Below are 56,775 nucleotides of genomic sequence, written 5' to 3'. Positions count from 1 at the left end.
CTGACGCGCGCCAGGTCCTCGGCGGTATCCACGCCGGTCGGGTTGGGCACGCGGGCCAGCGCCACCTGAATGATATGACCGTAGTGAAGCGCACGCAGTTGCTCCAGCTGCTCCAGTCGCTCGATCGGCGAGGGTTGCCAGTCCCGGTACTCGGCGAGAAAGCTCGCCCGGTAGGCGTAGATACCGATATGCCGCAGCCAGGCATCGGTCTCGAGCAGCGTCGGCCGCTCCATGAAGGCATTGCGGTCCCAGGCCTCTCTATTCCAGGGAATAGGTGCGCGCGAAAAGTACAGCGCCCGACCGGAGAGCGCCCGCACCACCTTGACCACGTTGGGATTGAACACGGCCTCGACATCGACAATCGGCTCCGCCAGCGTGGCGATCGAGGCCTGGGGATCGTCGAAGAGCCTGTCGGCCACCTGATCGATCAGCACCGGCGGAATCAGCGGCTCATCACCCTGCACGTTGACCAATACGCTCTCGTCGGCAAGCCCCAGCCGCTCGGCCACTTCGGCCAGCCGATCGGTGCCCGAGGGGTGCACGTCAGCGGTCATCACCACTTCGGCGCCGTAGGGGGCCATGGCGTCGGTGATACGCGCATCGTCGGTCGCCACTACGACCCGTGCGGCGCCGCTCTGACAGGCCTGTCGCCACACGTGAGCCACCATTGGCTCGCCGGCAATCTCGGCCAGCGGCTTGCCGGGCAGTCGCGAGGAGGCGTAACGAGCCGGGATCACGACGATATACTCCCGCTGCGGCATCAGGCTTCCCCCGAGCGTCCCGGAGACGTATGCAACTTCTCATCGACATCGAGGGCACGCGCCTCCTCGGCGAGCATCACCGGGATGCCGTCGCGTATCGGGTAGGCCAGTCCGTCGAACAGGCAGTGCAATTCTTCGGCGTCCCGAAGGTACTTGAGCTTGCCCTTGCAAAGCGGGCAGACCAGCATGGCCAGCAATTCCTTGTCCATCTGTGTGTCTCCTGTTGTCGCGCGAGTCGCACGACCTGAGTGCGTTCGTTTGTTCAGTCAACCGTGGCCCTGGCGCCATCGCTGCGCGGGCGGCGCATGGCCGGATGCTCTTCAAGCCAGGCCACGAAAGACGGCTCGGGCTCGGCCTCGACGTCCAACACCCAGCTATTGCTAGGCGCCAGCCCCCGACACTTCACCGCATCCTTGGCCGTCATCACCAGCGGCTTGTCTCTTGCCATGGCAAGATCCGCCTCTCGGTAGACATGATGGTCAGCGAAGGCGTGCAGTGTCGAGGTCACGCCGAGCCGCTCGAGGGTAAGCTGAAAGCGCCAAGGGTTGCCGATACCGGCGATGGCGTTCACCGGGCCGGAGAACGGCAACGGAGTCAGCGGCAAACGCCGGCCGTCATCCAGCGACCGCCATGCCACCGGGGCCAGCGCCATCCCATAGGCCCCGTCGGGCGTGTCGACCATTGGCCCGCCATTGACCACCACGGCGCTCACCGAGTCGAGTCGCGAGAGCGGCTCGCGTAGCGGCCCCGCCGGCAGGCAGCGTGCGTTGCCGAACCCCCGCTGACCGTCCACCACGACGATTTCCATATCCCGCCCCAGCGCCAGATGCTGCAGACCGTCATCACTCAAAAGAATATCGCAGCCAGCCTCGATGAGCCCGCGCGCCCCGCGCGGACGATCCGGGTCCACGACCACCGGCACCCCGGTCTGCTCGGCGAGCATCCGCGGCTCGTCGCCACATTCGTTGACCGGTGTCTCGCTCGTGACGCGTAGCGGATAGACCCCGGAGCGACCGCCATAGCCTCGCGCCACGATCCCCGGCCGCCAGCCACGTTCGGTCAACCATCTCGCCAGCCAGGCCACCAAAGGCGACTTGCCGGTGCCCCCCAGGGTGATATTGCCAACGACGACGACCGGCACTGGCGCGTGCCAGACGGGCGTTGCGCCTGATGTATAACGCCGGGCTCGCTGCGCCACCAACCATCGATAGAGCCACTCGAGGGGACGCAGGAGCATCAGCCAGGCGTCTCCCCGATAGGCGGCCTCGAGCCAACGTGCGGCGAGCCTCGCCTTTACCGTCAAGGCGCCTCCTGGAACTGCAGACGATGCAGGGCCGCGTAAGCCCCTTCGCGCGCCAGCAGTTCGGCGTGGCTGCCCTGCTCGAGGATCCTACCCTGTTCCATCACCAGGATGCGATCGGCCCGCTCGATGGTCGAGAGGCGATGGGCGATGACCAGCGTGGTACGCCCACGGCAGACCTCCTCCAGCGCCGACTGGATGTAGCGCTCGGACTCGGTATCCAACGCCGAAGTCGCCTCGTCGAGGATCAGCAGCGGCGCATCCTTGAAGATAGCTCGTGCAATCGCCAGGCGTTGACGCTGGCCACCCGAGAGCATCACGCCATTCTCGCCGACGATGCTGCGATAGCCTTGGGGCATCTTCTCGATGAATTCGTGGGCATGGGCGGCCCTGGCCGCCGCCTCGATGGCCGCCGGGTCGGCATCCGACACGCCATAAGCGATATTGTCGGCGATACTGGTATTGAACAGGGTGACCTGCTGCGATACCAAGGCGATCTGCCGACGCAAAGGCGCCAGTTGGTAGTCCTCTATCGGCACATCATCCACCAGCAGGCGGCCGGATGTCGGGCGATAGAAACGCGGCAGCAGACCTACCAGGGTCGACTTGCCGCTGCCCGAACGCCCCACGATGGCGATCATTTCGCCCGCCGCCACCTCGAGGTCGATCCCACCCAGCACCTCGGGCTGATCCTCGCCATAGGAAAACCGCACCCCCTCGAAGGTAATCCGACCCTCGAGACGCCCCGGGTCACGACTGCCTTCGTCACGCTCCTGCTCTACCTGCAGAAGCCCGAACAGCTCCGCCGCGGCGGCGATACCCTTCTGGATCTCGCTGTTGATCTCGGTGAGCTGACGGATCGGCTTGGCCATCAGCGCAGCCGCGGTGACGAACGCCACGAACTCGCCCGGCGTCATGTCGTCCATCAGCGCCGGCGACATCGCCAACCACACCAGCAGTGCCAGCGACAGGGCCACCAGTAGTTGGATCACCGGGGTGCTGATCGCCTTGGTCAGTGCCTCTTTCATGCTCTGCTGGCGATTGTACTCGCTGGCACGCGCGAAGCGAGCCTTCTCGAATGGCTCGGCGCCATGGGTACGCACCACCCGGTAGCCGGATAGCGCCTCGGAGGCCACATGGGTGACCTCGCCCATCGATGCCTGGATGCGGCTCGATATACGACGAAAGCGCTTGCTGGCGTAGCTGACCACCGCCGCGATCAAGGGCGTGACCGCGAGGAACAGCAAGGTCAGCATCCAGTTGGTCCACAGCAGATAGCCAATCAAGCCGATCACGAACAATCCTTCACGCAACAGGATAGTCAGGGCCTTGGTGGCAGCCCCCGTGACCTGCTCGACATGGTAGGTGACCCGGGAAATCAGATGGCCACTTGAGTGGGCGTCGAAGAAGCGCCCCGGCAGGTGCAGCATGTGGTCGAAGACATTGCAACGCAGCGTATGAACCACATTGCGCGCCACGTCACTCATGAAATAGGTGCCGAGGAAGGTACCCAGGCCGCGAGCCGCGAACATGCCTACCACGAACATCGGCAGAAAGAGACGAAAGCTGGCATCGGGATTCTGGATACCATCGATCAGCCGCTTCATCATTTCCGCCAGGGCCGTGCTCGATGCGGCATAAATCACGTAGCCGAAAACCGCCAGGGCAAAGGAGCGCCAATGCGGGCGCACATAGGTCAGCAGTCGCTTGTAGAGTTGCCAGCCGGAGTCTTGAGTCACGGTATCTCCGCTCGAGTGGTTGTCGCTTCGGTGGTGGCGATGCGAACCTGACGGATGCCGAGCGTGCCAGCAAGGTCGAGGGCTCGCACCACTGCCGCATGCCGGGCCTGGCCATCCGCCTCCAGTACCAAGCCATATTCTCGAGCCTGTTCGGCCTGGTCGGCCAGCACCTCGCTCAACTCATCCTCTGTGAGCGCACGCTCGCCCACTCGATACATCCCGGTGGCGGTGATCACCAGCGTGACCGGCGAGACTTCGGCCGCCAGGCCACTGACGCTTTCCGGCAGCTCCAGCTCCAGGGCCTGGCGGGTCTCGAAGGTCGTCGAGACCATGAAGAATATCAGCAGCAGGAAGACCACATCGATCAGCGGCGTGAGATTCACCTCGACCGGATCGCGGTGCGTGCGCGGAAACCTCACGAGGGTTTCACCTTGGGGGCAATACGGCCATCGGCCTCGAGGCGCTCGCCCTCCCGGCCGGTATCGCTGGATTCGGCCAGCGCCAGACCGCCGGGGTGATGGGCGAGAAATTCCACTACCTGGCTGGCCTGCTCTTCCATGCGCACGGTAATGTCTTCTACCCGACGCTGGAAATAGCGGTGAAACATCAGCGCCGGAATTGCCACAGTCAGCCCCGCTGCCGTCGTCACGAGCGCCTGCGAGATACCAACGGCCAGATCGGCCGTGCGGCTGGCACCCTCTCCCGAGACGATCACCGAGAACACGTCGATCATACCGACGACCGTTCCCAGCAGGCCGATCAACGGCGTGATGGCAGCGATGGTTCCCAAGGGACTGAGAAAACGTTCCATATCGTGAATCACCGCCGTCGCCGCCTCCTGAAGGCGTGCCCTGACCTGCTCATGCCCCAGGCGCGCATTGCGCAAGCCGGCGGCCAGGACGCCGCCCAGCGGTGAGTGGGCCTCCAACCAGAAGAGGTTAACCTGCCCCCGAGCGACCAGTGAGCAGACCTCCTGAGCCAGCCCCAACGGGGCGATACGCCCGGCCCGCAGGGTCCAGAGACGCTCGATGATAATAATCATCGCCAGCAAGGAGCAGCCGAGCAACGGTAACATCAACCAGCCCCCGGCGATCAGGGCTTCCATCGTGTCCATAGCATCTCCCGCAGATCACCGACACCCGGTGCCTTTATCCAGACGAGTCTAACGCAAGGCAGTCCCCTCCGACACCGGCGTGCCGCCACCCGGCAGGACGCTCGACGACTATCTCGCCTGGCGCGTCTTTGCCTAGCCACAGTGTCAGCGCGCCGTCCTGGGCCGTGTTCCACAGGCAACTCTCGGCCCGCCGGAAGCGTCGCACCACCTCGCCCGCGGGATGTCCGAAAGGGTTGTCGCGCCCGGCACTGAAAACGGTATGACGGGGCGCCAGCGTCTGGACAAGCTGGGGGCCGGAGCTTGAACGGCTGCCATGGTGACCGGCGACCAGTACCGTGACCGGTGTGCGGGTCTCCAGCAATAGGGAGCGTTCCACCTCGCGGCTGACGTCACCGGTGATCAACAGGCGATTCTTACCGGCACTGACTTCCAGCACGCAGGAACGGTCGTTGCTGGTGAGCTCACGGTGATTCGCAGGCGGCCAGAGCACACGGAACGCCACACCGTCTCGCTGCCATGCATCACCGGCTCGACAGGGCAAAGAGGGCGTCCCGAACGTGTCGGCGACGGGCGACCGAAAGCGCGCCACATGGTGGCTCTCGACCAGACTCGCGACCCCACCAGCATGATCGAGATCATCATGGCTGACGATTACCTCATCGAAGCGCTGCCCGGGTGCCCACAAGGTGTCCAGAGGAGCAAAACCCGAGGAGAACCGCGGCCCGGTATCGAACAGAGCGCGGTAGCCGGCCGTGCGCAGCTCGATGAGTTGGCCCTGACCCACGTCGTGAATCCTGACCCGCACCTGCCCCGATTCGATGGGCTCCGGCACCGTGGTGAGTGGCAGCAGGGGCAACAACACGCTCCCGGCCAGGCGTAATCGCTGGCCCACGCCCGGCAAGGCCCAGAGCAGCGATATGCCACCCAACGCCAGGGCCAGCGGTACCACCTGCGACGGTTCGGGCAGCCAGAGAGGCAGCCAGGCCACCGCCTGCGTCAGCCCCCAGGCCAGCACCTCGGTCAGCCAGGCGAACAGCCACCAGCTAAGATCAGCTAACGGCGGCACCCAGGCAAAGAGCCAGCCCAGCAGTCCAAGCGGAACCATCAGGCTGCTCACCAGCGGCACAGCAATCAGGTTGACCAGGGGAGCGGCCGGCGCCAGACGCTCAAACGACAGCAATACGGCCGCCGCCATCAAGGGCGCCAGCATCAGCTGGGTTCGCAGCAGCGCCCATAGCCAATCCGATACCCCTTGAGGCTTGGCCCGTCCCTGCCAGATCAGGATCAGCAGCGACACGGCACCGAACGACAGCCATAGTCCCGGTCGCCAGACGGCCAGCGAGTCGATCAGCAACACCAGCGCCAAGGCCAGCCACCAGGCCTGCCACGGGCCCGGGGAATGGCGTCCACTCGCCACCCACAACCCCACCAGCGTCATTACCAAGGCGCGCAGGGCCGGCGGTTCGAGGCCTGCCAGCCAGGCATAGCCCAGCGCCGAGGCCCCGGCGAACCACCAGGGCCAGACGGCCAGGCGCCAACGGCCGGGAGTGATCAACCGCGCGGCACCGCGGGCAATCAACAGCGCAAAGGTCGCCATCAATCCCACATGCAGGCCGGAAATTACCATCAGGTGCGTGGTGCCGCTGGCATTCAGAAGGTCCCAGTCCTCCTGAACCAGCCTCTCGCTGGCACCCAGCGTCAGCGCCGCCAGCCAGCGGGCGCTACGCGGGCTCAGTTCCTGGGCGTCGAGATGATCAAGCGCCGCCTGGCGTAGCGAGACATCCACCGGCGCGAGTCGCTGGGGAGCCGGCTCACCGCGTACATAGCCGGTCGCCTGGATGCCCTCCCGCCATAACCAGGCCCGGTAATCGAAGGCATGGGGGTTTGCGAAGCCCGAGGGAGGCCGCAGGCTTACGGTGAAGGCCCAGCGCTCGCCGCGCTCGATTGGCGGTGCGTCATAGGCGGAGAGCCGCACCCGGCGCAGCCTCTCGCAGGAGGTCCGGGGATCGGCCAGGGGTTCACAGGCCTCGACCGCCAGCGTCAGGCGCGTCAACGGTGCCTGCTCCGGAGAAACCGACAGCACCAGCCCCTGGACGGCCAGGTCCTCGCGGGTCAGCCCGTCCGCAAGTTCCGCGCCCTTGGCGAGCAGCAGGGTAATGGCCACGCCACCCACCACCACAACGGCGACCGCAAGCACCAGCCGCCTGGCGGCTATGGCCATCAGCAGGACGACGGCCAGGCCCTCCAGCAGCCCCTGTGGGGCGAGATGGCCGAGCCATGTTCCCATTAGGGCGGCAATGGCCAGCGGAATGGCCAGTCCAAGTCGCATCCGCCTGCTCCTGAGCGCTTGTTATTCCCCGGACTTCGCGATGGCGCCATGGCGAGTCAATGGGCTTGTATGGATAATGGCTCGGGTCCGCAGCTGCGAGACCATCGACATGCCGCGCCGCTTCCTGAAACGCTATATTCCCCACCCCGAGACGCTAAGGCGCCAACGTTCCTTGCGCCTGGTCAGTGGGTTGATGACCGACCCGTCGCTCTGGTTACTCTCACGGCGCAGCGTGGCCAATGCCTTCTCGGTGGGACTGTTCAGTGCGATGCTGCCGATGCCCTTCCAGATGGCCGTCGCCGCCTTCGGTGCCTGGCTGATACGCTGCAACCTACCCTTGTCGGTGGGCCTGGTGTGGATCACCAACCCACTGACCATGCCGCTGATCTTTTACGGCAATTATCGTCTAGGCGCCTGGTTGATGAACGCCAACGTGCGAGAGGCACCTACCCAGCTCTCCACCCGCTGGATTGCCGACAGGATGGTCGATATCCTGCCTGCGCTAATGGTGGGTTCCGTGGTATCGGCCGTCGGGGCCGCGCTACTCGGCAACGTGGTGATTCGCCTGATCTGGCGCTGGCAGGTATCGCGCAGCTGGAAACGACGGGCGCGGCGGCGGCGACGCCAGCAGCACGACGAGAGCTGAGTCGTGCTTCGCTGGCCGAAGCATCCTGCCGCGCGACGAAGTCTGGTCAAAACGATCATTGAGAGTTCAATGGGCTGCCGGCTGCTGCGTCAAGCGACCATCTTCGAGCCTGAGCATGCGATCCTGATGTGCCGCGACCGTGGGGTCATGAGTCACGACGACAAAGGCACAGGCACTGGTGCGCGCCAATTCATCCATCAGGCGCATCATGTTGGAGGCGGTGGTCTGGTCGAGATTGCCCGTGGGTTCGTCCATCAGCACTAGGCTGGGGTCCGTGACCAATGCCCGGGCAATGGCCACGCGCTGGCGCTCACCACCGGAGAGCTCACCAGGCTTGTGGTCGGCACGGGGTTCCATGCCCACCCTTGCCAGCAGCTTCAGCGCGACGGCTTCGGCCCGCTTCTTGCGAAGCCCCCTCACGATCAGCGGTAACGCCGCGTTCTCCAGCGCCGTGAACTCGGCCAGCAGATGGTGAAACTGATACACGAAGCCGATGCGTCGATTGCGAAAGCGTCCCAGCGCGGTGTCGCCCAGCTCCAACAGCGACTCACCGGCGATCTTAACCTCGCCCCGGCTGGGCCGGTCGAGTCCACCCAGCAGATTCAGCAGCGTGGTCTTGCCGGAACCGGAGCTTCCCACGATGGCGACCCGCTCACCGGCGTGTACGCGCAGTTCAAGGCCGTCGAGCACGGTGACGTCCTGCGGCCCTTCCCGGTAGATGCGGGTCAGATCGACACATTCCAGCATCGGCGGGGCATCGGCAGGCATCGGCGTCTCCTGATTCGGGCTCGGCTTACTCATAGCGCAGCACCTCGGCGGGTTGGACCTTGGCAGCGCGCCATGCAGGATAGAGGGTCGACAGGAACGTCAGGCCCAGGGCGGCGGCGACGATGTCGCGCACGTCGGTCCAGTTCAGCCGCGACGGCAGGTCGCTGATGAAGTACACCCCGGCATCGAGGAACTGGATACCGAAGGCGGTTTCCACCCACCCGATCAGGTCGGAGATGGTCAGCGCCAGCAGCACGCCCAGCCCCACGCCCACCAGGATACCGATCACCCCGATGGCCAGGCCCTGGACAATAAAGATGCCCATGATCGACCCTGGCGTGGCGCCGATGGTGCGCAAGATGGCGATATCGGCATGCTTGTCGGTGACCACCATCACCAGGGTCGAGACGATGTTGAAGGCCGCCACGGCGATGATTACCGTCAACAGCAGCGCGATCATGCGCTTCTCCATCTGGATCGCCTGGAAGAGATTGCCGTGCGAGTAGGTCCAGTCGAGCCCACGATAGCCCGAACCGAGCTCGTTGATAATCGCCTGGGTTTCGCTGCCGGCCGCGAACAGGTCGTCGAGTTCCAAGCGCAGGCCGCCGACCTCATCACCCATCCGCGCCAGCGTCTGCATGTCTTCGATATTGGCGTAGGCGAGCCCGGCATCCAGGTCGGCGCCAACACTGAACACCCCGCTCACCGTGAAACGCTTGAGCCGCGGAAATACCCCTGCCGGTGTAATTGAGGCTTCGGGTACCAGCAGGGTAACGCGATCGCCCATGCCTACGCCCAGCCGGCTGGCCAGGATCGAGCCCAGCACGATGTTCCACTCACCGGGCTCGAGATCGTCGAGCCGGCCGTCCTGCATATGCTCATCGATGATCGACACGCGATCTTCCCAGTCGGGTTGGATGCCATTCACCATGGCCCCTTCGTTGCGCCCCCCTACCGAGAACATCCCTTGCTGCTCAACGTAAGGCGCCGCCCCGATCACCCGCTCGCGCTCCATGAGGCGGTCGGCGAGCGATTTCCAATCCGACATCCCCCCGGGGGACTCGATCTTGCTATGCGGCACCATACCGAGAATTCGGGTGCGCAGTTCATGGTCGAATCCATTCATCACCGACAGCACCAGGATCAACACCGCCACGCCCAGCATCAGGCCCAGCATAGAGGTCAGAGAAATGAAAGAGATGAAGTGGTTGCGGCGCTTGGCGCGCACATAACGCAATCCGATTAGGAAAGGCAAACGGTCGAGCATGGTGTCGTTCCTTGTCAGGGGGGATCATGGTACGGTTTTTTCCAACGGCCTGCATCGGGATGCCGCGAGAACCCTTGGTCCTTGCATAGTTTTCGTCACGGCCCTACATTTCGATGGCCCGGCGCCATGGGTGCCGGGCCTGCGTTCTACTCGACGAGGGCCCCCTCTTGGCCAACCGCCTGCTCCCCGAATGGCATCCCCAGGATGCCGTGCAACTGACCTGGCCCGCTGCCAACAGTGACTGGGCGCCAATGCTCGAGCGCATCGAGGCCACGCTGGAAGCCATGGTGGTAGCCATCACGCGCTACCAGCCCGTTTTAATCAGTGTCCCGCTTCCCGCCATCCGTACGCACCTGAAATGGCGCTTTCGCTGTCTGGGCGTGCCCAATGAGCGACTGCAGCTTGTCGTGGCGGAAAGCGATGACACCTGGACCCGCGATCATGGTCCGATTGGCGTGGAACACGATGGACAGCCGCGACTGCTGGACTATGTGTTCACCGGCTGGGGCGGTAAGTTTGCGGCTGCTCGTGACAACACCCTTACCCGGCGCCTGGCGGATACCGGCCTCTATGGCTGTCCGGTCGAGTCTAAGCAGTGGGTACTGGAAGGGGGTGCCATCGAGACCGATGGCGCTGGCACGCTGCTGACCACCGAGGCTTGCCTGCTCAACCCAAATCGCAACCCCTCGCTCGAGCGTCTCGACATCGAGGCATGGCTCAGCGAGGATCTCGGTATCGAGCGCGTGCTGTGGCTCAAGCACGGTCATCTTGTAGGCGACGACACCGACAGCCACGTGGATACCCTGGCGCGATTCTGCGACCCCCAGACCATCGCTTATGTACAGTGCACGGACGTGGACGATCCTCACTATCCGTCGTTGGCCGCCATGGAGGCCGAACTGAAAGCGTTTCGACGCGCCGACGGCACGTCCTATCGCCTCGCTCCCTTGCCGTTGCCGCGTCCCTGCTACGACCCGATCGACGGTCATCGCCTGCCGGCAACCTATGCCAACTTCCTGATCCTCAATGGCGCCGTGCTGGTGCCGGCCTATGGCGAAGCAGCCGATCGCCGGGCGCTTGGGACACTGGGCGAGGTTTTCCCCGAGCGCGATATCATCCCCATCGACTGCTTGAGCGTCATCCGCCAGCATGGCAGCCTTCACTGCCTGACCATGCAGCTTCCCGCGGGCACGCTGGCGAGTGGGCACCCGATCGAACGCCAAGGAGACACGACATGACCCGAACCCTCAAGGTCGGCCTGGTCCAGCAGCCGGCCTGGCCTGACAAGGAGCGCAGCCTGGCGGAGAGCGAAGCCGGCGTGCGTGAACTGGCGGCGGCCGGTGCCGAACTGGTCATGCTCCAGGAGCTTCACGCAACGCACTACTTCTGCCAGACCGAGGACGCCGCGCTTTTCGACCTGGCCGAACCCCTGGACGGCCCCACCGGCAGCCGCCTCGCTGCGCTGGCCGCCGAGCTCGATATCGTGCTGGTAGGGTCATTGTTCGAGCGCCGCGCGCCGGGAATCTACCACAACACGGCCGTGGTCTTCGACGGTCATCGGGGCCGGGTGGGTCAGTATCGCAAGATGCATATCCCCGACGACCCGGGGTTCTACGAGAAGTTCTACTTCACGCCTGGGGATCTGGACGAGTCGCGCCAGCAGGGCTTTCAGCCCATCAACACCTCGGTGGGTCGGCTAGGGGTACTGGTCTGCTGGGACCAGTGGTATCCGGAAGCGGCGCGGTTGATGGCGCTGGCCGGCGCCGAGCTGCTGCTCTATCCCACCGCCATCGGCTGGCATCCGCCCGACGACGAGCCCGAGAAGGCGCGCCAGAAAGATGCCTGGACGCTGATCCAGCGCAGCCATGGGGTGGCCAATGGGCTGCCGGTGGTGGTCGCCAACCGGGTCGGCCACGAGCCCGACGCCTCCGGCGTGAGCCCCGGCATCGACTTCTGGGGTGGAAGCTTCATCTGTGGGCCTCAGGGCGAGTTGCTGGCCCATGCCGGCCAGCACGCCGAACGGCTACTCGAGACCCTGGACATGACGCGTAGCGAGGAAGTCAGGCGCATCTGGCCCTACCTGCGTGACCGTCGCATCGATGCCTACGGCGACCTGACCCGACGCTACCGAGACTGAACAGGCAGAGCGGTAAGCCCTATTTCCAGAAATCTCGGATCGAGGCGATGCCCTGGGCCCCCACGCCGCGGGCATGATCCGCGTCATGACGCGTCATACCGCCCAGCGCGAACACCGGCATGGCCGCATGCTCCACCAGTTGCTGAAATTCGTGCCAGCCTATCGGGGCTACCTGGGGGTGGGAAGGCGTCGTGCGCAGCGGCGAGAGCGTCACGAAGTCGCAGCCGATCCGACCGGCCTGACGCAGCTGCCCGAAATCGTGCGTCGAGGCCGACACCCATTTGCCATCGTTGAGTGGCCGGCGCTCCAACGACATCAACCGCTCGCTGGTCAGATGAATGCCATCGGCATCGACACGTTCGAGCAACCCAGGGTTGCCATTGAGCAGTAGCCGTGCCCCGTGCCGATGGCACAACGCCAACGCCTTTTCAGCGCGGGCCAGATAAGCCGCTTCGTCCAGCGACTTGTCGCGAAACTGCACCAGCTTGACCCGATCCTCGGTCAGGGCACGCTCGAGTCGCTCGAGAAAGCGGTTCTCGTCGTCCTCATCGCCCGTGATGAGGTATTCGGTGGGCAACATCACGGCACGCAGTATCGGCAAATTGGCCGCCGGAAAAGGATACTTGACCAGCTCCTCCATCGGCACCCAGCGAACCGCTTGGCCCTCACGCCCAAAGGGTTCGCCGGAAAATGCATGAACCTGCCAGACATCCAGCAGGATATGCTTTTCGGCGTACTCGTGGTGGATGCGAATCAATGGCTGAGCAGACTGAATCTCCACACCCAGTTCCTCGTGCAACTCACGCTTGAGCCCGCCCAGGCCGGTTTCGTAGGGCGCCAGCTTGCCACCGGGAAATTCCCACAGCCCGCCATGATCGACGCTGGAGGGCCGACGAGCGATCAGTACTTCCCGACCATCAGCGCTGATGATAGCCGCCGCCGCCACATGCACCCTTCTTTTCACCATTGCGCTCATTGATTCCTACCGCTTTTTCGCACGGCCATGTCGCCGCGCGGGTTGTCTATTGCTCGACCTCTGCTCGATATTGCCACCGGGTAATGGTGCCGGTTCAACTTCGATAATCGGCGTTGATGGAGATATAGTCATGGGACAGATCCGAGGTCCAGACGGTCGCTTTGTCCTTGCCACGCCCCAGGTCGATATGGATGGTAATCTCGTCACGCGCCATCACCTCACTGCCGGCGTCCTCCGCGTAGCTCGCGGCACGGCCACCCTGCTCGACCAGGCGCACGTCATCCAAATCGATGACCACGCGTGACACATCGAAATTCTCGACCGGCGCGCGCCCCACCGCCGCAAGAATCCGACCCCAGTTGGCATCGCTGGCATAGAGCGCAGTTTTCACCAGGGGCGAATGGGCCACTGTGAAAGCCACATCGAGCGCCTCCTGGCGATCACCAGCACCGCTGACCTGCAAGGTGACGAACTTGGTCGCGCCTTCGCCATCCCGAACGATCGCTTGGGCGAGTTCGGTCATCACCCGCTGCAGACCATTGCGGAAGATCTCCAGCGCATCGGGATCATTGTCAGCCACGACAGCACCTCGCCCCGTCGCCATCAACATACAGGCGTCATTGGTCGAGGTATCGCCGTCCACGGTGATGCAGTTGAAGGACCGGTCCAGCGTCTCGTGCAGCAGCGCGTCCAGCAACGACATCTCGATGCTGGCATCCGTCGCGACAAATGCCAGCATGGTCGCCATGTCGGGGCGAATCATGCCCGAGCCCTTGCTGATCCCGTTGATGGTTACGGAGCCATCGCCGATCTGCAGTGTCACGCTGGCGCCCTTGGCACGCGTATCGGTGGTGAGGATTCCTTGTGCCGCCTGATGCCAGGCCTGGGCTGTTCCATCGAGCGCCGCAAAGGCCGCGGGCAGGCCTCCGATCACGCGCTCCATGGGGAGTGGCTCGCCGATCACACCGGTGGAAAACGGCAGAACGCTATCTTCGTCGACGCCAGCCAACTGCGCCAACGCGGCGCAAGTGGCGCGGGCATCGCGCAATCCCGTCTCGCCGGTACCGGCATTGGCATTGCCCGTGTTGATCACCAGGTAACGCGCTGCCGCGCCGCGCGACGCGCAGCGAGCCAGGTGATCGCGAGCAACGATCACCGGCGCGGCGCAAAAGGCGTTGCGAGTGAAGGCCCCCACTACCTGGGCGCCATCGGGGATCTCGATCACCACCAGGTCTCGCCGTTCCGGCGACTTGATACCGGCCCGGGACGTGCCCAGGCGCAGACCGTCAATCACCGGCATGTTGGGAAAATACGCCTCACCCACCGCCATCGTCTCGTCTCCTCGTAGGGCTTAACGCTCAGTTCAACGTGCCGCAACACTGCTTGTACTTCTTGCCCGAGCCGCAGGGGCAAGGGTCGTTACGTCCCACCTTGGGTCCCTCGCGACGCAGCGGTCGACCGTCGGCACCCGGCGGCAACGGAGCACTCTCGGCCCTTGCCTCATCTGCGGGTGACTCGTCGGATGTCTCGGGAGCATCGTGTCGACTCGATGCACCGGCTTTCTCACGCGCCAGGGCATCGCGACGCTGCTGTTCGAGTTCCTCGACTTCCTCGGGACGGCGCACCTTCACATGGCTGAGAATGCGGATCACGTCCGACTTGATGTTGGTCAGCAGCGTCTGGAACAGTTCGAAGGACTCGCGCTTATATTCCTGTTTGGGGTTTTTCTGCGCATAGCCACGCAAATGAATTCCCCGGCGCAGATGGTCCATCGACTGTAAGTGTTCCTTCCAGCGCGTATCGAGGACCTGAAGCATTACCTGCTTTTCGAAGCGACGCATTAACTCGTGACCGGCCTCCGCGACTTTATCCTCGTAGGCTTCGCGATGCATCGCCTGCAGGCGTTCACGCAGCTGTTCTTCATGGAAGCGCTCGTCCTTCTCGGACCACTCCACGACCGGCGCATCAAGGTTGAATTCGGTTCTGAGGTGATCCTCGAGGCCGGCCAGGTCCCACTGTTCGGCGAGGCTCTGGGGAGGTACGAACTCGCTGATGGCCTGATCGAGCACCTCTTCCCGAATGCCCGCGATAGGGGCCGAGACGTCATCGGAACTCAGGATATCGTTACGCTGCTCGTAGATGACGCGACGCTGGTCGTTGGCCACATCGTCATACTCGAGTAGCTGCTTGCGAATATCGAAATTGCGGCTTTCGACCTTCTTTTGCGCACGTTCGACGGCGTTGGAGACCATCTTGTGTTCGATTGCCTCCCCGTGCTCAAGGCCCAGCGCCTTCATCATGCGCTGCACCCGGTCGGAGCCGAACAGCCGCATCAGATTGTCTTCCAGCGAGAGGAAGAAGCGTGTCGACCCCGGGTCACCCTGACGGCCTGCACGGCCGCGTAGCTGATTGTCGATGCGACGCGATTCATGGCGTTCGGAGCCGATCACATGCAGACCGCCGGCCGCCAGCACCCCATCGTGGCGAGCCTGCCAGTCGGCCTTGATCTTCGCCATCTGCGCCTCGCTGGCCTCGCCCTGCTTGGCGGCCTCGGCTTCCCAGTTTCCGCCAAGGACGATATCGGTGCCGCGACCCGCCATGTTGGTGGCGATGGTGATCGCACCCGGCTGGCCCGCCTGGGCGATGATCTCGGCCTCGCTCTGGTGCTGCTTGGCGTTGAGCACGTTGAACGTGAGCTCGGCCTTGCGCATCAGGGCCGCCAGGTATTCGCTGGTCTCGATGGAGGCGGTACCCACCAGCACGGGGCGGCCTGCCTCGGTCTGTGTCCTGACGTCCTCGATGATCGCCTCGTACTTTTCCTCGGCGGTGAGGTAGACCAGATCGTTCTGATCCTCGCGAATCAATGGCTGATTGGTGGGAATCACCACCACGTCCAGGCCATAGATCTGCCGGAACTCGAAAGCCTCGGTGTCGGCAGTGCCGGTCATTCCGGCCAACTTGTCGTAGAGGCGGAAGTAGTTCTGGAAGGTAGTCGATGCCAACGTCTGGCTCTCGCGCTGGACGGTGACACTCTCTTTGGCCTCCACCGCCTGGTGCAGGCCTTCCGACCAACGCCGACCCGGCATGCTGCGGCCGGTGTGCTCATCGACGATCACCACCTGCCCATCCTTGACGATGTAATCCACGTCGCGATGGTAGAGATGTCTCGCCCGCAGCGCCGAATGCATATGCTGAAGCAAGTTTAGGTTCTGGACCGCATAGAGCGACTCCTCCTCGCCCAACAGACCTTCTGCCCGCATCAGCTCTTCGACCTTGTGATGTCCCTGCTCGGTAACTTCCACCTGTTTCTGTTTCTCGTCGAGGATGAAATCCCCGCTTACGGTTTCCTCGTCCTCGCTACCCTGCTCCAGGTGAACGGACAGGCGATCGACAACCTTGTAAAGCTCGGTGTTTTCATCCACGGCACCCGAGATAATCAGTGGCGTACGCGCCTCATCAATCAGAATTGAATCGACTTCATCGACGATAGCGAAGTGCAGCCCACGCTGCACCTTATCCTCCAATGAGAACGCCATGTTATCGCGCAGGTAATCGAAGCCGAATTCGTTGTTAGTGCCGTAGGTGATATCGCAGGCATAGGCTGCACGCTTCTCCTCGGCGTTTTGCCCTGAGTAGATGATGCCAACGCTCAACCCCAGGAATTCGTAGAGCGGGCGCATCCACTCCGCGTCGCGACTCGCCAGGTAATCATTGACAGTGACAACGTGGACGCCTTCCCCGGACAGGGCATTGAGGTAAACGGCCAAGGTGGCCACCAACGTCTTGCCCTCGCCGGTCTTCATTTCAGCGATGCGGCCACGATGCAGCGTCATGCCACCCACCAACTGCACATCGAAGTGGCGCAGTCCCATCACGCGTTTGCTGGCCTCACGCACCGTCGCGAAGGCATCCGGCAGCAGCGACTCCAGCGTCTCGCCGGCCTCGATCCGTTCACGAAGCGTTTGGGTGCGCGCCTTGAGCGTATTGTCATCAAGGCTCTCGAGCTGGGTCTCAATCGCGGTGATCTGCGCGGCCTGACGCGACATGCTTTTGACTTCTCGGTCGTTCTTGGAACCGACGACTTTACGTAACAGGGAATTGATCATGAAATGTCCAATAGCTGCGTGTGGCATCGCGCCGGTGTCAATGGACGTCGGCGGTTTGGTTGGTTAGCGACATGCCCACACAGAGGGCGGCCCTCGTCGTGTCAGCACGTCGTGACCGGCGATAGCCCGCGGTTGCGGTGAAGCCATACGTTCCGGCGAGCGGAGGGTATCGATGGGTTGCCACGCAAGGCGACATAGCCATCGCACCATGGCTCGGCGGCGTGCCCGAAGCCTAGAACTGGCACGAATCGACGCCGGGGCCAGCACACAGATTTGGGCGATTCGCTCGGAATATCGCCATCCCTCGGCCTGCGCCAGGCTGGCCGGCAACAGACACCCCACCAGCAGGCCTGCCAACCACCATCGGGCCGAACGTCGTCCGATTGCACGGCGCCCCGTCGGACGACGCGCGTTTGAGCGAGAGTCCGGAACAGGGGGGTGGTGGCTGGGGATGGTCGGCATGCTGTCGATGGACTCCAGAGCGTGGTAGGCTCCCGCTGATTACCCTCTATCGACCACGGCACGGCGTGATCGAATACCATGTCCAGCGGGAAGGCCTCGAGAAAGCCAATGAGTATAAAGGTTAAGCGCGCACGCGCCCAGCCCATGTCCCGCCTGCTGGATAGCGGCGGTGAGCTGGGTTCGCTGATGCGCACCGCCAGGCTTATCGAACGGGCCCAGCAGCACCTGCGAGAGCATCTTGCCGGGGAGGTCCGCGAGCATCTTTATGTCGGCGGGTTCCAAGACGGTCGTTTGACATTGATTACCGACCGCGCCGTCTGGCTGACCTGGCTACGTTACGAACAACGACGCCTTCTACAGCTGCTTCACGAGCTTCCGGGCTTCGATGCAGTGACCAGCTTTCATTTCAAGGTGCGGCCGGTGCATACAGTGAAGGCACCACGGCGTTACGTTCGCGAACTTCCCGCCCGGGCTGCCAATGAGCTTTCCAGCTGTGCAGCCGACATCGAGGATACCCGTCTCAGGGGCGCTCTCGAACGCCTAGCCTCCCACGCCGAGAAAAAGCCATAAGTTCGTCTCAGTCAACAGCAAACACCCCCAAAGCAATGCTGTGGGGGTGTTGTCTTCTTCAGGCTTCAGGTTTATCGCTTCAGGCTCCCGACGACGCCGGGATCAGGCCATGGCCGGCGCGGCGTAGGAAATCGGGGCAATATCGGCCTCGGCCTCGAAGGTCACCACTTCATAAGCATCAGGCTGCGCCATCAAGGCACGACAAAGCTGATTATTGAGCGCGTGACCCGATTTGACGCCACGGAATTCACCAATCAGGCTGAAACCGAGTTGATAGAGGTCGCCGATGGCGTCAAGCACCTTGTGTTTGACGAACTCATCGTCATAACGGAGGCCACCCTCATTCACGATACGATAATCGTCAACCACGATGGCATTATCCAAGCTCCCGCCAAGCGCTAGATTATTGGAGCGCAAATACTCCAGATCGCGCATAAACCCGAAGGTCCGCGCCCGCGAGACTTCCTTGACGAAAGACGTCGTGGAAAAGTCGACCATGGCTGTTTGCTTCTGGCCGTGAAATACGGGGTGATCGAAGTCGATGGAAAACGACACCTTGAAGCCTCGATGGGGCAGGAATATCGCTTGTTTGTCGCCGTCATGAACGGCAACTTCGCGCTTGATGCGTATGAACTTCTTGGGGGCGTTCTGTTCGCTGATCCCTGCCGACTGAATCAGGAACACGAAAGGACCCGCGCTTCCGTCCATGATCGGTACTTCGGGAGCGCTGACGTCAACATAGGCATTGTCGATTCCGAGTCCGGCCAATGCAGACATCAGATGTTCGACGGTGGCCACCTTCGCTCCGCCCGCCGTCAACGCGGTACACAGGGTGGTGTCGGTGACGTTCTCTGCCCGCGCCGGTACCTGCACTTCTGGATCGAGATCGGTACGCACGAAGACGATACCAGTATCCACAGGCGCAGGGCGCAAGGAAAGATACACCTTCTTGCCAGAATGCAGGCCGACGCCTGTGGCGCGAATGACGTTCTTCAGGGTACGTTGTCTGATCATGGGCATTAACCGGGCTATGGTTGATTATCAAACACTGTTCACTGTATCACCGAACGGCTGTTCCAACAAAAAACTTTGCCCGGAATCATCGTTGGCTCCGATAGTCAACCTCAGTCCGCCTGGCGACGCAGGAAAGCCGGAATATCCAGATAATCATCGAGCTCTTGCGACTTACGCTTCTCTGGCTGAGGACGTTTAGCTTCCTGGGGGTCGGCGCGAGGCGCGGTTGCCTGTGCACGACCGACCGCGGGTTGTTGCCGTTGACGATATTCCGCCGCTTCGCGGCGCACCGTCTCCCGCGGTGTCGCTTTCTGGCGCGGTTGCTGGCCATCAAGACCGGCAGCGACCACGGTGACCCGCAACTCGTCGGTCATTTCCATGTCGATAGAGGTACCGACCACGATGGTGGCATCCTGTGAGGCGAACTCCTGCACCGTCGCGCCGACGTCATTAAACTCGCCGATGGAAAGATCGGGGCCAGCGGTGATGTTGACCAGGATGCCTCGAGCGCCATGCAAATCGATATCTTCGAGCAACGGGCTCCTGATGGCTTTCTCGGCAGCCTCTCGCGCCCTGTTCTCACCCGTAGCACCGCCGGTTCCCATCATCGCCATGCCCATTTCGGACATCACCGTGCGCACGTCGGCAAAGTCGACGTTGATGATACCCGGGCTGGTGATCAGCTCGGCAATGCCTTGAACGGCACCGAGCAACACATCGTTGGCGGCGCTAAACGCATTCAACAGGCTGGCATTCTTGCCAAGCACCGACAGCAGCTTCTCGTTGGGAATGGTGATCAGCGAGTCGACGTATTCGGATAACTCCTTCATACCCTCCTCGGCAGCCCGCATACGCTTGGGGCCTTCGAAGGGGAAGGGGCGCGTCACTACGGCGACGGTGAGAATACCCAGCTCCTTGGCCACCTGAGCGACCACGGGCGCACCACCGGTACCTGTGCCACCACCCATACCGGCGGTAATGAACACCATGTCGGCACCGTTGAGCAACTCGGCAATACGCTCACGATCTTCCATCGCAGCCTGCCGGCCGACTTCCGGACTTGCGCCGGCGCCCAGCCCCTTGGTGATCTCGCTGCCAAGCTGAAGGACAGTCTTGGCCGAGACGCGCTTGAGCGCCTGAGCATCGGTGTTGGCGCAGATAAACTCCACGCCCTCGATGTTGCTTTCGACCATGTGATTGACGGCATTACCACCGCCGCCACCGACACCGATGACCTTGATGACGGCACTGCTTGAGGGTGCGTTATCTACTATTTCGAACATTTGCCACGTCTCCTGGACCGCCACGGCGGCCCTGTCAGAAATTTCCTTTCAACCAACCCTTGAGCCTTACCAGCGCCGGAGTCCCTTCCTTCGATCCACCTCGGGAGATCTCTTCTCGTCTCGGTTGCATCGGGATCCCGCCACCTTCTGTTTTCCGAACACGCCCCTGACTAACTTCCTGCAGAGCGTAATGCAGTAAACCAACTCCCGTCGAATAGATGGGATTACGAACCACATCGGCCAATCCGCGGACATTCTGGGGGCAGGCGATTCGTACCGGCATGTGGAAAATCTCTTCGGCTAGCTCGACCACGCCTTCCATCCGCGAGGTACCGCCGGTGAGCACGACACCCGCCGCGACCAGGTCCTCGAAACCGCTACGCCGTAATTCATCTCGAATGAGCGTAAAGAGTTCCTCGTAGCGTGGCTCCACGACCTCGGCCAGCGACTGCCTGGAGAGGTCACGCGCCGGCCGGTCACCAACACTGGGTACCTTGATCATCTCGTCGCTAGCCGCTAGCTGGGTCAGTGCACAGGCGTACTTGACCTTGATCTCCTCGGCATATTGGGTCGGGGTGCGCAGCGCCATGGCGATATCATTGGTAACCTGATCACCCGCAATGGGGATCACGGCCGTATGCCGTATTGCCCCTTCGGTAAACACCGCGATATCGGTGGTGCCCCCACCGATATCGACCATACAGACGCCAAGTTCGCGCTCGTCTTCGGTGAGGACCGCATGGCTAGAAGCGAGCTGCTCGAGGATGATGGCATCAACCTCAAGACCACAACGGCGAACACACTTCTCGATGTTCTGTACCGCATTCAGGGCAGCGGTGACCAGATGCACGCGCGCCTCGAGACGCACCCCCGACATGCCCAGCGGCTCGCGAATTCCACCCTGAGTATCGATAGCAAACTCTTGGGGAAGCACATGCAGGACTCGCTGTCCCTCAGAAATCGCACGCGCTCTCGCCGAGTCGATCACCCGATCGATATCGGAAGGCGTAACCTCGCGATCCTTGATGGCTACCACACCGTCGGAATTCATAGAGCTGATGTGACTCCCGGCCACACCGACATAGACGGAATGGATGTCACAGCCGGCCATCAACTCAGCCTCCTCCACGGCACGCTGAATAGAAAGGACAGTGGATTCAATATTGATGACCACCCCCTTCTTCATGCCGCGCGAAGGATGCGAGCCAATACCGGCTATCTCGATGCCGCCATCGTCAGTGGGCTGACCTACGATCGCCACAACCTTGGACGTTCCGATATCCAGCCCAACTACCATATTGGACGCATTGGATGGGCCTGCCATGAGTCGGGATATCTCCTAGAGTCTGTCCCGCAATAGGGAACCTTAAATAATGAAAAATTAATGTCTTAACCAGTATAATAACAACTACCGATATTACACCAGCGTCAGGGAATAATTAGCGCTCACGATACGGCGATTCTGCCTTAAAAGAAACACCTCAATGTCCTGCCAGATAGGGGGTAGCCGAAAAACGGGCTTCAACCTTCTTCTGAATTGGCGTCTTGTGCAGTCTCGGTTTCTCCGTGCCAGGCCACTGAAACACCGTTGGGATAGCGCAGGTCTATGTAGCGAATATGCGACGCCTGAGAATCGAGCTGCCGATGCCAGGCGGCAATCAGTCGAGCCAGACGAGGCTGGCGATCGTTGCGACCGAGCATCACCCAAACACTGTCGTTAAGTTGGAAACGCCAGGCGCCACGAGCTTCAAGGCGCAACTGGGTTACCACCAAGCCGAGTTTATCGAAGCGCTCCATCAAATCACGATGATAAGCAAGCACCTCTTTACTGCTACCGCTGGGTCCGGCCAGGTCCGGGAGTGGTTCGGGAGGAGACACTTCTCCATAAGCAAAAGGCTCGCCCTGAGCATTGAGCAGGTAATCGTCGTTCCAGCGTGCGACCGGCTCCTGCTCGACCAGTTCAAAGGTCAGCGCATCAGGCCATTGACGGCTGACACGAACTTCGGAAACCCAGCCGATAGCCCTGGCGTCCTCACGCAACTCGTTCAGACTCACCGATAGCCAGGTACGGCCGCGGATCAGTGGTGAAAGCCGATCACGCAAATAGTCGGCATTAACGTGCTGCATCTCGCCGCGGATCGACACCCGCTCAACGGGGCGATCAAGCCAGACCCATAGCGCACGCCCTCCCGCACCCAGCAGGATCACCAGCAACAGCAGTCCAGCCAGGCCACCCTGTCTCATGTCAGTCCGGGCCTCGTTTCTTCGAGGATCCGCACCACGAGACATTCGAAGGGAATGCCTGCGTGCTTCGCGGCCTGAGGCACCAGGCTATGGTCGGTCATGCCCGGCGAGGTATTGACCTCGATCAGCCAAAAGCGTCCAGCGGCGTCACGCATCACATCAACCCGACCCCAACCCTCCCCTCCGATAGCGGTGAAGGCCTCGCGGCACAACGCGCCCAGCTCAGCCTCCTGCTCGGCGGACAGCCCACAGGGTAGATGATAGCGGGTAGCATCAGAGAAATACTTGGCCTCGTAATCATAGAAGCCGCCGCCAGGCACCTCGACGCGTATCGCCGGCAATATCTCATCGCCCAGCAACGACACGGTATACTCCACGCCAACGACAAAACGCTCCGCCATCACCCGGGCGTCAAAACGAGCGGCCTCTCGGTAGGCGCGCTCCAGCGCATCGCAACTGTCGACGATGCTGATCCCCAACGTCGAGCCTTCATGAACCGGCTTGACGATCAGGGGCAGGCCGAGCCGCTCCACGACTGCCCTCCAGTCCACATCCGGTCCGAGCATCTCGGCCTCGGGCGTCGGCAACCCCAGTGCGTGCCAGACCAGCTTGGTGCGCTGCTTGTCCATGCCCAATGCCGAGGCCAGGACCCCACTTCCGGTATAGGGGATTCCCAGCAGTTCCAACGCCCCCTGCAAGGTGCCATCCTCACCGCCGCGTCCGTGCAGGGCGACGAACACGCGATCCGGCGCCAGCGCCTCAAGCCCTGCGAGTCCGCCCTCGGCAGGATCGAAGCCGATCGCCTCGACACCCGCGCGCTGGAGGGCGGACAGCACTGCCGTGCCGCTCTTGAGCGACACGTCCCGTTCCGCCGACTCACCGCCGTAAACCACCACCACACGCCCCAACGCAAGACCTGCTGTGCTCACAGTGTCACCTCATCGAGTGTCAGCGCTGACTCGGCCAGACGAAGTGCGATACCGCCGACATCGCCGGCGCCCTGAGTGATCAGAATGTCGTCGGGGCGCAGTACGCGAGTCAGTAGTCCTGGCAGCTCGCTTTTCTCCTGGACGAAGATCGGGTCGACCGAACCACGCTGGCGAATCGAGCCTGCCAGTGTGCGTCCGTCAGCACCGGGGATCGGTGCTTCTCCAGCGCCGTAAACGTCCAGCAGCAGCAAGGTATCGACCTCGGCCAGCACCCGGACGAAATCCTCGTAGAGATCGCGGGTGCGCGAATAGCGGTGAGGCTGATAGACCATCACCAGCCGGCGCTCTGGCCAGCCCGCTCGCACCGCACGTATTACCATCTCGACCTCGCTCGGATGATGTCCGTAATCATCCACCAGCATGACCTCCCCATTGCCATCCGGGCTCGGGAAGTGGCCATGGACCTGGAAGCGGCGCCCGACCCCCTCGAAGCTTGCCAGGCCGCACCGTATGGCGTTATCGCCGATGCCCGCGTCGGTGGCCACGACGATGGCCGCCAAGGCGTTCAGCGCATTATGGCGACCGGGCATCGACAATCGAATCGCCAGTGGTGCCAGACCGTCGGGGCGCTGGACGCTGAAGCGCACCTCGCCCTGGTTCTGCTCAAAATCCTCGATGCGATAATCGGCATCCTCACTGAACCCATAGGTGACGAACTGACGATGCACCCGGTTGAGCAGACCACGCACATTGGCGTCATCGAGGCAGAGTATCGCCAAGCCGTAGAACGGCAGGTTATGCAGGAATTCGATGAAGGTACTCTTGAGCTTCTCGAAGTCCCCGCCGTAGGTTGCCATGTGATCGGCATCGATATTGGTGACGATCGATACCATCGGCTGCAGGTGCAGGAAGGAAGCATCGGACTCGTCGGCTTCGGCCACCAGATAATCGCCTTCGCCCAATCGCGCATTGGTGCCAGCACTGGTCAGCCTGCCGCCGATGACAAAGGTGGGATCCATCCCTCCCTCACCAAGCAGCGTCGCGGTCAGGCTGGTGGTCGTGGTCTTGCCGTGAGTGCCGGCCACGGCGATGCCATGACGAAAACGCATCAATTCCGCGAGCATTTCGGCGCGCTGCACAACCGGTACCCGGTGCTCGTGGGCCCAGCGGATCTCTGGGTTGGTCTCATCGACGGCGGTGGACACCACTACCACGTCGGCGCTGGCCACATGATCGGCATGATGCCCGATAGCCACGCGAATACCGCAACTGCGCAGGCGGGCCACGACCGGGGATTCCCGAAGATCGCTACCACTGACGGCATAGCCCTGATTGGCCAATACCTCGGCGATGCCGCACATTCCGGCACCGCCAATGCCGACGAAATGTATCTGACGGATGCGGCGCATACCGAGGCCTCGGCCGTGGCTCGGGAGGGGGGAAGGACCAGCGACCGGTCCTGCTGTGCTATCGCTCAAAACCTATCTCCATGCAACCGGCCACCAGGCGCTCGATGGAATCGAGCTCGGCACAGGCCCTTGCCTGTGTCGCCATGGCAGCGAGTGTATCGGGGTCCAACAATCTCACCAACTGCTCGGCAAGCGACTTGGCAGTGAGTTCGGCCTGGGGTATCAGGCGAGCAGCGTTTTGATTCACAAGTGCCTGCGCATTGGCAGTCTGGTGGTCATCGACGGCATGGGGAAAAGGCACGAAGAGCGCCGGCTTCGCCGCGGCCGCCAGCTCCGCCACGGTAAGTGCCCCAGCCCGACAGACCACCAGGTCGGCCCAGTCGTAGGCCGCCCCCATGTCATCGATGAAGGCGCTGACCCCAGCGTCGATACCCCTTTCATGATAGGCCTCGCGAGTCATGTCGTCCTTGTCGCGTCCGGCCTGATGACGCACCTCGGGACGCTGGGCCTCGGAAAAGCGTGCCAGAGCCTCAGGCAATCGCTCGTTGAGGGCTTGGGCGCCCAGAGACCCCCCCAGCACCAGCAATCTCAAGGGACGCCCCTGCATGTCATCGGCACTTCTGGGTCGCTCACCCAGGGTTGAGATGTCGTCACGCACCGGATTACCGACTACTTCGGCGTGGCCGGCAAACGCCTGTGGAAAAGCGGCGTAGACACGCGTCGCGAGTCGTGCCAAGGCGCGATTGGTCATTCCCGCCACGGCGTTCTGTTCGTGAATCATCAAGGGGCGTCGCGACAACCACGCCGCCAACCCACCCGGGCCACTCGCAAAGCCGCCCAGACCCACCACCAGCTGGGGATCGAACCGGCGAAGAATGCGCCAGGCTTGCCATACCGCCCGCGTCAGATTGAGCGGCGCCAGCAGCCAGCCCGCCAGGCCGTTGCCGCGCAGGCCTGCCACGGCAATCCGATGCAAGGCGATGCCCGCCTCGGGCACCAGCCGGTTCTCGATGCCTCGCGGACTGCCCAGCCACTCAACCACAACTCCCTGGGACTTCAGCCCCCGGGCGAGAGACAGGGCCGGGATGACATGCCCCCCGGTGCCACCAGCCATGATCAGCACACGCCGCTGCGCTTGCTTGCTCACTGCGTCACTCCTTCTTGCAGGGCGCGTTTTTGTTGGGTTAGCGACGATGCGACATCGCCAAAAGCTTGCCTGGGCGCCGCTGAACGCTTGCGCCGCAGCGCCCGGCGCGTCTCGATATCCGCCCGCAGTACCAGTGTCATCATAAGGGCACTGACCACCAGACTTGAGCCTCCATAGCTGAGCAGCGGCAACGTCAGACCCTTTGTCGGCAACATGCCGGTGCTGACGGCAATGTTGATGAAGGCCTGAGCGCCGATGATCAGCGCGATGCCGTAGCTCAGGAAGGCGGCGAAAGGCAGGCGCGCCAGTTCGGCACGCCGCCCCACGGCCATCGCCCGCCAGATCAACAGCGCAAACAGACCGATTACCGCAATGGCGCCGAACAGGCCCAGTTCCTCGGCGAGCACGGCGAACACGAAATCCGTATGTGCTTCGGGCAGATAGAACAACTTCTGCACGCTGTTGCCGAGTCCCATGCCCAGCCAGTGACCGCGCCCATAAGCGATCAACGCCTGGGTCAGCTGGTAACCGCTGGCGAACTGATCCGCCCACGGGTCGGCAAAACTGGTCAGGCGTGCCAATCGGTATGGCTCGGCGATAGCAAGCAGCACGGCCCCGCTGGCCACCAGGACCAACAACAGCACAAAGCGTCCCCAAGGCGCACCAGCCATCAGCAGCATGCCCATCACGCAGCTGGTCATGACCACCACGGCGCCATAGTCCGGCTCGAGAATCAGCAGCACAGTGATCAAGGCCATCACCACCAAAGGACGCAAGAACGCGCCCCACTGCTGACGCACCTGCGGCAGGAAACGCTCCAAATAGCCGGCCAGATAGATGATCAGAAAGAGCTTGGCAAACTCAGATGCCTGGACGTTAAAGGGTACCCCGGGGATCGACAGCCAACGACGGCTGCCGTTGACCTCGCGGCCAACCAGCAGGACCAGAATCAGCAAGCCAATACCTACCAGCAACAGCAAGGGCCCATTGGCCCTCCACCAGGCCAGCGGCACGTACAGCACCAGACACGCCAGAACCAGGGCGATGACAAGAAAGACGCCATGACGTATCGAGAAATAATAGGGATTGCCGGTGAGGCTCGATGCTACCTCTGTAGAGGCCGACGTGACCATGACCCAGCCGATCAGCATCAGCGACAAGGTCGCCACCAGCAACCAGCCATCGAAGGGCTGATCGGCGGTAGAGAGGCGTTGGCGCCAGTGCTTCAGACGGCTCATGATTGACCCTCGGATACCAGATGAGAGGCAAAGCGGCGAAATGCCTCGCCACGCGCCTGATAATTGACGAACTGGTCGAGACTCGCGCAGGCCGGCGAGAGCAACACGCAGTCTCCCGGCCTGGCCACCTTGACCGCCCGTGCCATGGCCGACTCCAGGTGGTCTACTCGGCTCAGCGCCACCTGTCCGTCGAGTGCCGACGCGAGCTTGCCGGCGTCCTCGCCGAAGAGTATTGCCTCGCGGCCGAAGCGGGCCAGCGGTTTTGCCAACGGCAGGAAGTCGGCCCCCTTGCCCACCCCTCCGGCAAGCAGGACCAACCGGCCCTCGAGCGTGGGGCCCAGCCCCTCGATGGCAGCAAGCGTTGCCCCGACATTGGTGCCCTTGGAATCATTGATCCACCGCACGCCATTCACGTCAGCAATCAGCTCTCCCCGATGGGGCAGTCCGGTAAAGCGGCGCAGCACCGAACACATGACGGCCATCGGCAGACCGAGACGATGGCCGACGGCCAAGGCGGCCAGAGCATTGGCCTGATTGTGGCGGCCGGGCAGGCGCACGTCAGCCGCCGGCATCAGCGGCTCGTCGCCATGGAGTAGCCAATCCCCGCCTTGGTGGCAGCCGATGCCCCATTCGTCGCACCGCGGCGTGCGCGTCGTGAAGGCGTCCTGATCGACAAGACGCGCGGTTGGCCAGGTCATCGGGTCCTCGGCATTGACGACGGCATGGCGAGCCCCGCGGAAGATGGGCAGTTTGGCGGCTCGGTAGCCGGCCATGTCGCCGTGGCGATCCAGATGGTCGGCGCTGAGATTAAGGAAGACCGCGATATCGGCGCCTAGCCATGGCGTGAACTCGAGCTGGAAACTGGAGAGCTCGAGCACGTAGAGCGCGGCTTCGGGCTCGTCCATGAGCAGATCCAGGGCCGGCGTGCCCAGATTGCCGCCGACGGCGACCCGGTGACCGGCCTCACGGGCCATGTCGCCGATCAGTGTGGTCACGGTCGACTTGGCATTGGAGCCGGTGATGGCGACGATGGGCGCCTGGCAGGCACGCACGAAGAGGGCTATCTCGCCCACCAGCCGAGGCTCCCCCGTCGCGAGTCGCGTGTGGTCGGCAAGCGATTCCAGACCCGCACTTTTAGGGTCTACTCCGGGGCTAAGTACCACTTCCTCGGCCTCGGAGATATCCAGCGTCGTCAATGGCCCGCAGTGGATCTCGATATCCGGATGGGCAACTCGGAAGTCCTCCAGACCAGGAGGGGCGGTTCGGGTGTCCGCAACCATGTAGCGGACACCCAGCCGGCTCAGGTGACGACAGATCGCGCGACCCGATACCCCGAGCCCAACCACCAGGCTAACGCCCCTAGGCACCTTGGGCATGATGTGCTCCTTGCCGATGGCATGACAGAGTTGCCGCTATTCAGCGAACCTTCAGAGTGGCCAGGCCGACCAGCACCAGCACCACGGTGATGATCCAGAACCGCACGATGACGCGTGGCTCCGGCCAGCCCTTGAGCTCGTAATGGTGGTGCAGGGGGGCCATGCGGAAGATGCGGCGCCCGGTGAGCTTGTAGGAGCCGACCTGCAGGATGACCGAAACGGTTTCCATGACGAAGATGCCGCCCATGATGAACAGCACGATCTCCTGGCGAACGATCACCGCCACCACGCCCAGCGCGGCGCCCAGGGCCAGGGCCCCGACGTCGCCCATGAACACCTGGGCGGGATAGGTATTGAACCAGAGAAAGCCCAGCCCGGCGCCGGCAATCGTAGCGCAGAAGACCGCCAGTTCGCCGGCCCCGGGAATCATGGGAATCTGCAGGTAGTCGGCAAACACGACGTTGCCGCTGGCATAGGCAAATATCGCCAGGCCCATGGCCACCAGAACGGTCGGCATGATCGCCAGGCCATCGAGGCCGTCGGTGAGATTGACCGCGTTGGAGCTGCCGACGATCACCAAGTATGTCAGCACGATATAGAAGACGCCCAGCGGCATGACGAAATCCTTGAACAACGGCACGATCAGGCTGGTTTCCACCGGGGAAGCGGCCGTGACATAGAGCACCACGGCCGCCGACAGGCCGATGACCGATTGCCAGAAATATTTCCAGCGTGCCGGTAGACCCCGCGGGTTCTTCTCCACGACCTTGCGATAGTCATCCACCCAGCCGATGGCCCCGAAGCCCAGGGTGACCGTCAAGACGATCCATACATAATGATTGTCGAGGTCGCCCCACAGCAGGGTGCTCACGGCGATCGCCATCAGAATCATGGCGCCACCCATGGTCGGCGTCCCGGCCTTGGAGAGATGAGATTGGGGCCCGTCGTCTCGCACAGCCTGACCGATCTGGCGCTCGACCAGCCGGCGGATCATGACCGGCCCGAGCCACAAGCAAAGCACCAGGGCCGTGAGCGTGCCCAGGATCATGCGCAGGGTCAAATAGTTAAAAACATTGAAGGCACTGAAAAATTGCGCCAGAAAATCAGCCAGATAAAGCAGCATGTATCTCGTTCACCTTGGTGCGTCCGGGCGGAGGTCAGCAACCACATGTTCCATGCCGGCACTGCGTGATCCCTTGACCAGCACGCTGGCCCCAGACGGCAGATGGTTGAGGACGTGGCGCATCAGCGTCACTCGGTCGTTGAAATGGCACCCGCCTTCACCGAAGGCTTGGCTCGCCGGTCGTGCCGGCTCATCTAGAGTGCCCAGGAACTCGACGCCCAATTCCCGCGCGTATCGCCCGATGTCGGCATGCAGCCGCTCGGACGCCTCCCCCAGTTCTCCCATGGCGCCGAGCAGGCACCAATGGGGGCCGGGCAGCGTGACCAGCAGGTCGAGCGCCGCCTTGACCGCGCCGGGGTTGGCATTATAGGTATCGTCCAGCAGCCGCGTGTCTCTAATACCCTCGGCAATGCTGAGGCGCCCCGCCATAGGCGAGACATCCGCCAGCCCAGCGAGGATGTCCAACGGTTCCAACCCCAGCACCAGCGCCGCCGCTGCGGCGGCCAGGGCGTTGGAGACGTTGTGACGTCCCAACAAGCCGAGCTGAATACGGCCCACTTCCTGGCCTTCCACGACAAGCGTGAAAGCATAACGCCCGTAAGCGTCACAGACCAGCGCCCGTGCATGAACACGCGCCTGCTGGAAGTCGATCGCGAAGTCGACCACCTCGCGAGGCGCAGCAAGCGTCGCCCAGGTGGCAAAATAGGCATCGTCGCGATTAAGCACCGCGACACCCTCGGCGGGTAAGCCGCTCAGGATCTCCGCCTTGGCCTGGGCGATTTGGCCCATGCCGCCGAACTCGCCCACGTGCGCTCCAGTGACATTGGTGATGACGGCGACCTGCGGCTCGGCCAGCGACACGGTCCAGGCGATCTCGCCGAGATGATTGGCCCCCAGCTCGATGACGGCCTGTTGATGGTGACCTTCCAGGCCAAGCAGGGTCAGCGGTGCCCCGATATCGTTGTTGAGGTTACCATGCGTCGCTAGCGTCGCCCCGCGTCGGCCCAGTAAGGCAGCAAGCAGCTCCTTGACCGTGGTCTTGCCGCTGTTGCCGGTTACGGCGACCAAGGGTCCGCCCCAGGCCCGGCGTCGTGCCCGCCCCAGCAGCCCTAGTGCCAAGCGAGTGTCTTTCACCTGGATCTGAGGTAGCGAATCCTGCACCGGATGCTCGACCAACGCCGCCACGGCCCCGGCCTCTCGCGCCTTGCCGAGAAAGTCATGAGCATCGAAGCGCCCGCCTCGCAGAGCCACGAACACGCTGCCCGGGACCAGTTGGCGGGAGTCGGTGACGATCGCCGTGATCGCCGTATCGACCTCCGGGCTCGTCACGCCAAGCGCCGAGGCGATGTCGCCGAGGGTCTGCGGGCCCACCGCCCTCATCGTCCCGGCCTCCCGATGCGTGCCGACAGGGCTTTTTCGGCCTCGACACGATCCGAGAAGTCGTGACGCACCCCGGCGATCTCCTGATAGGTCTCATGGCCCTTGCCGGCGATGAGCACGACATCGTCGTCTGAGGCCTCGGTCAGCACGCGGTCAATTGCCCTGCCGCGATCGTCCATGTACCAAGCAATTTCGCGTGCTCCACGGGAGAGCCCCGCGAGGATCTGCTCGCGGATGCTCGCCGGGTCTTCGCTGCGCGGATTATCGTCGGTCACCACGATGACATCCGCCTGGCGCTCGGCAGCGGCAGCCATCCAGGCTCGCTTGCCGGTATCGCGATCGCCGCCACAGCCGAACACGCACCACAGCCGCCCCTCGCCCGGCAAATGCGCGCGCAGCGCCGTCAAGGCGTTGTCCAGCGCATCCGGCGTGTGCGCGTAGTCGATGACCACCGTCGGGCTCCCAGGCGTTCCCAGCGCCTCCATACGACCGGGCACGGGCGCGAGGTCGGACGCGGCGGTGAAGAGCACCTCGAGCGAATGACCGAGCCCGTAGAGGACAGCGATCGCCAGCAGCACATTGTCGAGCGTGAAGCGACCCATCAGGCCAAGGTCGATCACCCGCTCGCCCTCTGGGGTGGCGATCAGGGCGCGCTGACCCTGTGCATGAGGCACCCAGTCGACCACGCGCAGCGTCGTTGCTTCTTGTTCGCCGACCGCCAGCACCCTGACGCCAGGCACCAGGCCGGCCAGCATCAGCCTCGCCAGGGGGTCGTCACTATTGACCACGGCAAGCTCGATCTCAGTACGCCGGAACAGGCGGGCCTTGGCCGCGGCGTAACCCGCCATGCTGCCGTGGTAATCCAGATGGTCGCGCGTCAGGTTGGTGAACACGGCGGCGCTGATCCGACAGCCATCGAGCCGTCCCTGTTCGAGCGCATGTGACGAGACCTCCATCGCGACCCGCGTCACTTTCGCCGCGGCCAAGTCACCCAAAGCCGCCTGTAGCGACAGCGCCCCTGGCGTGGTCAGGCCGGTATCGAGCAACCTGCTGATCCGTCCCTGCCCCAGGGTGCCGATCAAGCCGGTCGACACGCCAAGCGCTTCGCTTAACGCCGCCAGATAGTGGGTCACCGAACTCTTGCCATTGGTGCCGGTGACGCCGATCACTTCCAGGTCATCAGGCACGGCGAAGCATTCGCGTCCCAGCGTCCCCAGCGTTTCCTTGAGGCCTGACAACCACAGCACCCGTGGGTCATCGTGGTGATGGTGACCCTCCTGGTGAGCCAGCACCAGCGAGGCGCCGGCGGCCAGCGCCTCATCGATGAAATGGCGGCCATCGGCCGCGACGCCGGGTACCGCCACGAACACATCACCAGGGGACAACCGCCGACTGTCGACTTCCAGCCGGCACGCGGCCGGCAGCGACAACGCCGCCAGCGCCCGTCGACTGCGAGGCCAATGTTTGAGCAGACTGGCTTCGAGCCGAGAGTCGGCTACCTGCATTCCGTCACCTCGGTTTGACTGGCGTTCATACTCATTCCTCGCGAGCGTCAGGCGGCACATCGAGCAGGCGCAACGCATTACCGGCCACCCGCGAGAACACGGGGGCGGCGACGGCACCACCATAGTAATCGCCCGCCTTGGGATGATCGATCATCACCACGGTAACGATACTCGGGTCCGAGACGGGGGCGACGCCAACGAACAGGCTGCGATACGCATCTTCGGTGTAGCCGGTCGAGGAGCTCTTACGCACCGTTCCGGTCTTGCCAGCGACGCGATAGCCAGGAACCCCTGCTCGCCGCCCCCCCGTACCAGGCTGTACCGACTCTTCCATGATACGCAACAGGTCATGAGCCACGGCGGGATCGATCACGGAGATGCCCGTCGGCGGCTCGTTGAGCCGAAGTAGCGAAGGCGCAAACCGGATCCCATCGTTGGCGAGTGCCGTAAAAGCACTTGCCAGTTGCAATGCCGACACAGAAAGTCCGTAGCCGTAGGAAAGCGCCGCCCACTGGCTACTCGACCAGCGTACCGGGGCCGGCATGCTGCCGTTGGCCTCGCCAGGAAACCCCGTCCCCGGGCTCTCCCCGAATCCCAAGAGACGGTATTTCTCAGGCACCAGCGGGTCGTCAAGCTCCAGCACCAACTTCGACATGCCGATATTGGAGGACTTCTCGAGGATGCCGGCCATGTCCAGCTTGCCGTAATTGCGGATATCGCGAATGGTGAAGCGGTCGATGCGCATCCAGCCCGGTGAGGTATCGACCACGGTATCGCGATCAAAGGCACCACTCTCCATCACCGCCGCCATGGCCAAGGGCTTGACCACCGAACCCGGCTCGAAGACATCGACAATCGCCTGATTTCGAAGCCCCCGAGGGTCAAGGCCTGCTCGGTTGTTGGGATTGTAGGAGGGCTGATTGGCCATGGCCAGCACCTCGCCGGTATCCGCGTCCATCATCACCACCACACCGCCATCAGCCTGATGCTCGGCGACAGCCGTCTTGAGTTCACGATACGCCATGTACTGCAGACGCTGATCGATGGAGAGCGTCAGATCCCCCCCCGGACGGGCCTCGCGCAATACAGCAAGATCACGAACCAGACGGCCACGTCGATCCTTCAATACACGACGCTGCCCCGGGGTTCCCGCTAAATGGGACTGATAAGCGAGCTCCAGGCCTTCCTGGCCGGCATCATCGATATTGGTGACTCCCAGAAGCTGGGCCGACACTTCTCCCGTGGGGTAATAGCGCTTGTATTCCTGTCGGGAGTAAACGCCTGGAATACGCAGGTCAAGCACTCGCTTCGCCGCTTTCGGTGTCAGGCGTCGCTGCAGGTACATGAATTCGCGCTCGGCATAGCGATCAATACGCTCGTTGAGAGCGTCGAGTTCCATACCCAGGCCACGGGCCAGCATCAGCCGCTGGATATCATCGACAGGCAGATCCTGGGGGTTGGCCCACAGCGTGACGACCGGAGTGGAAATGGCCAGTGGCTCGCCATGGCGATCACTGATCATGCCTCGGTGGGCAGGAATCGTATCGGTGCGCAGTGTGCGGGCATCGCCTTGACCCTGCAGGAAGGGTCGATCGATGACATGCAACGTCACCACGCGTCCGGCGAGCAATCCCAGTCCGATCGCAATCAACAATAGCAGCAGGCCGTACCTCACGCCGCCCATCGGCTCCATGGGCGGCGGTCGCCGGGGGGTTACACCGCTTCGGGCATCAAGGCTCACGGACGAATCACCTCGACGTCCACTACCTCGGGCAGGCGCATTTCTAGCCGGTCCTCAGCCAGGCCCTCGACGCGGGCGGGTGAAGACCAGGCACTGTCCTCGAGCAGCAGTTGCCCCCACTCGGTCTGCAACTGTTGATGCTCACTCTCCAGGCGTTGCAGGTCCGCATACTGTTCACGGGTGAGATGGCTGGCGGTGATCACCGCCAGGGCGCTCCCCAGACAGGCCATCACAAGCAACACGACGAGCAGCAGCCGCAGGCCAGAAAATCGTGCTAACGGCCAGCCGACATCATTGGGACCTGGGAGCGTTCCCTTGGCCATGGCGCCTCCTCAGCTGCGTTTACGCGCCACGCGCATTACGGCACTGCGCGCGCGTGGATTGGCCGCAAGTTCCGTCGCGCTAGCACGTCGCGCCTTGCCCACCGCGTCGAGGCGCCGCGCCAGTTGGTCATCGCGGACCGGCACCCCCCGTGGCAGGTCGGTATCGCCCCGCACATGCCGACGGATGAAACGCTTGACACGACGGTCTTCCAGCGAATGAAAGCTGATCACCACCAGATGCCCCCCCGGTGCCAATGCTTCGAGCGACTCGTCCAATGCCGCGTCGAGCTGCTCAAGCTCGCCATTGACCTGAATTCGCAGCGCCTGGAAGACCCGGGTAGCCGGATGCTTCCCCTTTTCCCAAGCAGGATGTGCCGTCTTGATCACCTCGGCTAGATCCGCGGTGCGCTCGAAGGGCTGGTCGACCCGCCGGGAGACGATGGCCCTGACGAGGCGACGGGCGTAGCGCTCTTCTCCATACTGTTTGAACACCCTGACGATCTCGGCCTCATCGGCGCGGGTGAGAAACTCGGCGGCACTCTCGCCGCAGGAAGGATCCATGCGCATGTCCAGCGGCCCGTCGCGCAGGAAGCTGAATCCCCTCTCGGGATCGTCGAGTTGAGGCGAAGACACCCCTACGTCGAGCAGAATGCCGTCGAGGCGACCATGCAGACCCCGAGCCGTAGCGATACCACCGAGATGGGCAAACTCGCCACGCTCGATACTGAAGCGCGTATCCTCGATGCTTGCGGCGGCGGCGACTGCCTGAGGATCGCGGTCGATGGCCAGCAATCGTCCTTCGGGAGCCAGGCGCTCGAGAATCGCGCGGGAATGCCCCCCACGCCCGAAAGTCCCATCCAGATAATGGCCTTGCGGATCATGAACCAAGGCATCGACGGCCCCGTCGAGCAGCACGCTGGCATGGCGGAAGCCGCTGGCGGCGTGTTCAGAGGCGGATGACGTCATGCACTTCTCGTTCGAAGGGATGGAGGGGGACAGATAAAGTAAATGATAGGGGGAGTCGGCCGATAAGCCGGGTTCTGTCGTGGACAGCCATTCCTCTAGGAGCCGCGTCACCACGGCCCTCCAGCAACCTACCCGAACCCGACGCGGGCCACGCCAATGGGTTCCTATTTGGTCTTGCTCCGAGTGGGGTTTACCGTGCCACGCACTGTTACCAGGCGTGCGGTGCGCTCTTACCGCACCCTTTCACCCTTGCCGGTCTCCCGAAGGAGACGTAGGCGGTCTACTCTCTGCTGCACTTTCCGTCGGCTCACGCCGCCCAGGCATTACCTGGCACTCTGCCCTGTGGAGCCCGGACTTTCCTCCCCTGCGCCCGATCCGAAAACCTGGCGCGGCGGCGACTGTCTGGCCAACTCCCGCGGCAAGCATACCAGCGCCCCCGATACCCCTCAATCCCCGTCCTTGAGAGTCTGGGTCCTGGCATACCACTCTTTCTTCGAACCGCCCAGCACTCGTGATGTCACGGAGGCAGCCTGCTTCACACCCACGCCCTCCTCGAGCAGCGCCGTCAGCAGCGCATCCGCCTCAAAGGAGGCAGACGCCTCACCGCCTCGCGGTGCCGAACCAGCCACCATGATCACGAACTCGCCTCGCGCCTGATCGGGATCTTCATCCATGCGCGCCAGGAGGCCGGCGGCCGTACCGTCGAGAAAAGTCTCGAAGGTCTTGGTGAGCTCACGGGCCAGTATTAGCTGGCGCTCCTGGAGCGTAACCGCAAGATCGGCCAGGGTATCGCGAATCCGGTGCGGCGATTCATAGAACACCAGGGTTTCCTCGCGGCCGGCCAATAACTCGAGTCGGGCGCGCCGCCCCGAACTCCTGGCCGGCAGAAATCCTTGAAAAAGAAACCGATCCGTCGGCAACCCTGCCGCCGATAGGGCTGCCACCAGAGCGCAAGGACCGGGAATCGGAATGATCTGCCGCCCCCTGGCGCGCAACTCACGCACCAGCACAAAGCCCGGATCACTGATCAGTGGAGTTCCTGCATCGCTGATCAGGGCGACCGACTCGCCAGCAAGCAACCGTATATCAAGCTGCTCAACCCGTGCCGACTCATTATGCTCATGAAGCGAAAGCATCGGCACCGAAAGGCCGAGATGCCGCAACAAACGTGCACTGTGTCGAGTATCTTCCGCAGCGATCAGCGCCACCTCGCCCAGTACTCGTTTCGCGCGTGCACTCAGGTCTTCCAGATTCCCAATCGGTGTAGCGACCACGTACAATGCACCAGCAATCGCATCTGACATCTCGGCTCCCTGGGGTGCTCTCGACGATGGGGACAAGGAAGGATTCATGAACATCTCGATTCGCGGCCTGATGGTCGCCGCGCTCATGGCGATATTATTGGCAGGCTGCGGCTTGCAACCCAGCATAATGGAGCGTCGAACCCCCGACGACCCACAGCAATTACTCCAGCAAGCCGAGGAGCAGGGACCTGCTCAGGCGGCTCTCACCCGCCTGGAAGCGGCCAACATCCTAGCACGCCAAGGCAGCCGCACCCAGGCACTCGACGTTGCCAAGGAGATCGATGACCGTCAGCTCGAGGCATCTGAACGGTTGCGCTGGGCATTGTTGCTCTCGGAATTGGGCGAGGCGCTGGACGATCCCTGGGCGGTCATTCAGGCCGGCCAGGACATCGAGGCACTGCAGCCGACGCCGGATCAGTCGGTCAAGCTTCGTGAGCGCCTGGGGATGGCGCTTCTCGAGGTGGATGAGCCCCTTGCTGCCGCCGAAACCCTGATTGGCGTCCAGGCCGACACGGATCAGGAAGCGCTCAATGATCGGATCTGGGATGCCCTGACGCAACTGGAAGCTCGACAGCTGACTTCCCTCGAATCAGGAGCAAATTCACTCACTCAGGGATGGCTCGATCTGGTCGAGCTGTTTCGCACCAGCGGCGGTGACATTCAACGGCTGTTCGATCGGCTGGATGACTGGCGTGATCGTCAGGTCAACCACCCTGCGGCGCGGCGCCTGCCTGCTGAGCTCTTGGCGCTCCGTGAGTTACGCGGCCAGGAGGTCAGCCACATTGCCGTTTTCCTCCCGGAATCCGGCCCGCTTTCCGAAGTTGCCGCGGCAATTCGCGAGGGCATGCGCACCCACCACCTTAACGAAGCCAACCAAGGCAACAGCGCACGATTAACCTTCATCGATTCGAGCCATGGCGATCTCGAGGCCCTTTACCGCGAGGCAGAGAATCGCGGCGCCCAGGTTGTTGTCGGGCCGTTAGAGAAGCAGCTCGTCAGCGAACTGGAGCGTCGCGACGAGGTTCCGCTGCCCACCCTCGCCTTGAATTACGGAACGTCCGAGCGCAACCAGACCGACAACCTGTTCCAGTATGGCTTGTCCGCCGAGGACGAAGCCCGCCAGACTGCACGGCGTGCCTGGCAGGATGGTCATCGTAGTGCTGTGCTGTTGGTGCCTGATAATGACTGGGGTGGCCGGGTGGGCGAAGCCTACTGGGAGGAATGGCGCGACCGCGGCGGCGAGGTGACCAAGGCGGTTCGCTATGATCCTCAAGGCTCGGTGGCCAATGCCGTGAAACCCGCACTCAATGTGAGCAACGAGCGCGCCAGGCTGGGCAACGTCGATATGCTGTTCCTGTTGGCGCTCCCCGAGTTTGCTCGTCAGGTGCCACCGACCCTGGACTATTTCTACGCGAGTGAACTGCCGGTCTATGCCACCTCCCATCTTTACGAAGGACGCCTGCAACCGCGTCTGGACCAAGATCTGGATGATGTTCGGTTTATCGATATTCCCTGGCAGATTCCCGATGCCGCCGTCGGCGGCGAAGAGGCCCTGCCCTTCTTCGCCAGCTACCGTGAGCTGCGAGAGGAATCCGACCCGGCGATGTTCCGACTGCTGGCCATGGGGGTGGATGCTTACGAACTGGCCCGACGCCTGCCCCAGTTGCAGGCGTTACCTGACAGCGAGGTGTTCGGCGCCACCGGGACGCTGCGTCCCGGTGAGGACGGCCGCATCCTGCGCCAGCTGCCCTGGGCGCGATTCGTCAATGGCGTGCCGCAACCCATCCTGATTCCCGGACTTTTCGATCGGTCGACAGACGATGCCGAGAGCGATCAGCGCGATGACGACCCCACATGATGCACGCGCCCGTGGCGAAGCCATCGAGCGGATCGCCGCAAGCTGGCTTGCCAGGCGTGGACTGCGACTGCTGGCCAGTAATCAGCATGCCAAGGGTGGAGAACTCGACCTGGTAATGCAGGACGGCGACACTTTGGTGTTTGTCGAGGTAAAGCATCGCACCACGACACGCCATGGACATGCACTGGAAACCGTAACCCATACCAAGCAACGTCGGCTTGTGAAGGCGGCGCTTTTTTATCTCCAGCGCAACCGGCTATCATGTCCCTGTCGCTTCGACGTGTTGGCCGTGACCGGCCGGGCCCCAGCCTTTGATTTTCATTGGGTGCAGGGTGCTTTCGATGCCTTCTGACTGGCCGCGCCCATCAGCCATACGATCAGGAACCCCGCATGGATTTTCAGCAGCGTATTATCGGGCAATTCAACGCTAGCATCGACACCAAGACCTATGCCAGCGAGGTCCTGCCGCCCTTCATCGAGGTCGCCAGCCAGATGATGGTGCAATGCCTGGTCAGTGAGGGCAAGATACTCGCCTGCGGTAACGGAGGCAGCGCCGGTGACAGTCAGCACTTTTCATCCGAGTTGCTCAATCGCTTCGAACGCGAGCGGCCAAGTCTGCCCGCTCTAGCCTTGACCACCGACACCTCAACACTGACTTCCATCGCCAATGATTACAGTTACAATGAGGTCTTTTCCAAGCAGATTCGCGCCCTTGGCCAGCCCGGGGACATTCTGCTGGCCATTTCGACCAGCGGCAACTCGGCCAATGTCATCCAGGCGATTCAGGCGGCCCACGACAGAGATATGACGGTGGTCGCCCTGACCGGGCGAGATGGTGGCAACATGACCTCGTTGCTCAGCCAGGATGATTGCGAGATACGCGTCCCAGCCACTTCCACAGCTCGCATCCAAGAGGTTCACCTATTGGTGATCCACTGCCTGTGCGACTTGATCGACGAACAACTCTTTGGTGCCAGCGAATGATATTCATGACTTACAAAACTCTGTTTACAGCCCTTATCATCGGCCTGACGCTGGCCGTTTCCGGTTGCGCAGCCGTCAACTCGGCGGCCACACCGGGTACCCTGGAAGAGAACTATGGAGAACGTACCCAAGGTGCCAAGGTCGAGGACAACAGCATCGAGACCAAGATCAACCATAATCTCCCACGTACCGATGCGCGACTGGGGGATGCCCGCATCCATGTCGATGCCTACAGCGGCGTGGTACTGCTGACGGGACAGGTGCCGAGTGAAGAGCTCAAGGAGATGGCAAACGAGATAGCGAACAACGTCCGCAATGTCAGGGTAGTGCACAACGAGTTGTCGGTTGCCGCCAACCTGCCAGCAAGTCAGCGACTCGCCGATACCTGGCTCAATACTCGAATTCGCACCAGCCTTGCGGCAAACGAGCAGATCGATACCGGGCGCATCCGGGTGGTCACCGAGAATGCCAGCGTCTACCTGATGGGCATTGTGACGCGTGGTGAGGCCGAGCGCATCGTCGAGGCAGTCTCACGAGTTGGCGGTATGGAGCGTATCGTCAAGGTGTTCGACTACCTGGATTGACGGCCCCCTCGCCTCCTTTCGTAGCGGACCAGCAGGCCATCATCCGATCGCCGCTTACGCAAGACGGCAGAACAGTGGTCTGCCGTCTTGCGTAGTCTTTAGCATCCGCTAGCACTTCAAGTCGTCTGGCAATCACGCCGACTCAGCGACTCACTTGATGACACGCAGCGAGGGTTTTCCCTTGCGGGGCGCCTCATCCTCATCCGCTTTACCTCCGTCCTTGTCGCTTGTGCCATCCTCACCGCTGTCATCGATTTCCACACTACTCAGCGTCGGCGCCTGCTCGTCGGCTGGAGCTGTCTTTTCCCCGTCGGCGATCGGCAATTCCGGTTCGTGACCAAACACCATCCCGACACCATTCTCACGAGCGTAGATAGCCACCAGCGCTGCCATCGGCACCATGATCCGCATGGGCTGGCCACCGAAGCGTGCACTGAAGCCGAGCGCCTCGTTCTCCATGAAGATGTCACGCACCGCCGTCGGCGCCATATTCAGCACGATCTGTCCGTTTTGTACGAACTGACGAGGCACTTCAACGCCTGGATATTCGGCATCCACTACGATGTAGGGAGTTAGCGCATTGTCCAGCAGCCACTGGTTAAGGGCTCTGACAAGATAGGGGCGACTCGATTGCATCAGTTGGCCCTCCTGCTTGGGTATATATAAGTCCGCCAGTCCGGCTCGGGGCCAGAAGCGCGATATCACTGGCGCATCTCGCGCTCACTTTCGCTCAACGCGGCCTTGAACCCCTCGCGCTCGAAAACCCGCTCCATGTAGCCGATCAAAGGCTTCACTTGCTTGTCGGGGAGTTCAATCCCCAGCACTGGCAAACGCCAGAGGATGGGCGCCAGGCAGCAATCGACCAAGGTAAACTCCTCGCTCATGAAGTAAGGCATATCCTCGAAGATCGGCGAGATCCCTACCAGGCTTTCACGAAGTTCCTTGCGGGCTTTCTCGGTTTCCTTCTTGCCACCGTCGAGAATCTGCTCGACCAACGGGCACCACTCACGTTCGATGCGATGCATCCATAATCGGCTCTGGGCACGCGCCACGGGGTAGACCGGCAATAACGGCGGATGCGGGAAGCGCTCATCGAGGTACTCCATCATGACCTTGGATTCATAGAGCACAAGATCACGATCAAGAAGCGTCGGCACGCTGTTGTAGGGATTGAGGTCGGCGAGTTCTTCGGGGGGATGCTCACTGCTCACCTCGACAATATCCACTGCTACGCCTTTCTCGGCGAGCACGATGCGCACACGGTGACTAAAGTGATCACTCCCTCCAGAGTAGAAAATCATCGACGACCGCTTGGCCACTACACCCATGAAACAATCCTCACATCAGTTCGAACAGCAATAGTAACACGGTAGCCCCCTGAGTGAGGGGGCATGACCGCCCGACCATGCGGGTCCAGGTTGTATCATAAAAAGGCGCATGGCCTGCATGGCCACGCGCCTCAAGCATCATCGCTAATTACGAATCAGTGAATGTCGCGCCAGTACTCGCGCTTGAGCAGATAGGCAATGACACCAAAAATAAATATGAATATCAATACTTTAGGTGCAAGAGCCTGTGCCTGAAGCTTGGAAGGCTCGCCCACATAGGCCAGGAAGTTGGTCAGGTCATAGACGGCTTCCTCAAATTCTTCTGGCTCCATCTGTCCGGGCTGCGTCACCTGCAGAGTTTCACAGGATTGGTACTTGCCGGAGAGCGGATCAAGCTCGGCACCCTCCACGGGACGGTCCGTCTCGGCACACACCATCTCCTGTACACCCTGAAGCGGCTCGAGAACGTTGGGCATCGACACCAGGTCGAATACCACGTTGTTCACGCCGGTCCCAGTATCCGGATCCCTGTAGAAGGTCAGCAGATAAGAGTAAATCCAGTCGTTGCCCCGCAGGCGACTCACTAGGGAAAGATCCGGTGGCGCGGCACCAAACCAGTTGGCCGCGTCGTCGTTGCCCATCGCGATATGCATCTGATCGTTGAAGGCCAGATCCGAGGAGAATATTAGATTTTCTTCCACCAGCTCTTGGGGAATATTGAGATCCTCAGCGGCCCGCGAGAAGCGCTGGTGTTCCAGCGAGTGACACCCCATGCAGTAATTGACATAAAGTTTCATGCCATTCTGCAACGACGCCTTATCCTGCAGGTCCGGTTCCATGGAGAAAGGTACACCGGCAGCGGGCGCTCCCATGGCGACGACCGGCAGCAGCGCGAATAGCAGTGCAAACAGTTGCTTTTTCATTAGCCAGTCACCCTCTCCGGAACGGGTTTGGTCTTCTCCAGCCGCGTATAGAACGGCATCAGCAGGAAGAAGGCGAAGTAGATCGCGGTACATACCTGGGCGAGTAGTGTACGGGCTCCAGTGGTCGGCAATACGCCAAGCACGCCAAGTATCACGAAACTGATCGCAAACAAGGTGAGCATCACCTTGGACATCCAGCCCTTGTAGCGCATGGAGCGAACCGGACTACGATCAAGCCAAGGCAAGACAAAGAGCATCGCAATTGCCCCACCCATGAACAACACCCCGAGGAACTTGGCATCCAGGCCAAACACCGAGAAGGTAATGGCACGCAGGATCGCGTAGAACGGCGTGAAGTACCAAACCGGTGCGATATGATCCGGAGTCACCATGGGATTGGCAGGCTCGAAGTTGGGCTTCTCAATGAAGTACCCGCCGCCCTCCGGGAAATAGAAGATCACCACACAGAACACAAACAGAAAGACCGCCACACCAACAAGGTCCTTGAAGGTGTAATAAGGATGGAAGGGGATACCATCGAGGGGCTTGCCGGTCTCATCCTTCTTGGCCTTGATGTCGATACCATCGGGATTGTTGGAACCAACCTCGTGCAGGGCGATGATATGCAATACGACCAGCGCAAGGATCACGATGGGCAGCGCCACCACATGCAGGGCAAAGAAGCGATTGAGGGTAATCCCCGAAATCAGGAAGTCGCCGCGGATCCACTGGGTCAGGTCGGGACCGATCACCGGAATCGCCGAGAACAATGAAATGATCACCTGAGCCCCCCAATAGGACATCTGCCCCCAGGGCAGCAGGTAACCCATGAAAGCCTCGGCCATCAGCGCCAGGTAGATGGTCATGCCGAAGATCCAGACCAGCTCACGTGGCGCCTTGTAGGAGCCATAGAGAAGGCCACGGAACATATGCAGATAGATCACCGCAAAAAATGCCGTCGCACCGGTAGAATGCATGTAGCGAATCAGCCACCCGTACTCGACATCACGCATGATGTATTCGACGGAAGCGAATGCCCCTTCGGCGGTGGGGTTGTAGCTCATTGTCAACCAGACTCCCGTAAGAATCTGGTTGACCAGCACCAGGAGCGCCAGAGAGCCGAAAAAATACCAGAAGTTGAAGTTCTTGGGAGCGTAGTACTTGGCCATGTGGTCTTGCCACATCTGGGTCGCGGGAAATCGGTCATCGACCCAGCGCATGACACCACGTTCCGCCTTGACTTTGTTTGGGTTGGCCATCAGGCAGTCTCCTCATCTTCACCGACGATGATGTCGTCGCCTTCGAAGCGGTAAGGCGGTACTTCGAGATTGGTCGGCGCCGGCACGTTGGTGAATACACGGCCAGCCAGGTCGAAGTAGGAGCCATGACAGGGACAGAAGAAACCGCCCGGCCAGTCATCCATGTCAACCGCATCCGGCTCGGGACGAAAGAGCGGCGAGCAGCCAAGATGGGTGCAGATGCCAATGAGCACGCCGATCTCGGGCTTGATCGAGCGCAGAGGGCCCTCGATATAGCTGGGCTGCTGTTCCACCATGGAGTTGGGATCCGCAAGGCGGGACTCACCAATCTCTCGGGTGCGCTCGACCATCTCCGGCGTGCGGCTGATGACCCACACGGGACGACCACGCCACTCCACGGTCATCCGCTGCCCCGGCTCGAGCTTGGAAATATCCGCTCGCACCGGCGCACCCGCTGCCCTTGCTCTGGCACTCGGCTGCCAGGAAGCCACAAAGGGTACCGCTACCCCGACAGCGCCTACCGCTCCTACAACAGAGGTGGCGCCTACGAGGAAACGGCGCCGCCCTTTGTTCACGCCGTTATCTGCCATTTCTTGTTTCTCCCATCAGCTTGACCACCGGCATCACGGACCGACAACGCATCTCGCGACTACGGCTACCAAATGCAGTCTATGGTAAAAAAACGCGCCGCTCCGCACAAGGACAAGTGATCCTGACCAAGACGAAAGCGCCATAACAACTGGTTGATGCAGAAATAAAAACGCCCGAGCCATGGGACTCGGGCGCTGGAATCGAGCAAGCGAACGCTTAACGCTTGGAGAACTGTGGACGGCGACGCGCCTTGCGCAGCCCCACTTTCTTGCGCTCGACCTGACGCGCATCACGGGTAACGTACCCTGCCGCGCGAAGCGACTTGCGAAATTCTTCGTTGTAGACCAGCAACGCACGGGTAATCCCATGACGAATGGCACCAGCCTGCGACGAACCGCCGCCGCCCCTGACGGTGACATAAACGTCGAACTGATTCAGGGTCTCTGTCAACTCGAGCGGCTGACGAACCACCATGTGGCCGGTCACGCGGCCAAAATAGTCATTCAGTGCACGATCATTGACCGTAATCTTGCCGGTTCCCGGCTTCAGAAACACGCGAGCGGTGGAGGTCTTGCGGCGCCCGGTTCCGTAATACTGTTGTGTCATGGCGAAGACTCCCTCAGATGTTGAGTTCTTGCGGCTGCTGGGCAGCGTGCGGATGCTCGGTGCCGGCGTAAACCTTCAGCTTGGTATACATGGCACGACCCAGGGGACCCTTCGGCAACATGCCTTTGACGGCAGACTCGATTACGCGCTCGGGTGCGTGAGCAATCATTTTCTCGAAATTCATGGAGCGCAGACCACCGGGGTAGCCGGTGTGGCGGTAATAGGTCTTGGCACTGGCCTTGTTGCCTGTGACCTTGACCTTTTCGGCATTGATAACGACGATATAATCGCCGGTATCCACGTGCGGAGTGAACTCGGGCTTATGCTTACCGCGCAAGCGGAGAGCAATCTCGGTGGCCAGACGACCGAGGGTCTTGTCCTTTGCGTCGACGACGTACCAGTCGCGCTGGACGGACTGCGGTTTGGCAGTGAACGTCTTCATGAATGAATCACCAAATCAATGCATTGGGCCCTTGCGCCCGCTTCCGGGCTCGGGACCATCCCTATTTTTCTTGGTTGCGCCGCGCTCAAGGGCGACACAACGGTCGAGCGAGCCGACATTCTACACGACTCTCACGCTGGGGTTAAGAGGCAATCAGGGTTTATGCGGAAGGGCGAGATACTCGTGCGATTGCATTTCCTGCAACCGTGACAGCGTTCGCTTGAACTCGAATTCCAAACGGCCGCCGCTGTATAGCCGCTCGGCGGGCGCCTCTGCCGACATCAGCAACTTGACCCCCCGGTCATAGAACACGTCGACCATATTGATGAAGCGCCGGGCCTGGTCATCGGTCTTCCGATCCATGCAAGTCACGTTGGACAGCAGCACACTATGGAATTCCCGGGCCAATTCGATGTAATCGTTCTGACTACGCGGACCATCGCAGAGCTCACGAAATTCGAACCAGACTATGTCGTCATGTAGGCAACGAGTATGCAACACACGATAGTTGATCTCGAGGGTGGCGCCCTCCTCTCCTTCGTGACCGGCGATTTCGCGGAAGCTACGCGCCAATTCGCGCTCCGCCTCGGCGTCAAGCGGGGCATGAAATATCTCGGCACGCTCCAGGGCCCGCAGTCGGTAATCGATGCCGCCATCGATGTTGACGATATCGCAGTGCCGCTTTAGCAATTCAATTGCCGGCAGAAAGCGCGAGCGTTGTAAACCTTCCTTGTACAGGTCGTCGGGGACGACGTTAGAGGTCGCCACCAGGACTACGTCATGCTCGAAGAGTACTTCAAGGAGATTGGTAAGGATCATCGCATCGGTGATGTCCTTGACGAAAAACTCATCGAAGCAGATCACCCGGGCTTCGGCAGCGAACTTGGCGGCAACCAGCCTGAGGGGATTGTGTTCGCCCTTGTAATACTCGAGCTCGTTATGCACCCGCTGCATGAAACGATGGAAATGCGTGCGCATCTTTTCGGGAAAGGGCAGCGACTCGTGAAAGCAATCCATTAGATACGTCTTGCCGCGACCCACCCCTCCCCAAAGATAAAGGCCGTTGGTGTCGGGTAAGGTAGGCACCTGCTTCTCCTCACGCCGCCCGAAAAGTCCTGCCATGCGTGACGTGATCCGCTTGCCGGTCGGGGCGGAACGCTGCGATGCACGTGGCCTTGCCACCATGTCGTCGTAAAGCCGCTGCAGGTGCTGAACCGCTTGCTCCTGGGCGGGATCATAGTGAAAATCGTCCCGCTCGAGATCGGCACGATAACGCGCCATCGGGGAGGCCGGAGGGGTCGAATCAGTGGACACTGGCATGGTAGAAGAGTCGCTCATTAAGAATGGAAGATCCTGCTCGCGGCGCCGACGGCAACGATTATACCCAACCCCCCATGGGTTCGCATCGATGGTGCCGCGTTGACCCGGCCCGCGACTGAGGCCATATAATGGGCTATCCCCGCGGATCCGGCTAGCGCGTCGGGCCGCTTCCATCGCCGCAGGAGAAAGATGTGGACGAAAGCAACATCAATTGGGCACTGACGATTGCCGTGCTGCTCGCCGGCATCGGGATTGGTGCGATGAGCCACCACCTTTTAAACGCCCGGGCCGGTCAAGTCCGGACGCTCCGCAGGAAGATCGCCGAGCGTGATCGCGAACTTTCCGTATTGAAAAGTGGCGTCGATACGCACTTTACCGAACTCACGGAACTTGCCGAAAACCTGCGCCGGGACAGCGAGACGCTGATGCAGCGACTCGAGAAGGGCACCGAGACGCTGAACAGCCTTCCCCATCGTACAAGTGCGTTGAGCGTCCCCCCAGCCGAGGTGGAGAGAGATACCACTAACGAACGCCCGGCAACCACCCCTCGAGATTATGCGGATGGCAACGGCGGAACCCTCTCCGAGGATTTCGGCCTCAAGTCCCGAGATGTCGCGCTGCAACCGCCTCGCTACTGAGGGCCTGGCGCCTGCTGGCGATGAGACGCCTCTCGCCGCCAAACCGCTTGAGCCTTGTCAGGCTGGATTGTCGATATCGACGAAACGGTACTCGATGCCGAATTCTTCCACCAACCATTTGCCTAGCGCCTGTACACCATAGCGCTCGGTGGCGTGATGGCCCGCCGCCAGGTAATGGATGCCCAGCTCCCTGGCGAGATGGGTCGTGCGCTCGGATATCTCGCCCGAGATGAAAGCATCGGCCCCGGCCTCGAATGCCACCGTAATCATGTCCTGTGCTCCGCCAGTACACCAGGCGATGCGGCGTATCTCTCCTTTGCCGGGTGCTTCAATCAACAATGGCCGACGCGACAGGCATTTGTCCAGCTGGCCTGCCAATCCCTGAGCATCAAGCCCCCGAGGAGGATTGCCCAACCAGACCAGCCCCGTGCCGAGTTCTCCATCGGCACACCCTGTGACCTCAATGTCGAGCAGACGCGCCAGCTCGGCATTGTTGCCGAGCTCGGGATGCTTATCCAGGGGCAGATGATACGCGAGAAGGTTGAGATCATTGACCAGAAGGGTATGTAGCCGCCGGCGCTTCATGCCGGTAATCGCCATCGGTTCGTTCTTCCAGAAATAGCCGTGGTGAACCAGCACGAGATCGGCCTGCCAGGCCACGGCCTCATCGAGCAGCGCCTGGCAAGCCGTCACACCGCTCATCACTTTCCTGACCTCCGTCCGCCCGGCAACTTGCAGACCATTCAGGGTGTAATCAGTAATAGAGGCGGTATCGAGCAAGTGGTCGCAGGCGGCAACGAGTCGATCACGTTCCATCGGTCCCTCCGGGCATTGGCAAAACGGCAATGTTACACTGCGGCCATTGTATCGGTCGCGCCCTCGACCCGCGACCACCCCAAGCAAGGAACTCTCTCGCATGCGACGCTCCCTGTTGCCGTACGTCTGGCCCGCGCTGATCGGCGTGCTGCTGGCCATTGTGCTGCTCAATGCCTTTCCACAACTCTTGGGGCGCCATGACTCGTCGCCCGGCTCGCCACCGGCCACTACTCCCGGCATTACCTCGACGCCAATCGCCACGACAAACGAGGAAGCATCGCGTCCTTCACCCGAGGTGCGCCAGGCAGAACCGCTCTCCCGTGATCAGGGGCCTGCCAGTTATGCCGGTGCTGTGGAGCGTGCTGCACCGGCTGTCGCCAACATCTACTCCTCACGGGTCGTTGAGCGAGAAGAGCACCCGCTGATGTCGGACCCCTTCTTTCGCCAGTTCTTCGGTGAAGACATGCCCGCCCGACAACGGATGCTGTCGAGCCTGGGGTCCGGCGTCATCGTCAGTGAAGACGGCTTTGTCCTCACCAACCACCACGTCATCAATGGTGCCGACCAGATCCAGGTCGCACTGCGTGACGGCCGCGAGATTCTCGCCGAGGTCATCGGCACCGACCCGGAGAGCGACCTGGCAGTATTACGCATCGACCTCGACAACCTCCCCGTCATTGAGCTTGCCGATACGGGCGGCGTGGCAGTGGGCGACATCTCACTGGCCATCGGCAATCCGTTCGGTGTCGGACAGACGGTTACCATGGGCATCATCAGCGCGACGGGTCGCAGCCATCTTGGCCTTAACGCCTACGAGGATTTCATCCAGACTGACGCCGCCATCAATCCCGGTAACTCCGGCGGTGCCTTGATCAATGCCGAGGGATCGCTGGTCGGTATCAATACCGCGATCTTCTCCCGCTCGGGCGGTTCACAAGGCATTGGTTTCGCGATTCCCGCCAACTTGGCGCGGAGCATTCTGGAGGATCTGGTCACAAAAGGTCGTGTCATCCGGGGTTGGCTGGGCATCGAAGCCCAGGAACTCAATCAGGACCTGGCGGCCTCTTTCGGTCTTCAGGCGCCTCGTGGCGTAGTGGTGGCCGGGGTCGTGCCATCCGGCCCAGCCGACGAGGCCGGATTGAAGACCGGAGATGTACTGCTGGAGCTCGATGGCCGCCCCATACTCGATGCGCGCATCGCCATGAGCGACATCGCCGCTATCGAACCCGGCCAATCACTTCCCGTGACCGTACTCCGTAATGGAGAGTCGCAGGAATTGATCGTGGAAGTCGGCGAACGCCCACCTCCTGAGTTGCGCCGGCCAGAAAGATAGGCAGGCCTTAGTGAACATTACTGCCTCAGTTGCTTGTGTCGTGAGGGAGCAGTGCATGACGCATTACGTGGTCCCGATACTGGCAGGCGCATCAGGGCTTAATGCGATACTCGGCGGAACGCGCGTGTGCCGTCAGCGCCTCGCCTCTCGCCAGAACAGAAGCCACCCGGCCGAGCTCTGAGGCCCCTTCCGGTGAGCAGTGGATGATCGACGAGCGCTTCTGGAAATCATAGACACCCAACGGAGAAGAGAAGCGAGCAGTGCCAGACGTCGGGAGCACATGGTTGGGTCCGGCGCAATAATCACCCAAGGCCTCCGCAGTGTGACGGCCCATGAAGATGGCACCCGCGTGGCGAATGTCGGGCAACCAGTCATCGGGGTCGGACAGCGACAACTCCAGATGCTCCGGGGCGATGCGATTGATCAAGGAAATCGCTTCGTCACGGCCACGACACTGAATGAGTGCTCCACGGCTCGCAAGCGACTCGCGGACAATCGCCTCGCGCTCCAGCGTCGGCAAAAGGCGGTCGATGGCCTCCTGCACGGCATCCAGATGCGCGGCATCCCAGCTCACCAGAATCGCCTGAGCATCCTCGTCATGCTCGGCCTGGGAAAACAGGTCCATGGCCAGCCAGTCAGGGTCGGTGTCGCCATCCGAGACCACCAGAATTTCGGAAGGCCCGGCGATCATATCGATCCCAACCTGGCCAAACACCGCTCGCTTGGCCGTCGCCACGTAGATGTTGCCGGGCCCGACGATCTTGTCGACTCGAGGAACCGTTTCAGTGCCATAGGCCAAGGCTGCCACCGCCTGGGCGCCGCCCAGGGTAAAGACGTGATCGACGCCGGCTAGATAGGCCGCCGCCAGCACCAGCTCATTGAGCACCCCGTCAGGGGTCGGTACTACCATGATGATTTCGCGAACGCCGGCCACATGGGCGGGAATCGCGTTCATCAAGACCGACGACGGATAGGTGGCCTTTCCCCCGGGCACATAAATACCGGCGCGATCGAGCGGCGCGACCTGCTGTCCCAGCACACTGCCATCCGCTTCCGTGTAACGCCAAGACTCGGGCTTTTGTCGCTCATGGTAGAGCCGGATACGCTCGGCCGCCGTTGCCAGGGCGCCGCGCTGTTCTGCGGGCAGCCCCTCATAGGCCTGCTCGAGCCGAGCCTGACCGAGGGTCAGCTCGACCATCGAAGTGACCTGCAACCGATCGAGACGATTGCTGTAGTCGATCAATGCCGCATCACCACGCGACTTCACATCGGCAAGGATGGCGTCGACGCGCGCTTTCACCTCGGCATCGGACACACCCTCCCAGGCCAGCAGGGACTCGAGACGGGCATCGAAGTCGGCCTCATCGGTGACGAGTCGTGAAATAACGCCTTGCGCCAGGGTCTGGGTGACTTTCGTGGTCATGAATGCGTTGCTCCCTGACATGAATAACGCGGGATAGGGTCGTCCATGAGTGTGGCTAGACGCATTCGCGCCGCGCCGCCACCGCCTGCTCCAGCCGGGCGATCAAGGGCTTGAGCCGTTCATGCTTCATCGTCATGGCCGCCTTGTTGACCACCAGCCGCGTGCTGATCGGTGCGATCAGTTCACGTGGCCCCATGCCGTTGGCTCGCAGGGTGTTGCCGGTATCGACGATATCGACGATCTCGTCGGCGAGATTCATCAATGGCGCAAGCTCCATGGCGCCATAAAGCTTGATCACCTCGGCTTGGATCCCCTGCTCGGCATAGTAGCGGCGCGCCACATTGACGAACTTTGTAGCCACACGGCGACGTGCCCGGGCAGGCTCAGCACCGGTGATGCCGGCAGTCATCAGCTTGCACGCGGCGATCTCGAGATCCAGCGGCTCGTACAGACCTTCCGCGCCATGCTCGAGCAGGACATCCTTGCCCGCCACGCCGATATCGGCCGCCCCCAACTGGACATAAGTGGGCACATCAGTGGCACGCAGGATCACCAGCTTGACGTCGGCAAGATTGGTGTCGAACAACAGCTTGCGACTGGCGCCCAGATCCTCGGCGGGCGAGATGCCGGCATCGGCCAGCAGTGGCAGGGTTTCGTCGAGAATACGCCCCTTGGAAAGGGCCAGAATCAATTGCTTGCTCATGGTCTCGCCTGTATGGAAATGCAGTGCCGGGGCGCTAGCCGGGAATCCGTCGAATGCAAGCGCCCAGCAACTGAAGTTTTTCCTCGATGCACTCGTAGCCGCGGTCGATATGATAGATACGATCCACCAGGGTATCGCCATCGGCCATCATCGCGGCGATCACCAGCGAGGCGGACGCCCGGAGATCCGTTGCCATCACCGGCGCGCCGGATAATCGCTCGACACCGGTAATCACCGCCGTGTTGCCTTCCAGCGCAATCTGCGCGCCCATGCGGTTGAGCTCCTGAACGTGCATGAAGCGGTTCTCGAAGATGGTCTCGACCACTCTGGCGGTTCCCTCGGCCACTGCATTGAGTGCCACGAACTGCGCCTGCATGTCGGTGGGAAAAGCCGGATAGGGAGCGGTACGAATATTGACCGCCCTGGGGCGGCGCCCTTGCATGTCCAGCGCGATCCAGTCATCGCCGGTGGTGATGGAAGCGCCAGCCTCTTCCAGCTTGGCCAGCACCGCATCGAGAATGTCGGCCCGCGTGCGACGCACCCTGACCTTGCCACGGGACAGCGCCGCGGCCACCAGAAACGTGCCGGTTTCGATACGGTCGGGCATGACGTCGTGATAGGCGCCGTGAAGACGCTCGACGCCCTCGATGGTGATGGTATCCGTGCCATGGCCGCGGATCTCGGCGCCCATTGCAATCAAGCACTCGGCTAGATCGATCACCTCCGGCTCTCGTGCGGCGTTTTCCAGCACCGTAGTGCCAGCTGCCAGGGTGGCCGCCATCAACAGGTTCTCGGTGCCGGTCACGGTCACAGTATCGAAGAAGATGGTTGCCCCTTTCAGGCGATCCTCGACACGCGCCCGGATGTAGCCACCCTCGACACGAATGTCCGCCCCCATGGCCTCGAGGCCACGAATATGCAGATCCACCGGCCGGGAGCCAATCGCGCAGCCGCCGGGCAGGGAGACATCCGCATGGCCGAAATGCGCCAACAAGGGCCCCAGCACCAGAATGGAGGCGCGCATCTTCTTGACCAGCTCATAAGGCGCATCGCAATGACGCACTTGGGAACCATCCAGCTGAATGGACATCTTCTCGCCCATCACGGGTTCCAGGCCCAGATAGCCGAGCAGCTCCAGCGTAGTGGTGATGTCTTGCAGATGCGGCAGATTGCCGATGGTCACCGGCTCATCGGCGAGCAAGGTGGCACAGAGAATCGGTAACGCCGCATTCTTGGCGCCGCTGGCCCAGACTTCGCCATCGACGGGGCCATTGCCGGTAATGATCAACTTGTCCATGCGCGTCTGCCGTCAGGCTCCCTGGTTGGCGGTGGCCTGCCATTGCGCCGGCGTATAGGCCTTGATGCTAATGGCGTGCAGGGCGCCGGAGGCGATCTCGTCGGTCAGGGCACCATAGATCAGTTGCTGGCGCTTGACAGCGGACAACCCTTCGAACAGCTCACTGATGGCGACTACCTGGAAGTTGCAGCCTTCGCCCTGGATATGAAACTCGCAGCCGTCGATGCGCGACTCGAGCAACGTCTTGACGTCGTTGGGTTGCATGGCTCGGCACTCCTGTGAAACATAAACGTGTGATGCATAAAGCAAATCACCGATCACGAGGCAGTCGGTGGAAAAAGAAAAGGAACCCATGGTAATGAAAAGCGTCGCGTTTGGCGATGCCGGTCACCCTCAGGCTGCATCGCTCAAGGGCAGTAGCCGGTCGATACCGGCCAGGCGGGTAAGTCGTACCAGAGAGGTCGAGAGATGCACTGATGCCACCTCAAGCCCCGCCTCCTGCGCCCGGCGGGTCCACTCCAGCAGCACGCTGAGGGCCGCGCTGCTGACGCCGGCGACCCCCGTCAGGTCAAAATCAACGCGAGTACCCGATGGCAGCGCGACCAACCACTCGCTTCCCGCCGCCGCCAAGGCACTTGCCACGTCGAAATCGACCTCACCAGTCACTGCCAGCCCCTGCGGACCAGAGTCCAGCGCAAGGCCGTCTAGTCCGAGAAGTCGGGTCATTCGTCGCCGCCCTCCTCCAGCTCTTCAACGGCAAGCTCAGGTGCCCAGCCATCAATCACCGCATCGTAGTCACGATTATTTTCACGCATGGCCTGATCGAATTGGTTACGAAAGGTCAGGCCAAGATTGATGCCATTGACGATCACATTGACGACCTTCCACTCGTTGTCATCGAGGCGTAGCGAATAGCTGACCGGGTAAGCACTCCCGTCTTCGGCCACGACCTCCATGGCCACGCTCGCCTGGTCTTCGTAGCGAGACGCCTGCTGGGAATCGAGGACCCGGATATCGCGATAATCGAAAGTCACCAGGCCCTTGGTATAGGTATCGATCAGCGTCTGCCGGAAGGTATCGACGAAACGCGAACGCTGCTGGGGGCTGGCATTCTGGAAATAGCGACCCATCACGCTCGCCCCGATATAGCGGAAATCGGCGACGTCCTCGAGGCTGTCGTCGACCAGGGCTTCGAGTTCCTCGATGTTCTCGGCGAAGTAATCCTTGCGGCCTTCGATCTTGCCCATCAACTCGTCGACGCTGCTGCGAATCATCGCTTCGGGAGACGTCTCCGGCTGTGCCAGGGCAGGAACGGCAGAAAGCATCAGGCAACAGGCGACCACGAGGGGGCGTATACAGCTAGACAGGAATGACATAAACGTTTTCCTCACGATAATGCGTATAACGCCAGCCGTTCGGCGGCGCTTCAGTCGTTGATCATATTGGACACGAATTGCTGGATGAGTTCTTCGAGCACGACCGCCGACTGGGTATCGCGAATGGTATCGCCATCCGCGAGCATCTCGGTGTCGCCACCCATCGACAGGCCTACGTACTGCTCACCGAGCAGGCCGGCGGTGAGAATAGCCGCTGTGGTATCCCGCGAGAGCTCTCCTTCCAGATCGGAATTAAGCTCCATCACCACCCGAGCATCGTACCATTCAGTATCGAGCTCGATGGCGGAAATACGCCCTACCGTGACACCGGCCATGGTAACCCGCGCCCGCGGCTTGAGACTGCCGATATTGGCGAAATTGGCTTCAAGGCGAAAGGTATCGCCCGACGGGTTGAGCGACATACCGCTGACCCGCAGGCCCAGAAATACCAGCCCCAGGATCCCCGCCAGCATGAACAGCCCGACCCCCAATTCCATTGCCTTGCTGCGTTTCATGCTTTTGCTCCGACCATCAGGAAAGTCCTCCAAACATTACCACCGTCAGCACGAAATCGAGGCCGAGAACGGCCAGCGAGGAATACACCACGGTACGGGTCGTGGCCCGGGAAATGCCTTCGGATGTGGGGATCAAATCGTAGCCCTGGAAGACCGCAATCCACGTCACCACCACGGCGAAGACCATACTCTTGATCATGCCGTTACCCACGTCCTCAAGAAATTCGACACTGGACTGCATATTACCCCAATAGGAGCCCTCGAAACCGCCCAGCCACTCGACGCCGACTAGGTAGCCCCCCCAGATACCCACCACACTGAAACCAACGGTAAGCAGTGGCAGCGCCACGAAGCCGGCCCACAGTCGCGGTGCTACAACTCGGCGCAAGGGGTCGACGCCGATCATCTCCATACTGGAGAGCTGTTCGGTCGCCTTCATCAGACCGATCTCGGCGGTCAGCGCCGAGCCGGCACGACCCGCGAACAGCAGCGCGGCCACGACCGGCGCCAACTCGCGCAGCAATGACAGGGCGACCATCTGGCCCAATGCCTGTTCGGCGCCGAATTCGACCAGGATCGTGTAGCCCTGAAGCGCAAGCACCATGCCGATGAACAACCCCGACACCAGCACGATAGCCAGCGACAGGACTCCCACGAAATGCATCTGGCGCAGCCATAGCCCGAAGCCTTCGCGGCTGGGCACCGCAAAGGCGGAAAGGAACAGGAAGCCTCCTGCACGCCCTAATGACTCCAGCGCATTGCAACCAGAACGGCCGAGGCGCCTGATGCTGTCGATCATGAGCTAACTCCCGTATCAAGGATATCGCTGAAATACTCCTTTGCTGGGTAATGGAACGGAACCGGGCCGTCCGGTTCACCATGAACGAACTGACGTACCCGAGGATCCTGATCGACGTCGAGACTCTTGGGCGTGCCGTGGGCCATCACCTCCCCATCGGAGATCACATACACATAATCGACGATGGAGAGCGTCTCCTTGATGTCATGCGAGACCACCACGGACGTGAGCCCCAAGGCCTCGTTGAGTCGCTTGATCAATTGCACCAGCACCCCCATGGAAATGGGATCCTGGCCGACAAAGGGCTCATCATAAAGAATCAGCTGTGGATCCAGCGCAATGGCCCGAGCCAGGGCCACGCGACGTGTCATGCCCCCCGAGAGCTCGGCCGGCATCAGGTCTCTTGCACCGCGAAGCCCTACCGCCTCGAGCTTCATCAACACCAGATCGCGCACCATGGCTTCCGGAAGGTCGGTATGCACCCGCAGCGGGAACGCCACATTTTCGAAGACGCTCAGGTCAGAGAACAGCGCACCGCTCTGGAACAGCATGCCCATGCGCCGCCGCATGGTGAAGAGTGCCTTGCGGGGCAATGCGTGAATATCTTCGCCTTCGATCAGCACCCGGCCGGCATCAGGCTGAAGCTGACCACCGATCAGCTTGAGCAGTGTGGTCTTTCCGGTGCCACTGGGCCCCATGATGGCCGTCATCTTGCCGCGGGGAATTTGCAGGTCGACGCCGCGGAATATCTCCGTTTCGCCCCGCGAAAAATGTAATCCTTCCACCACCACGAAGGGCGTATCGCTCATCGGCTCGTATCCTT

56 protein-coding genes and 1 other RNA gene (1 of these 57 running past the window's edge) are annotated in these 56,775 nt (G+C 61.8%); 10 read left to right on the top strand and 47 right to left on the bottom strand.

What is annotated here, in order from left to right; translation table 11 throughout:
- From kdsB to KG088_RS00530, 7 genes are all read right to left on the bottom strand, one after another.
- Positions 1-761 carry the 5' portion of a 3-deoxy-manno-octulosonate cytidylyltransferase gene (gene kdsB / locus KG088_RS00560; protein WP_213823541.1) on the bottom strand. It extends 34 nt beyond the left edge of the window, so only the first 761 of its 795 coding nucleotides appear in the window; the start codon lies at positions 759-761; its stop codon lies beyond the left edge, outside the window.
- Entirely contained in the window at positions 761-970 is a 210-nt protein-coding gene (locus KG088_RS00555) for a Trm112 family protein (protein WP_213823540.1), read from the bottom strand. Before KG088_RS00555 ends, kdsB begins: the two co-directional genes overlap by 1 nt.
- Positions 971-1,023: 53 nt before the next feature.
- Positions 1,024-1,998 carry a tetraacyldisaccharide 4'-kinase gene (lpxK, locus tag KG088_RS00550; RefSeq protein WP_213823883.1) on the bottom strand — a complete coding sequence of 325 codons (975 nt, stop codon included), beginning with the start codon at positions 1,996-1,998 and terminating at the stop codon, positions 1,024-1,026.
- A gap of 62 nt (positions 1,999-2,060) precedes the next feature.
- Positions 2,061-3,800, bottom strand: a complete 1,740-nt coding sequence (gene msbA / locus KG088_RS00545) for a lipid A export permease/ATP-binding protein MsbA (protein ID WP_213823539.1) — start codon at positions 3,798-3,800, stop codon at positions 2,061-2,063.
- On the bottom strand, positions 3,797-4,219 hold the full coding sequence (locus KG088_RS00540) for an ExbD/TolR family protein (RefSeq protein WP_213823538.1): 423 nt from the start codon (positions 4,217-4,219) through the stop codon (positions 3,797-3,799). The genes msbA and KG088_RS00540 overlap by 4 nt, the downstream gene beginning before the upstream one ends.
- Positions 4,216-4,914, bottom strand: coding sequence for a MotA/TolQ/ExbB proton channel family protein (locus tag KG088_RS00535; RefSeq protein ID WP_213823537.1), 699 nt, complete (start codon positions 4,912-4,914; stop codon positions 4,216-4,218). The genes KG088_RS00540 and KG088_RS00535 overlap by 4 nt, the downstream gene beginning before the upstream one ends.
- A 34-nt stretch (positions 4,915-4,948) precedes the next feature.
- Positions 4,949-7,243: a DNA internalization-related competence protein ComEC/Rec2 gene (locus KG088_RS00530; protein WP_213823536.1), complete on the bottom strand. Its 2,295-nt coding sequence runs from the start codon at positions 7,241-7,243 to the stop codon at positions 4,949-4,951.
- Between the two features lie 109 nt (positions 7,244-7,352).
- On the opposite strand from KG088_RS00530, the gene KG088_RS00525 reads away from it, so the two are divergent.
- A complete protein-coding gene (locus KG088_RS00525; protein ID WP_213823535.1) occupies positions 7,353-7,889 on the top strand; it encodes a DUF2062 domain-containing protein in 537 nt (178 codons plus the stop codon).
- A gap of 66 nt (positions 7,890-7,955) precedes the next feature.
- Here the strand turns inward: KG088_RS00525 and KG088_RS00520 are convergent, their stop codons facing one another.
- Both KG088_RS00520 and KG088_RS00515 read right to left on the bottom strand, forming a co-directional pair.
- On the bottom strand, positions 7,956-8,657 hold the full coding sequence (locus tag KG088_RS00520; protein WP_250147981.1) for an ABC transporter ATP-binding protein: 702 nt from the start codon (positions 8,655-8,657) through the stop codon (positions 7,956-7,958).
- A gap of 25 nt (positions 8,658-8,682) precedes the next feature.
- Positions 8,683-9,924, bottom strand: coding sequence for a lipoprotein-releasing ABC transporter permease subunit (locus KG088_RS00515; protein ID WP_213823533.1), 1,242 nt, complete (start codon positions 9,922-9,924; stop codon positions 8,683-8,685).
- A gap of 167 nt (positions 9,925-10,091) precedes the next feature.
- On the opposite strand from KG088_RS00515, the gene KG088_RS00510 reads away from it, so the two are divergent.
- Positions 10,092-11,162: an agmatine deiminase family protein gene (locus KG088_RS00510; protein WP_213823532.1), complete on the top strand. Its 1,071-nt coding sequence runs from the start codon at positions 10,092-10,094 to the stop codon at positions 11,160-11,162.
- Positions 11,159-12,061 carry a carbon-nitrogen hydrolase gene (locus tag KG088_RS00505; protein WP_213823531.1) on the top strand — a complete coding sequence of 301 codons (903 nt, stop codon included), beginning with the start codon at positions 11,159-11,161 and terminating at the stop codon, positions 12,059-12,061. Before KG088_RS00510 ends, KG088_RS00505 begins: the two co-directional genes overlap by 4 nt.
- 19 nt (positions 12,062-12,080) lie before the next feature.
- Here KG088_RS00505 and KG088_RS00500 read toward each other — a convergent pair whose 3' ends face one another.
- From KG088_RS00500 to secA, 3 genes are all read right to left on the bottom strand, one after another.
- Positions 12,081-13,028, bottom strand: a complete 948-nt coding sequence (locus tag KG088_RS00500) for a Nudix family hydrolase (RefSeq protein ID WP_213823530.1) — start codon at positions 13,026-13,028, stop codon at positions 12,081-12,083.
- A 103-nt stretch (positions 13,029-13,131) separates the two neighbouring features.
- Positions 13,132-14,367: a bifunctional glutamate N-acetyltransferase/amino-acid acetyltransferase ArgJ gene (gene argJ / locus KG088_RS00495; protein ID WP_213823529.1), complete on the bottom strand. Its 1,236-nt coding sequence runs from the start codon at positions 14,365-14,367 to the stop codon at positions 13,132-13,134.
- Positions 14,368-14,395: 28 nt separating this feature from the next.
- On the bottom strand, positions 14,396-17,143 hold the full coding sequence (gene secA, locus KG088_RS00490; RefSeq protein WP_213823528.1) for a preprotein translocase subunit SecA: 2,748 nt from the start codon (positions 17,141-17,143) through the stop codon (positions 14,396-14,398).
- A gap of 570 nt (positions 17,144-17,713) precedes the next feature.
- Here secA and KG088_RS00485 point away from each other — a divergent pair.
- Positions 17,714-18,175 carry a DUF721 domain-containing protein gene (locus KG088_RS00485; protein WP_213823527.1) on the top strand — a complete coding sequence of 154 codons (462 nt, stop codon included), beginning with the start codon at positions 17,714-17,716 and terminating at the stop codon, positions 18,173-18,175.
- 102 nt (positions 18,176-18,277) lie between these two features.
- On the opposite strand, the gene lpxC is transcribed toward KG088_RS00485, so the two are convergent.
- From lpxC to rsmI, 17 genes are all read right to left on the bottom strand, one after another.
- Entirely contained in the window at positions 18,278-19,189 is a 912-nt protein-coding gene (gene lpxC, locus KG088_RS00480; protein ID WP_213823526.1) for a UDP-3-O-acyl-N-acetylglucosamine deacetylase, read from the bottom strand.
- Between the two features lie 110 nt (positions 19,190-19,299).
- Positions 19,300-20,472 (bottom strand): cell division protein FtsZ, encoded by a 1,173-nt coding sequence (gene ftsZ, locus KG088_RS00475; protein ID WP_213823525.1) that lies wholly within the window; start codon positions 20,470-20,472, stop codon positions 19,300-19,302.
- A gap of 34 nt (positions 20,473-20,506) precedes the next feature.
- Positions 20,507-21,796: a cell division protein FtsA gene (gene ftsA / locus KG088_RS00470; protein WP_213823524.1), complete on the bottom strand. Its 1,290-nt coding sequence runs from the start codon at positions 21,794-21,796 to the stop codon at positions 20,507-20,509.
- Between the two features lie 197 nt (positions 21,797-21,993).
- A complete protein-coding gene (locus KG088_RS00465) occupies positions 21,994-22,716 on the bottom strand; it encodes a cell division protein FtsQ/DivIB (protein WP_213823523.1) in 723 nt (240 codons plus the stop codon).
- Complete coding sequence (locus KG088_RS00460) at positions 22,713-23,645, bottom strand: D-alanine--D-alanine ligase (protein WP_319941355.1); 933 nt, start codon at positions 23,643-23,645, stop codon at positions 22,713-22,715. The genes KG088_RS00465 and KG088_RS00460 overlap by 4 nt, the downstream gene beginning before the upstream one ends.
- On the bottom strand, positions 23,642-25,054 hold the full coding sequence (gene murC / locus KG088_RS00455) for a UDP-N-acetylmuramate--L-alanine ligase (protein ID WP_213823522.1): 1,413 nt from the start codon (positions 25,052-25,054) through the stop codon (positions 23,642-23,644). The genes KG088_RS00460 and murC overlap by 4 nt, the downstream gene beginning before the upstream one ends.
- Positions 25,055-25,112: 58 nt before the next feature.
- Entirely contained in the window at positions 25,113-26,168 is a 1,056-nt protein-coding gene (gene murG, locus KG088_RS00450) for an undecaprenyldiphospho-muramoylpentapeptide beta-N-acetylglucosaminyltransferase (protein WP_250148005.1), read from the bottom strand.
- Positions 26,169-26,197: 29 nt separating this feature from the next.
- On the bottom strand, positions 26,198-27,439 hold the full coding sequence (gene ftsW, locus KG088_RS00445; protein WP_213823520.1) for a putative lipid II flippase FtsW: 1,242 nt from the start codon (positions 27,437-27,439) through the stop codon (positions 26,198-26,200).
- Complete coding sequence (gene murD / locus KG088_RS00440) at positions 27,436-28,815, bottom strand: UDP-N-acetylmuramoyl-L-alanine--D-glutamate ligase (RefSeq protein ID WP_213823519.1); 1,380 nt, start codon at positions 28,813-28,815, stop codon at positions 27,436-27,438. The genes ftsW and murD overlap by 4 nt, the downstream gene beginning before the upstream one ends.
- A 40-nt stretch (positions 28,816-28,855) precedes the next feature.
- The gene (gene mraY, locus KG088_RS00435) at positions 28,856-29,938 is read right to left on the bottom strand and encodes a phospho-N-acetylmuramoyl-pentapeptide-transferase (RefSeq protein WP_213823518.1); all 1,083 of its coding nucleotides are present in this window, start codon (positions 29,936-29,938) and stop codon (positions 28,856-28,858) included.
- Between the two features lie 9 nt (positions 29,939-29,947).
- Positions 29,948-31,318, bottom strand: coding sequence for a UDP-N-acetylmuramoyl-tripeptide--D-alanyl-D-alanine ligase (locus tag KG088_RS00430; protein WP_213823517.1), 1,371 nt, complete (start codon positions 31,316-31,318; stop codon positions 29,948-29,950).
- The gene (locus tag KG088_RS00425) at positions 31,315-32,823 is read right to left on the bottom strand and encodes a UDP-N-acetylmuramoyl-L-alanyl-D-glutamate--2,6-diaminopimelate ligase (RefSeq protein WP_213823516.1); all 1,509 of its coding nucleotides are present in this window, start codon (positions 32,821-32,823) and stop codon (positions 31,315-31,317) included. The genes KG088_RS00430 and KG088_RS00425 overlap by 4 nt, the downstream gene beginning before the upstream one ends.
- Positions 32,824-32,854: 31 nt before the next feature.
- On the bottom strand, positions 32,855-34,507 hold the full coding sequence (locus KG088_RS00420) for a peptidoglycan D,D-transpeptidase FtsI family protein (RefSeq protein ID WP_213823881.1): 1,653 nt from the start codon (positions 34,505-34,507) through the stop codon (positions 32,855-32,857).
- A gap of 53 nt (positions 34,508-34,560) precedes the next feature.
- On the bottom strand, positions 34,561-34,887 hold the full coding sequence (ftsL, locus tag KG088_RS00415; RefSeq protein ID WP_213823515.1) for a cell division protein FtsL: 327 nt from the start codon (positions 34,885-34,887) through the stop codon (positions 34,561-34,563).
- Between the two features lie 9 nt (positions 34,888-34,896).
- On the bottom strand, positions 34,897-35,853 hold the full coding sequence (gene rsmH / locus KG088_RS00410; protein ID WP_213823514.1) for a 16S rRNA (cytosine(1402)-N(4))-methyltransferase RsmH: 957 nt from the start codon (positions 35,851-35,853) through the stop codon (positions 34,897-34,899).
- A 47-nt stretch (positions 35,854-35,900) separates the two neighbouring features.
- Positions 35,901-36,267, bottom strand: an RNA gene (gene rnpB / locus KG088_RS00405) — RNase P RNA component class A.
- Between the two features lie 32 nt (positions 36,268-36,299).
- Entirely contained in the window at positions 36,300-37,157 is an 858-nt protein-coding gene (gene rsmI / locus KG088_RS00400; RefSeq protein ID WP_213823513.1) for a 16S rRNA (cytidine(1402)-2'-O)-methyltransferase, read from the bottom strand.
- A gap of 46 nt (positions 37,158-37,203) precedes the next feature.
- On the opposite strand from rsmI, the gene KG088_RS00395 reads away from it, so the two are divergent.
- Genes KG088_RS00395 through KG088_RS00380 form a run of 4 tightly spaced genes read left to right on the top strand, consistent with a single transcriptional unit; the run spans position 37,204 to position 40,583 of the window.
- On the top strand, positions 37,204-39,015 hold the full coding sequence (locus KG088_RS00395; RefSeq protein ID WP_213823512.1) for a penicillin-binding protein activator: 1,812 nt from the start codon (positions 37,204-37,206) through the stop codon (positions 39,013-39,015).
- Positions 38,999-39,367, top strand: a complete 369-nt coding sequence (locus KG088_RS00390; protein WP_213823511.1) for a YraN family protein — start codon at positions 38,999-39,001, stop codon at positions 39,365-39,367. Before KG088_RS00395 ends, KG088_RS00390 begins: the two co-directional genes overlap by 17 nt.
- A 38-nt stretch (positions 39,368-39,405) precedes the next feature.
- Positions 39,406-39,999, top strand: a complete 594-nt coding sequence (locus KG088_RS00385; RefSeq protein WP_213823510.1) for a phosphoheptose isomerase — start codon at positions 39,406-39,408, stop codon at positions 39,997-39,999.
- Positions 40,000-40,004: 5 nt separating this feature from the next.
- Positions 40,005-40,583 carry a BON domain-containing protein gene (locus KG088_RS00380; protein ID WP_213823509.1) on the top strand — a complete coding sequence of 193 codons (579 nt, stop codon included), beginning with the start codon at positions 40,005-40,007 and terminating at the stop codon, positions 40,581-40,583.
- Positions 40,584-40,733: 150 nt separating this feature from the next.
- Here the strand turns inward: KG088_RS00380 and KG088_RS00375 are convergent, their stop codons facing one another.
- From KG088_RS00375 to zapE, 8 genes are all read right to left on the bottom strand, one after another.
- Positions 40,734-41,219, bottom strand: a complete 486-nt coding sequence (locus KG088_RS00375; RefSeq protein ID WP_213823508.1) for a ClpXP protease specificity-enhancing factor — start codon at positions 41,217-41,219, stop codon at positions 40,734-40,736.
- Between the two features lie 65 nt (positions 41,220-41,284).
- Positions 41,285-41,911: a stringent starvation protein SspA gene (sspA, locus tag KG088_RS00370; RefSeq protein ID WP_213823507.1), complete on the bottom strand. Its 627-nt coding sequence runs from the start codon at positions 41,909-41,911 to the stop codon at positions 41,285-41,287.
- 155 nt (positions 41,912-42,066) lie between these two features.
- Entirely contained in the window at positions 42,067-42,834 is a 768-nt protein-coding gene (locus KG088_RS00365) for a cytochrome c1 (protein WP_213823506.1), read from the bottom strand.
- Positions 42,834-44,093: a cytochrome b gene (locus KG088_RS00360; RefSeq protein ID WP_213823505.1), complete on the bottom strand. Its 1,260-nt coding sequence runs from the start codon at positions 44,091-44,093 to the stop codon at positions 42,834-42,836. Before KG088_RS00360 ends, KG088_RS00365 begins: the two co-directional genes overlap by 1 nt.
- A complete protein-coding gene (gene petA, locus KG088_RS00355) occupies positions 44,093-44,683 on the bottom strand; it encodes a ubiquinol-cytochrome c reductase iron-sulfur subunit (RefSeq protein ID WP_213823504.1) in 591 nt (196 codons plus the stop codon). The genes KG088_RS00360 and petA overlap by 1 nt, the downstream gene beginning before the upstream one ends.
- Positions 44,684-44,900: 217 nt before the next feature.
- Positions 44,901-45,290 (bottom strand): 30S ribosomal protein S9, encoded by a 390-nt coding sequence (gene rpsI, locus KG088_RS00350; RefSeq protein WP_213823503.1) that lies wholly within the window; start codon positions 45,288-45,290, stop codon positions 44,901-44,903.
- 13 nt (positions 45,291-45,303) lie between these two features.
- Positions 45,304-45,732, bottom strand: a complete 429-nt coding sequence (gene rplM / locus KG088_RS00345) for a 50S ribosomal protein L13 (RefSeq protein ID WP_213823502.1) — start codon at positions 45,730-45,732, stop codon at positions 45,304-45,306.
- A gap of 153 nt (positions 45,733-45,885) precedes the next feature.
- Entirely contained in the window at positions 45,886-47,070 is a 1,185-nt protein-coding gene (zapE, locus tag KG088_RS00340; RefSeq protein WP_250147980.1) for a cell division protein ZapE, read from the bottom strand.
- A 173-nt stretch (positions 47,071-47,243) separates the two neighbouring features.
- Between zapE and KG088_RS00335 the strand changes: the two genes are divergently transcribed.
- A complete protein-coding gene (locus tag KG088_RS00335; RefSeq protein ID WP_213823501.1) occupies positions 47,244-47,690 on the top strand; it encodes a YhcB family protein in 447 nt (148 codons plus the stop codon).
- A 57-nt stretch (positions 47,691-47,747) separates the two neighbouring features.
- Here KG088_RS00335 and KG088_RS00330 read toward each other — a convergent pair whose 3' ends face one another.
- Positions 47,748-48,506: a Nif3-like dinuclear metal center hexameric protein gene (locus KG088_RS00330; protein WP_213823500.1), complete on the bottom strand. Its 759-nt coding sequence runs from the start codon at positions 48,504-48,506 to the stop codon at positions 47,748-47,750.
- Positions 48,507-48,606: 100 nt separating this feature from the next.
- Here KG088_RS00330 and KG088_RS00325 point away from each other — a divergent pair, with 100 nt between their 5' ends.
- The gene (locus KG088_RS00325; protein ID WP_213823499.1) at positions 48,607-49,839 is read left to right on the top strand and encodes a Do family serine endopeptidase; all 1,233 of its coding nucleotides are present in this window, start codon (positions 48,607-48,609) and stop codon (positions 49,837-49,839) included.
- A 91-nt stretch (positions 49,840-49,930) separates the two neighbouring features.
- Here KG088_RS00325 and hisD read toward each other — a convergent pair whose 3' ends face one another.
- From hisD to KG088_RS00280, 9 genes are all read right to left on the bottom strand, one after another.
- Positions 49,931-51,262, bottom strand: coding sequence for a histidinol dehydrogenase (gene hisD / locus KG088_RS00320; RefSeq protein WP_213823498.1), 1,332 nt, complete (start codon positions 51,260-51,262; stop codon positions 49,931-49,933).
- Positions 51,263-51,317: 55 nt separating this feature from the next.
- Entirely contained in the window at positions 51,318-51,965 is a 648-nt protein-coding gene (gene hisG, locus KG088_RS00315; RefSeq protein WP_213823497.1) for an ATP phosphoribosyltransferase, read from the bottom strand.
- A 34-nt stretch (positions 51,966-51,999) separates the two neighbouring features.
- Positions 52,000-53,262 (bottom strand): UDP-N-acetylglucosamine 1-carboxyvinyltransferase, encoded by a 1,263-nt coding sequence (murA, locus tag KG088_RS00310; protein WP_213823496.1) that lies wholly within the window; start codon positions 53,260-53,262, stop codon positions 52,000-52,002.
- A 12-nt stretch (positions 53,263-53,274) separates the two neighbouring features.
- Positions 53,275-53,526: a BolA family protein gene (locus KG088_RS00305; RefSeq protein ID WP_213823495.1), complete on the bottom strand. Its 252-nt coding sequence runs from the start codon at positions 53,524-53,526 to the stop codon at positions 53,275-53,277.
- Between the two features lie 129 nt (positions 53,527-53,655).
- Positions 53,656-53,988 carry an STAS domain-containing protein gene (locus tag KG088_RS00300; RefSeq protein ID WP_213823494.1) on the bottom strand — a complete coding sequence of 111 codons (333 nt, stop codon included), beginning with the start codon at positions 53,986-53,988 and terminating at the stop codon, positions 53,656-53,658.
- Positions 53,985-54,638, bottom strand: coding sequence for an MlaC/ttg2D family ABC transporter substrate-binding protein (locus tag KG088_RS00295; RefSeq protein WP_213823493.1), 654 nt, complete (start codon positions 54,636-54,638; stop codon positions 53,985-53,987). The genes KG088_RS00300 and KG088_RS00295 overlap by 4 nt, the downstream gene beginning before the upstream one ends.
- Before the next feature lie 50 nt (positions 54,639-54,688).
- On the bottom strand, positions 54,689-55,153 hold the full coding sequence (gene mlaD / locus KG088_RS00290) for an outer membrane lipid asymmetry maintenance protein MlaD (protein WP_213823492.1): 465 nt from the start codon (positions 55,151-55,153) through the stop codon (positions 54,689-54,691).
- 16 nt (positions 55,154-55,169) lie between these two features.
- A complete protein-coding gene (gene mlaE / locus KG088_RS00285) occupies positions 55,170-55,952 on the bottom strand; it encodes a lipid asymmetry maintenance ABC transporter permease subunit MlaE (RefSeq protein ID WP_213823491.1) in 783 nt (260 codons plus the stop codon).
- A complete protein-coding gene (locus KG088_RS00280; protein WP_213823490.1) occupies positions 55,949-56,761 on the bottom strand; it encodes an ABC transporter ATP-binding protein in 813 nt (270 codons plus the stop codon). The genes mlaE and KG088_RS00280 overlap by 4 nt, the downstream gene beginning before the upstream one ends.
- Positions 56,762-56,775: the final 14 nt, after the last annotated feature.

The organism is Halomonas jincaotanensis, from assembly GCF_018448785.1.
Lineage (GTDB): Bacteria > Pseudomonadota > Gammaproteobacteria > Pseudomonadales > Halomonadaceae > Halomonas > Halomonas jincaotanensis.
Note: the sequence above shows the minus strand (reverse complement) of the source record. Positions and strands in the feature narration are given on the sequence as shown.

Bases quoted from the DNA above. Each gene is read 5' to 3' on its own strand.
- KG088_RS00425 (WP_213823516.1), bottom strand. From the start codon at position 32,823: ATGCAGGTAGCCGACTCTCGGCTCGAAGCCAGTCTGCTCAAACATTGG.
- KG088_RS00535 (WP_213823537.1), bottom strand. From the start codon at position 4,914: ATGGACACGATGGAAGCCCTGATCGCCGGGGGCTGGTTGATGTTACCG.
- KG088_RS00500 (WP_213823530.1), bottom strand. From the start codon at position 13,028: ATGGTGAAAAGAAGGGTGCATGTGGCGGCGGCGGCTATCATCAGCGCT.
- lpxC (WP_213823526.1), bottom strand. From the start codon at position 19,189: ATGATCAGACAACGTACCCTGAAGAACGTCATTCGCGCCACAGGCGTC.
- murD (WP_213823519.1), bottom strand. From the start codon at position 28,815: ATGCCCAAGGTGCCTAGGGGCGTTAGCCTGGTGGTTGGGCTCGGGGTA.
- KG088_RS00390 (WP_213823511.1), top strand. From the start codon at position 38,999: ATGACGACCCCACATGATGCACGCGCCCGTGGCGAAGCCATCGAGCGG.
- lpxK (WP_213823883.1), bottom strand. From the start codon at position 1,998: ATGCTCCTGCGTCCCCTCGAGTGGCTCTATCGATGGTTGGTGGCGCAG.
- KG088_RS00360 (WP_213823505.1), bottom strand. From the start codon at position 44,093: ATGGCCAACCCAAACAAAGTCAAGGCGGAACGTGGTGTCATGCGCTGG.
- argJ (WP_213823529.1), bottom strand. From the start codon at position 14,367: ATGGCGGTGGGTGAGGCGTATTTTCCCAACATGCCGGTGATTGACGGT.
- KG088_RS00420 (WP_213823881.1), bottom strand. From the start codon at position 34,507: ATGGGCGGCGTGAGGTACGGCCTGCTGCTATTGTTGATTGCGATCGGA.
- murC (WP_213823522.1), bottom strand. From the start codon at position 25,054: ATGCGCCGCATCCGTCAGATACATTTCGTCGGCATTGGCGGTGCCGGA.
- KG088_RS00395 (WP_213823512.1), top strand. From the start codon at position 37,204: ATGAACATCTCGATTCGCGGCCTGATGGTCGCCGCGCTCATGGCGATA.
- KG088_RS00555 (WP_213823540.1), bottom strand. From the start codon at position 970: ATGGACAAGGAATTGCTGGCCATGCTGGTCTGCCCGCTTTGCAAGGGC.
- rplM (WP_213823502.1), bottom strand. From the start codon at position 45,732: ATGAAGACGTTCACTGCCAAACCGCAGTCCGTCCAGCGCGACTGGTAC.
- KG088_RS00305 (WP_213823495.1), bottom strand. From the start codon at position 53,526: ATGCAACCCAACGACGTCAAGACGTTGCTCGAGTCGCGCATCGACGGC.
- mlaE (WP_213823491.1), bottom strand. From the start codon at position 55,952: ATGATCGACAGCATCAGGCGCCTCGGCCGTTCTGGTTGCAATGCGCTG.
- KG088_RS00385 (WP_213823510.1), top strand. From the start codon at position 39,406: ATGGATTTTCAGCAGCGTATTATCGGGCAATTCAACGCTAGCATCGAC.
- KG088_RS00525 (WP_213823535.1), top strand. From the start codon at position 7,353: ATGCCGCGCCGCTTCCTGAAACGCTATATTCCCCACCCCGAGACGCTA.
- KG088_RS00430 (WP_213823517.1), bottom strand. From the start codon at position 31,318: ATGAGGGCGGTGGGCCCGCAGACCCTCGGCGACATCGCCTCGGCGCTT.
- sspA (WP_213823507.1), bottom strand. From the start codon at position 41,911: ATGGGTGTAGTGGCCAAGCGGTCGTCGATGATTTTCTACTCTGGAGGG.
- KG088_RS00365 (WP_213823506.1), bottom strand. From the start codon at position 42,834: ATGAAAAAGCAACTGTTTGCACTGCTATTCGCGCTGCTGCCGGTCGTC.
- hisD (WP_213823498.1), bottom strand. From the start codon at position 51,262: ATGACCACGAAAGTCACCCAGACCCTGGCGCAAGGCGTTATTTCACGA.
- rpsI (WP_213823503.1), bottom strand. From the start codon at position 45,290: ATGACACAACAGTATTACGGAACCGGGCGCCGCAAGACCTCCACCGCT.
- KG088_RS00325 (WP_213823499.1), top strand. From the start codon at position 48,607: ATGCGACGCTCCCTGTTGCCGTACGTCTGGCCCGCGCTGATCGGCGTG.
- secA (WP_213823528.1), bottom strand. From the start codon at position 17,143: ATGATCAATTCCCTGTTACGTAAAGTCGTCGGTTCCAAGAACGACCGA.
- hisG (WP_213823497.1), bottom strand. From the start codon at position 51,965: ATGAGCAAGCAATTGATTCTGGCCCTTTCCAAGGGGCGTATTCTCGAC.
- KG088_RS00300 (WP_213823494.1), bottom strand. From the start codon at position 53,988: ATGACCCGACTTCTCGGACTAGACGGCCTTGCGCTGGACTCTGGTCCG.
- KG088_RS00520 (WP_250147981.1), bottom strand. From the start codon at position 8,657: ATGCCTGCCGATGCCCCGCCGATGCTGGAATGTGTCGATCTGACCCGC.
- ftsW (WP_213823520.1), bottom strand. From the start codon at position 27,439: ATGAGCCGTCTGAAGCACTGGCGCCAACGCCTCTCTACCGCCGATCAG.
- rsmI (WP_213823513.1), bottom strand. From the start codon at position 37,157: ATGTCAGATGCGATTGCTGGTGCATTGTACGTGGTCGCTACACCGATT.
- KG088_RS00380 (WP_213823509.1), top strand. From the start codon at position 40,005: ATGACTTACAAAACTCTGTTTACAGCCCTTATCATCGGCCTGACGCTG.
- KG088_RS00330 (WP_213823500.1), bottom strand. From the start codon at position 48,506: ATGGAACGTGATCGACTCGTTGCCGCCTGCGACCACTTGCTCGATACC.
- KG088_RS00530 (WP_213823536.1), bottom strand. From the start codon at position 7,243: ATGCGACTTGGACTGGCCATTCCGCTGGCCATTGCCGCCCTAATGGGA.
- petA (WP_213823504.1), bottom strand. From the start codon at position 44,683: ATGGCAGATAACGGCGTGAACAAAGGGCGGCGCCGTTTCCTCGTAGGC.
- zapE (WP_250147980.1), bottom strand. From the start codon at position 47,070: ATGAGCGACTCTTCTACCATGCCAGTGTCCACTGATTCGACCCCTCCG.
- mraY (WP_213823518.1), bottom strand. From the start codon at position 29,938: ATGCTGCTTTATCTGGCTGATTTTCTGGCGCAATTTTTCAGTGCCTTC.
- murG (WP_250148005.1), bottom strand. From the start codon at position 26,168: ATGGCTGGTGGCACCGGGGGGCATGTCATCCCGGCCCTGTCTCTCGCC.
- mlaD (WP_213823492.1), bottom strand. From the start codon at position 55,153: ATGAAACGCAGCAAGGCAATGGAATTGGGGGTCGGGCTGTTCATGCTG.
- KG088_RS00375 (WP_213823508.1), bottom strand. From the start codon at position 41,219: ATGCAATCGAGTCGCCCCTATCTTGTCAGAGCCCTTAACCAGTGGCTG.
- ftsZ (WP_213823525.1), bottom strand. From the start codon at position 20,472: ATGTTCGAAATAGTAGATAACGCACCCTCAAGCAGTGCCGTCATCAAG.
- KG088_RS00280 (WP_213823490.1), bottom strand. From the start codon at position 56,761: ATGAGCGATACGCCCTTCGTGGTGGTGGAAGGATTACATTTTTCGCGG.
- KG088_RS00505 (WP_213823531.1), top strand. From the start codon at position 11,159: ATGACCCGAACCCTCAAGGTCGGCCTGGTCCAGCAGCCGGCCTGGCCT.
- ftsA (WP_213823524.1), bottom strand. From the start codon at position 21,796: ATGGCAGGCCCATCCAATGCGTCCAATATGGTAGTTGGGCTGGATATC.
- KG088_RS00515 (WP_213823533.1), bottom strand. From the start codon at position 9,924: ATGCTCGACCGTTTGCCTTTCCTAATCGGATTGCGTTATGTGCGCGCC.
- ftsL (WP_213823515.1), bottom strand. From the start codon at position 34,887: ATGGCCAAGGGAACGCTCCCAGGTCCCAATGATGTCGGCTGGCCGTTA.
- KG088_RS00295 (WP_213823493.1), bottom strand. From the start codon at position 54,638: ATGTCATTCCTGTCTAGCTGTATACGCCCCCTCGTGGTCGCCTGTTGC.
- rsmH (WP_213823514.1), bottom strand. From the start codon at position 35,853: ATGACGTCATCCGCCTCTGAACACGCCGCCAGCGGCTTCCGCCATGCC.
- KG088_RS00465 (WP_213823523.1), bottom strand. From the start codon at position 22,716: ATGAGACAGGGTGGCCTGGCTGGACTGCTGTTGCTGGTGATCCTGCTG.
- murA (WP_213823496.1), bottom strand. From the start codon at position 53,262: ATGGACAAGTTGATCATTACCGGCAATGGCCCCGTCGATGGCGAAGTC.
- KG088_RS00485 (WP_213823527.1), top strand. From the start codon at position 17,714: ATGAGTATAAAGGTTAAGCGCGCACGCGCCCAGCCCATGTCCCGCCTG.